The organism is Draconibacterium sediminis (genome assembly GCF_000949475.1).
In the GTDB taxonomy this organism is placed as follows: domain Bacteria; phylum Bacteroidota; class Bacteroidia; order Bacteroidales; family Prolixibacteraceae; genus Draconibacterium; species Draconibacterium sediminis.
Genome location: NZ_JRHC01000001.1, coordinates 865071 through 922741 on the forward strand (window position 1 = coordinate 865071; position 57671 = coordinate 922741).

At 42.3% G+C, this 57671-nt stretch carries 47 protein-coding genes and 1 tRNA gene (2 of these 48 cut by a window edge); 25 read left to right on the forward strand and 23 right to left on the reverse strand.

The window, feature by feature from the left end:
- Positions 1-570, reverse strand: the 5' portion of a protein-coding gene (locus tag LH29_RS03580) for a glycerophosphodiester phosphodiesterase (RefSeq protein ID WP_045026134.1). It extends 207 nt beyond the left edge of the window; only the first 570 of its 777 coding nucleotides appear in the window; the start codon lies at positions 568-570; its stop codon lies beyond the left edge, outside the window.
- Positions 571-776: 206 nt separating this feature from the next.
- Here LH29_RS03580 and LH29_RS03585 point away from each other — a divergent pair, with 206 nt between their 5' ends.
- From LH29_RS03585 to LH29_RS03645, 13 genes are all read left to right on the forward strand, one after another.
- Entirely contained in the window at positions 777-1712 is a 936-nt protein-coding gene (locus LH29_RS03585) for a lysophospholipid acyltransferase family protein (protein WP_045026135.1), read from the forward strand.
- A 9-nt stretch (positions 1713-1721) separates the two neighbouring features.
- Complete coding sequence (locus tag LH29_RS03590; protein ID WP_045026136.1) at positions 1722-2666, forward strand: lysophospholipid acyltransferase family protein; 945 nt, start codon at positions 1722-1724, stop codon at positions 2664-2666.
- Positions 2667-2701: 35 nt separating this feature from the next.
- Positions 2702-3085 carry a hypothetical protein gene (locus LH29_RS03595; RefSeq protein WP_045026137.1) on the forward strand — a complete coding sequence of 128 codons (384 nt, stop codon included), beginning with the start codon at positions 2702-2704 and terminating at the stop codon, positions 3083-3085.
- A 530-nt stretch (positions 3086-3615) separates the two neighbouring features.
- Positions 3616-6144, forward strand: coding sequence for a cellulase N-terminal Ig-like domain-containing protein (locus LH29_RS03600; protein WP_045026138.1), 2529 nt, complete (start codon positions 3616-3618; stop codon positions 6142-6144).
- Between the two features lie 237 nt (positions 6145-6381).
- Positions 6382-7509, forward strand: coding sequence for an alpha-L-fucosidase (locus tag LH29_RS03605; RefSeq protein ID WP_157493552.1), 1128 nt, complete (start codon positions 6382-6384; stop codon positions 7507-7509).
- A gap of 43 nt (positions 7510-7552) precedes the next feature.
- On the forward strand, positions 7553-7876 hold the full coding sequence (locus tag LH29_RS03610; RefSeq protein WP_045026140.1) for a hypothetical protein: 324 nt from the start codon (positions 7553-7555) through the stop codon (positions 7874-7876).
- Between the two features lie 274 nt (positions 7877-8150).
- Positions 8151-8519 (forward strand): response regulator transcription factor, encoded by a 369-nt coding sequence (locus tag LH29_RS03615; RefSeq protein WP_045026141.1) that lies wholly within the window; start codon positions 8151-8153, stop codon positions 8517-8519.
- A gap of 32 nt (positions 8520-8551) precedes the next feature.
- Positions 8552-9997 (forward strand): hypothetical protein, encoded by a 1446-nt coding sequence (locus LH29_RS03620; RefSeq protein WP_157493553.1) that lies wholly within the window; start codon positions 8552-8554, stop codon positions 9995-9997.
- 3 nt (positions 9998-10000) lie between these two features.
- Positions 10001-11425, forward strand: coding sequence for a glycosyltransferase family 2 protein (locus LH29_RS03625; RefSeq protein WP_045026143.1), 1425 nt, complete (start codon positions 10001-10003; stop codon positions 11423-11425).
- A gap of 6 nt (positions 11426-11431) precedes the next feature.
- On the forward strand, positions 11432-12670 hold the full coding sequence (locus LH29_RS03630) for a YaiO family outer membrane beta-barrel protein (protein WP_045026144.1): 1239 nt from the start codon (positions 11432-11434) through the stop codon (positions 12668-12670).
- A gap of 11 nt (positions 12671-12681) precedes the next feature.
- A complete protein-coding gene (locus tag LH29_RS03635; protein WP_052670583.1) occupies positions 12682-14703 on the forward strand; it encodes an LTA synthase family protein in 2022 nt (673 codons plus the stop codon).
- 176 nt (positions 14704-14879) lie between these two features.
- The gene (locus tag LH29_RS03640) at positions 14880-15845 is read left to right on the forward strand and encodes a DUF3887 domain-containing protein (RefSeq protein ID WP_045026145.1); all 966 of its coding nucleotides are present in this window, start codon (positions 14880-14882) and stop codon (positions 15843-15845) included.
- A gap of 223 nt (positions 15846-16068) precedes the next feature.
- Positions 16069-17472 carry a nucleoside hydrolase-like domain-containing protein gene (locus tag LH29_RS03645; RefSeq protein WP_045026146.1) on the forward strand — a complete coding sequence of 468 codons (1404 nt, stop codon included), beginning with the start codon at positions 16069-16071 and terminating at the stop codon, positions 17470-17472.
- Between the two features lie 378 nt (positions 17473-17850).
- Here the strand turns inward: LH29_RS03645 and LH29_RS03650 are convergent, their stop codons facing one another.
- Positions 17851-18564 carry a DUF6261 family protein gene (locus LH29_RS03650; RefSeq protein WP_157493554.1) on the reverse strand — a complete coding sequence of 238 codons (714 nt, stop codon included), beginning with the start codon at positions 18562-18564 and terminating at the stop codon, positions 17851-17853.
- A gap of 565 nt (positions 18565-19129) precedes the next feature.
- On the opposite strand from LH29_RS03650, the gene LH29_RS03660 reads away from it, so the two are divergent.
- Together LH29_RS03660 and LH29_RS03665 are read left to right on the forward strand one after the other, a co-directional pair.
- Positions 19130-19402, forward strand: coding sequence for an ECs_2282 family putative zinc-binding protein (locus LH29_RS03660; RefSeq protein WP_045026149.1), 273 nt, complete (start codon positions 19130-19132; stop codon positions 19400-19402).
- 1 nt (position 19403) lies between these two features.
- Positions 19404-19838 carry a hypothetical protein gene (locus LH29_RS03665; RefSeq protein ID WP_045026150.1) on the forward strand — a complete coding sequence of 145 codons (435 nt, stop codon included), beginning with the start codon at positions 19404-19406 and terminating at the stop codon, positions 19836-19838.
- Positions 19839-20229: 391 nt separating this feature from the next.
- On the opposite strand, the gene LH29_RS03670 is transcribed toward LH29_RS03665, so the two are convergent.
- The 3 genes from LH29_RS03670 to argH form a co-directional block, all read right to left on the reverse strand.
- Positions 20230-21714, reverse strand: coding sequence for a glutamate synthase subunit beta (locus LH29_RS03670; protein ID WP_045026151.1), 1485 nt, complete (start codon positions 21712-21714; stop codon positions 20230-20232).
- A 19-nt stretch (positions 21715-21733) separates the two neighbouring features.
- Positions 21734-26326 carry a glutamate synthase large subunit gene (gene gltB, locus LH29_RS03675; protein ID WP_198152339.1) on the reverse strand — a complete coding sequence of 1531 codons (4593 nt, stop codon included), beginning with the start codon at positions 26324-26326 and terminating at the stop codon, positions 21734-21736.
- A 265-nt stretch (positions 26327-26591) separates the two neighbouring features.
- Positions 26592-27923: an argininosuccinate lyase gene (argH, locus tag LH29_RS03680; RefSeq protein ID WP_045026152.1), complete on the reverse strand. Its 1332-nt coding sequence runs from the start codon at positions 27921-27923 to the stop codon at positions 26592-26594.
- 303 nt (positions 27924-28226) lie between these two features.
- On the opposite strand from argH, the gene LH29_RS03690 reads away from it, so the two are divergent.
- Positions 28227-28883: a hypothetical protein gene (locus LH29_RS03690; protein ID WP_052670584.1), complete on the forward strand. Its 657-nt coding sequence runs from the start codon at positions 28227-28229 to the stop codon at positions 28881-28883.
- A gap of 46 nt (positions 28884-28929) precedes the next feature.
- Here LH29_RS03690 and LH29_RS03695 read toward each other — a convergent pair whose 3' ends face one another.
- The gene (locus LH29_RS03695) at positions 28930-29616 is read right to left on the reverse strand and encodes a hypothetical protein (RefSeq protein ID WP_052670585.1); all 687 of its coding nucleotides are present in this window, start codon (positions 29614-29616) and stop codon (positions 28930-28932) included.
- Between the two features lie 72 nt (positions 29617-29688).
- Here LH29_RS03695 and LH29_RS03700 point away from each other — a divergent pair, with 72 nt between their 5' ends.
- The 5 genes from LH29_RS03700 (at position 29689) to LH29_RS03720 (ending at position 35166) form a co-directional block, all read left to right on the forward strand.
- Entirely contained in the window at positions 29689-31323 is a 1635-nt protein-coding gene (locus LH29_RS03700) for an ArnT family glycosyltransferase (protein WP_045026154.1), read from the forward strand.
- Between the two features lie 566 nt (positions 31324-31889).
- Entirely contained in the window at positions 31890-32555 is a 666-nt protein-coding gene (locus LH29_RS03705; protein ID WP_045026155.1) for a TorF family putative porin, read from the forward strand.
- An 85-nt stretch (positions 32556-32640) separates the two neighbouring features.
- Positions 32641-32997, forward strand: coding sequence for a P-II family nitrogen regulator (locus LH29_RS03710; RefSeq protein ID WP_045026156.1), 357 nt, complete (start codon positions 32641-32643; stop codon positions 32995-32997).
- 24 nt (positions 32998-33021) lie between these two features.
- Positions 33022-34254, forward strand: coding sequence for an ammonium transporter (locus LH29_RS03715; protein ID WP_045026157.1), 1233 nt, complete (start codon positions 33022-33024; stop codon positions 34252-34254).
- Positions 34255-34563: 309 nt separating this feature from the next.
- Entirely contained in the window at positions 34564-35166 is a 603-nt protein-coding gene (locus LH29_RS03720) for a DUF4494 domain-containing protein (protein ID WP_052670586.1), read from the forward strand.
- A gap of 100 nt (positions 35167-35266) precedes the next feature.
- Here LH29_RS03720 and LH29_RS03725 read toward each other — a convergent pair whose 3' ends face one another.
- The 13 genes from LH29_RS03725 to argR form a co-directional block, all read right to left on the reverse strand.
- Complete coding sequence (locus tag LH29_RS03725) at positions 35267-35947, reverse strand: hypothetical protein (protein ID WP_045026158.1); 681 nt, start codon at positions 35945-35947, stop codon at positions 35267-35269.
- 228 nt (positions 35948-36175) lie between these two features.
- The gene (hisIE, locus tag LH29_RS03730; RefSeq protein ID WP_045026159.1) at positions 36176-36793 is read right to left on the reverse strand and encodes a bifunctional phosphoribosyl-AMP cyclohydrolase/phosphoribosyl-ATP diphosphatase HisIE; all 618 of its coding nucleotides are present in this window, start codon (positions 36791-36793) and stop codon (positions 36176-36178) included.
- Between the two features lie 84 nt (positions 36794-36877).
- Positions 36878-37633 (reverse strand): imidazole glycerol phosphate synthase subunit HisF, encoded by a 756-nt coding sequence (hisF, locus tag LH29_RS03735; protein ID WP_045026160.1) that lies wholly within the window; start codon positions 37631-37633, stop codon positions 36878-36880.
- A 31-nt stretch (positions 37634-37664) separates the two neighbouring features.
- A complete protein-coding gene (hisA, locus tag LH29_RS03740) occupies positions 37665-38396 on the reverse strand; it encodes a 1-(5-phosphoribosyl)-5-[(5-phosphoribosylamino)methylideneamino]imidazole-4-carboxamide isomerase (protein ID WP_045026161.1) in 732 nt (243 codons plus the stop codon).
- Between the two features lie 44 nt (positions 38397-38440).
- Positions 38441-39388: an N-acetylornithine carbamoyltransferase gene (locus LH29_RS03745; protein ID WP_045026162.1), complete on the reverse strand. Its 948-nt coding sequence runs from the start codon at positions 39386-39388 to the stop codon at positions 38441-38443.
- Positions 39389-39477: 89 nt separating this feature from the next.
- Complete coding sequence (locus LH29_RS03750; protein ID WP_045026163.1) at positions 39478-40728, reverse strand: glutamate-5-semialdehyde dehydrogenase; 1251 nt, start codon at positions 40726-40728, stop codon at positions 39478-39480.
- A gap of 158 nt (positions 40729-40886) precedes the next feature.
- Complete coding sequence (gene proB / locus LH29_RS03755) at positions 40887-41990, reverse strand: glutamate 5-kinase (protein WP_045026164.1); 1104 nt, start codon at positions 41988-41990, stop codon at positions 40887-40889.
- 5 nt (positions 41991-41995) lie between these two features.
- Complete coding sequence (gene proC, locus LH29_RS03760; RefSeq protein ID WP_045026165.1) at positions 41996-42793, reverse strand: pyrroline-5-carboxylate reductase; 798 nt, start codon at positions 42791-42793, stop codon at positions 41996-41998.
- Positions 42794-42831: 38 nt separating this feature from the next.
- Entirely contained in the window at positions 42832-43968 is a 1137-nt protein-coding gene (locus LH29_RS03765; RefSeq protein ID WP_045028638.1) for an aspartate aminotransferase family protein, read from the reverse strand.
- A 96-nt stretch (positions 43969-44064) separates the two neighbouring features.
- A complete protein-coding gene (argC, locus tag LH29_RS03770; RefSeq protein WP_045026166.1) occupies positions 44065-45033 on the reverse strand; it encodes an N-acetyl-gamma-glutamyl-phosphate reductase in 969 nt (322 codons plus the stop codon).
- A 1-nt stretch (position 45034) separates the two neighbouring features.
- Entirely contained in the window at positions 45035-46228 is a 1194-nt protein-coding gene (gene argG, locus LH29_RS03775; protein WP_045026167.1) for an argininosuccinate synthase, read from the reverse strand.
- 81 nt (positions 46229-46309) lie between these two features.
- Positions 46310-46963, reverse strand: a complete 654-nt coding sequence (locus LH29_RS03780; RefSeq protein ID WP_045026168.1) for a GNAT family N-acetyltransferase — start codon at positions 46961-46963, stop codon at positions 46310-46312.
- Positions 46964-46971: 8 nt separating this feature from the next.
- Positions 46972-47457, reverse strand: a complete 486-nt coding sequence (argR, locus tag LH29_RS03785; RefSeq protein ID WP_045028639.1) for an arginine repressor — start codon at positions 47455-47457, stop codon at positions 46972-46974.
- Positions 47458-47677: 220 nt separating this feature from the next.
- Here argR and carA point away from each other — a divergent pair, with 220 nt between their 5' ends.
- A complete protein-coding gene (carA, locus tag LH29_RS03790) occupies positions 47678-48757 on the forward strand; it encodes a glutamine-hydrolyzing carbamoyl-phosphate synthase small subunit (RefSeq protein WP_045026169.1) in 1080 nt (359 codons plus the stop codon).
- A gap of 27 nt (positions 48758-48784) precedes the next feature.
- Positions 48785-52018 carry a carbamoyl-phosphate synthase (glutamine-hydrolyzing) large subunit gene (gene carB / locus LH29_RS03795; RefSeq protein ID WP_232302815.1) on the forward strand — a complete coding sequence of 1078 codons (3234 nt, stop codon included), beginning with the start codon at positions 48785-48787 and terminating at the stop codon, positions 52016-52018.
- A 141-nt stretch (positions 52019-52159) separates the two neighbouring features.
- Here carB and LH29_RS03800 read toward each other — a convergent pair.
- A tRNA-Gln gene (locus LH29_RS03800) sits at positions 52160-52235 on the reverse strand.
- Between the two features lie 183 nt (positions 52236-52418).
- Between LH29_RS03800 and LH29_RS03805 the strand changes: the two genes are divergently transcribed.
- Positions 52419-55487 carry a glycosyltransferase family 117 protein gene (locus tag LH29_RS03805; RefSeq protein WP_045028644.1) on the forward strand — a complete coding sequence of 1023 codons (3069 nt, stop codon included), beginning with the start codon at positions 52419-52421 and terminating at the stop codon, positions 55485-55487.
- Here the strand turns inward: LH29_RS03805 and LH29_RS03810 are convergent.
- Positions 55484-56020: a hypothetical protein gene (locus LH29_RS03810; RefSeq protein ID WP_045026170.1), complete on the reverse strand. Its 537-nt coding sequence runs from the start codon at positions 56018-56020 to the stop codon at positions 55484-55486. The genes LH29_RS03805 and LH29_RS03810 overlap by 4 nt on opposite strands.
- Before the next feature lie 65 nt (positions 56021-56085).
- Between LH29_RS03810 and LH29_RS03815 the strand changes: the two genes are divergently transcribed.
- Complete coding sequence (locus LH29_RS03815; RefSeq protein ID WP_045026171.1) at positions 56086-56502, forward strand: (deoxy)nucleoside triphosphate pyrophosphohydrolase; 417 nt, start codon at positions 56086-56088, stop codon at positions 56500-56502.
- On the opposite strand, the gene LH29_RS23615 is transcribed toward LH29_RS03815, so the two are convergent.
- Positions 56470-56973, reverse strand: a complete 504-nt coding sequence (locus tag LH29_RS23615) for a hypothetical protein (protein WP_157493556.1) — start codon at positions 56971-56973, stop codon at positions 56470-56472. The two genes, LH29_RS03815 and LH29_RS23615, sit on opposite strands and share 33 nt — an antisense overlap.
- 96 nt (positions 56974-57069) lie before the next feature.
- A protein-coding gene (locus LH29_RS03825) for a D-2-hydroxyacid dehydrogenase (protein ID WP_045026172.1) crosses the window boundary here: on the reverse strand, positions 57070-57671 show its 3' portion. Its footprint extends 349 nt past the window's final position; the window shows 602 of its 951 coding nt (coding positions 350-951); its start codon lies off the right edge, out of view; it ends in the stop codon at positions 57070-57072.

The following is a 57671-nucleotide window of genomic DNA, read 5'->3' on the forward strand; positions in this document are numbered from 1 at the left end:
TTCCATTTTTTTCTTCAGGCCCGGTTTAACAGAACTCAGCCAGTAGCATTTGTTATCGGGAAATTCTTTATGCGCTGCAACAATGGTTTTCCAGCCAAAGCTGATAAAAACAATCTGTTCTTTTTTATCGCTTTTTTCCACAACACGGCTAAGTGCAGGAATAATTTCATCGCCACCGGCTTTTATCTCAACCACCAGTGTTTTTCCATCAGGAACGGTTTCAATTATCTCCGACAGGAAAGGCAACTTCTCCCCTTTAAATTCTTCCCCTTTCCAAACGCCGGCGTCCAAATCGCGCAGCAGGATAGATGGTGTTTTGGCAATGGTAAGATTTGTTTTTCCGTAGCAGGTACGTTTGGTGTCATTGTCGTGAATAACGATTACGCGGTTGTCTTTCGTCAGGTGAATATCCACTTCAACAGCATCGGCTCCAAGTTCCCATGCCAGTTTTGCCGAAGCCACTGTGTTTTCAGGTGCCAGATACGAAGCTCCGCGGTGAGCAATAAATGTATTTTGAGCCATTATAGAAATTCCTGTTAAAAGCAAAATTAGTGTGAGTGTTGTTTTCATCTAATTAAAATTATTTGTTTTCTAAGGAATAAGATGGAACTCGCATTGTTTTAAGCATAATCCTGGAGGAAAAGAACTTACATGCTCGTTTCATATTTCCTGTTTTCATCAACCGAATATAGAGATATTTTTAGCGAATGTAAGCTTAAAAGTGTAGTTTTGAAAAGGCTTTTTAAGCTATTTTAACAGGGCTTGCAGTACACGCAATGAGCAAATCGAAAAAAGAAAATCAAAAATTATCAGGGCTTTTCGGGTATGGCGGGAAATGGGCCGTCGTGGTTATGTTAAAAGTCATTGCCTTGCTTCCCTTTGGCTGTTTGTATTTTCTGTCGGATGTGTTGTACCTGGTAATAAAAGACCTTGTAAAGTACCGCAACGAAGTGATTACAGATAATTTAATACACGCCTTTCCGGAGAAAAGTGCCGGTGAGATTTTACAGCTTCGGAATAAGTTTTACCGCTATTTCTGCGATGTGTCGTTAGAGAGTATTAAACTTTACCGATTGTCGGAAAAGGAACTGAAGAAACGTGTAAAATTCTCAGGTGCCGAGGAACTAAACGATTTAGCTGAAAAACGAAATGGTGCCCTGTTACTGGCATTTCATTACAATAACTGGGAATGGTCGGGGGCTTTGCAGCAAGAATTAAACTGTAAGTTGCTTATGGTGTACAACAAAATGCGCGACAACGAACCAATGGACAACTTTTTGAAGAAAGCGCGCGAACGTTGGGGAGGAGAAGCCGTTCAGATGGGGCGTGCTGCAAAAGTTAGCTTTCGTTATTTTGAGCAGCAACAGCCGGTGTTGGTTGGCCTAATTGCCGACCAGCGTGCACTGGCCAGCTCGCCAATGTGGGCGGTATTTATGAACCGTGAAGCTGCCTTTTTCAGCGGCCCGGTGAAAATTGCGCGAAAAACCAATCAGCCCATATTTTTTCAGCAGGCTAAACGCCTGGGGCGGGGGATGTACGAATACAGTTACTCGTTGCTGGTAGACAAACCTGCACAAACCGATGACCGGGAAATTTTGTTGCGCTACATCGAAAAAATGGAGGAAGTGATAAAATCGAATCCGGAGTATTATCTTTGGAGCCACAAACGATGGAAGCACAAACGCCCGGAGGGCACAGCTTTAATTCAATAGTTTTTTAGTATGGTTGACGAGAGCTTACGCAAAAAAGATAAACGCTATTACGAAGGTTTTTTTAAACGCCTGTTAAACGGTGGTGTAGTGCTGCTGTTAAAATTTATTTCGGTGCTGCCATTTTGGGTCATTTACGGCATTGCCGAATTTTTCTACCTGGTGGTTCGGTATGTTCTCGGCTACCGGAAAAAGGTGATTCTTGATAATCTTCGCCATTCCTTTCCGGAGAAAAGCGAGGAGGAGATTCATAAAATTATGCACCGCTATTACCGTCATTTTTGCGATTTTTCGCTCGAAACAATCAAGCTGCACAGCATGAGCGAAAAGCAGATGGATAAGCGCCTGAAAGTTACAGGTTTGGAAGAGGCACAACAATATGCCCGGGAAGGACGAAGTATTATGCTGCTCGGATTTCATTACAATAACTGGGAGTGGTGCAGCTCTATTCAAACCAAATCGGCGCATAAACTGCTGATGATTGTGAACCCGATTCGGGGAAATATGGCTTTTGAAAAATACATTGAACACTCGCGAAGTAAGTGGGGTGGCGAATCGGTGCCGGTGCACAAATCGGCACGCGCAGCAATCGAGTATGTGCGACGTGGCGAACCGGCCGTGTTGTGGTTGGCGGCCGATCAAACGCCAGCAGCCAATTCACCGTTCTGGACCGTGTTTTTAAACCGCGAAGCACCGTTTTTTACCGGCCCCGAAAAGATTGCCATTAAAACCAATCAGCCCATATTTTTCCTGCATCTGAAAAAGCTAAAGCGCGGCCATTACGAAGCTCATTTTACACAACTTATCAAAGACCCGTCGAAAGTAGAATCGAAAGATATTTTGCTGACCTACATTCGGAAAATGGAGGAAGTGATACGCGAAACACCCGAATATTATTTATGGTCGCACCGCCGGTGGAAACATACACGCCCCGAAGGAATTGAACTTACCGTGTAGCGTTGCGGTATATTTGAAATGAAAAAATCCTGCAAATGAAAGCGATACAATTATTCAGCATTGTTGTTTTTGTTTTTTGCGTGGCCTGTAATTCGGAGGTTAAAAATTACGAACCGGGCATGCAGGATAAGCCGGCCAGTGTTTTGGTTTTCGACAAAACAAAGTGGCAAACCAAAGAGGGGAGGAACTACCCTTTTCGCGATAAAATGGTTAACGATGTGGTTTACAACGACACTATCCGATCGCTTCAGCAATCGCAAATTATTGATTTGTTTGGCGAGCCCGACCGGAGCAACGACAACTACATTTATTATCTGATTAAACAGGAGCGGCTGCTTTTCTGGCCGCTGCACAGCAAATTTATGGTGGTAAAGTTTAAGGACGATTCAACGGTTGATTGGATCAGGATTCATCAGTAGAATCTAAAAAGAATCCAGCGGATTCTCATATTTATAGCAAATTCAAATTCACATGATAGGTACGACTCCGGCCGGAGTCGAATCTTTTTTCATTAGAAACATACTTTAAATATTTGATGCCTCCGGCATAACAAAAGACAACTACCCCTTGTTAAAAACGAGGCTTTTCCAAATGAAAATCCAACCCCGACGGGGTTGTAATTCTACAGGTATATTCTCATTATTATAATCAAACTCCGATGGAGTTTTCTTTCGGCTATTTAAAATCCGGTACGGTAGAGTTTAGTAAAAGAGAGTTGAAGGTTGTTGACGATAACCCGGTACGGGTTAGATACCACAGCTCCCCTTTCTTCGTAACGAGAGGCAGGAGAACCCGGAGAATTATCTAATTTCTTAAATGCCAAATCTAAAATTAAACAGGTGTTTGCTGAATATCAGGTAATATTGAAAATGGAAATTTGGTTTATAGTAGCCAGAGTTCGACTATAAAATAACAAAACATAATAAATCGGTAAAACCAACTTAACTTTATGAAAAAACTTTCATTTTTATCACTCATTTTGCTGCTATTGGCGGCATGTAGTCCTGAACCAAACCAGGATATGGTACTCAACGATCTTGAGTATTTCGAAACACAAGGCGTAAATGTATTGGTGTACAGTAACCTTTTTACCGGAGGCTTTAACGACGAGAAAAACGCCGGTATTGAATTGATCCACCATGGAGTAAGAACCGCACAAGGTGGGGCCGTGCGACTTTCGCATACCCCGGAGCAGTGGGATCTGGTGCCTGAAATACCAACCCGAACAGTTGACAGTGTAAGCAACAGTATTTCGGCAACCTTACGGTACGATGATTACGATTTCGACTCGCGTGTGGTTGTTACAGCTAAGGGCAAAGGTGTTGAGATATCTGTTTTTCTCGACGAACCACTTCCTGAATCTGTAGAAGGGAGCGCCGGGTTTAACCTCGAGTTTTTGCCTTCGCAATACTGGGGCAAAACCTATTTAATGGATGGGCGTATTAACCGCTTTTCGCGCTACGTGGCAAGTAATACCATTACAAGGCCCAACAGCGAAAAACCCAAACAATATAAAGGATATGTAACTTCCGACGACAGGGGAACCGGCAAATTTATCGATCCGCTTCCGCTCGAAACCGGGCGTACAATGCTGCTTGCTCCCGATGAGCCCGAACGTATGGTGAAAATCACTTCTGCTGATGCCGACATTATGCTTTTTGATGGCCGTGTGCTGGCCCAAAACGGCTGGTATGTAGTTCGTAGTTTGCTTCCGGCCGGAAAAACAGGCAAAGTTTTAACCTGGACCGTTGAGCCCAATGCCGTTAAAGGCTGGGTAAGAGAGCCCAATATTGGTTTCTCGCAGGTGGGCTACCTGCCTTCGCAACAAAAGGTTTCGGTTATTGAACTCGACAAAAAAGACGAACCGCTTGCAAAAGCCTCTATTTACAGGGTAGGCGAAGATGGTAATGCCACCGAAGTATTCCGCGGCAATATCGAATCATGGGGCGACTATTATAAATATCACTACGTGAAATTCGATTTTTCTTCTGTTGAAACACCCGGTATTTACTACATTCAGTATGGCGACTTTAAAACCAATAACTTTATTATAGAAGACAACGTTTACGATTGGATTACCGATGCCACCAGCGATGTTTGGATACCAATTCATATGAACCACATGTATGTGAACGAAGCGTACAGGGTTTGGCACGGCGAACCTTTTAAAGAAGGCTACTTGCAGGCTCCGCCAAATACTGATCACTTCGATTTGCATAGCCAGGGGCCAACAACCGATACCAAATACAAAGCGCTGGAAACCATACCGGGATTAAACGTTGGTGGCTTTTTCGATGCCGGTGATTTTGACATAGAAACCGGATCGAACATTTCTGTTGTGCAGAATTTTGTTCAAACCTGGGAATATTTCAAACCCTTGCGCGATCAGACTTTTGTTGACGAGGAGCAGCGCTATGTCGATCTTCATCGTCCGGACGGAACACCTGATATTTTGCAGTATATCGAGCATGGAACAATGAACCTTGTTGCCCAGGCTGAAATTATCGGTCATATGGCACAAACGCTTTCCAACTCTGTTCTCGATAATTATCATCACCTTGGCGATGCCGCTTCAATAACCGACGGCCTTCCGTATAATCCGAATCTGGGGCCGTACGAAGTAGCCCGCGATGGCAAATCAAGCGGTGTAAAAGATGATATGTGGGCGTTCACAAGCCGTAATCCCAGCCTCGATCTCAGGGCAGCTGCTATGTTTGCTGCAACAAGCCGTGCTCTGAAAGGCTATAACGACGATCTTTCGGGAAGGGCGTTGATACAGTCGAAAAGACTACTGAAAGAGTCTACTGAATTACTTGCCAATGTGCCGGAGGACAACCGCAGATGGGGAAGAGGTGCAGACATGGGCACCAATCTGCAACTGTACATTTCAACCGGCGAGCAGCAGTACAGCGATAAGTTTCAGGAATCGCTGTGGCCGTCACTCGACCGGTTCGTAAGTTTCAGCATTTTAACAGCTTTACACGCTATACCGCACATGGACGAAGCGTACAAAGAAAAGCTACGGCCATATGTGGTGAAATACAAAGAATATATCGAAGAACTTGAAAAAGATAATCCGTACGGCGTGCCGATCGGACTTCGGAACTGGGCAGGCAATGGCGGTGTGGTTAACTTTGGAACTACCATTTGTTTTGCCAGCCAGTATTACCCTGATATTATTGATGCAAGCCATGCATTTAAGGCTACAAACTGGTTGTTTGGATGCCATCCGTATCACAATTATTCGTTTGTGGCAGCGGTGGGCGCTGCTCGTCCCAAAGCAGTATTTTATGGTAACAACAGGGCCGATTTCTCGTTTATTCCTGGCAATGTTGCTCCCGGCGTATTGTTCAGGCAACCCGACCACTTTGAGAACTACGACGACTGGCCGTTTTTATGGGGCCAAAACGAAGGTACCATCGGAGGAAATACCAGTTACCTGATTTTTGGATCAGCTTTTAAAAATCTGGTAAAATAATTATAGCAGGTGTCGGTTATTAATCGGCACCTTTTTTTTTGTCTTATTTTCAGGAATTGATCTTTAAAAGCTATTTTTAAACCAAAGAAACCAACTACCTGGAATTACAATGGAAACAAGCTGTTCCAAAAACTGCTCCTCAAAATGTTTTATATTCCTTGTTTGTATTGTCCCGATAATGAGTTTCTTGACAGACTTACGGTGTGGCAAAGTAGATAACATCAAAGACAATCGATAATGGAAAGAAGAAAATTCGTGCAATTAACAGGCTTAGGATTAACGTTTTCAATGGCTCCATCGCTTTTCAATTCATGTAAAATGAATGATGTGCCGGCCTATTTAAAAAACCACTCCGGGTTGTATGCAACAAACCCACTGGAAGCTGCCAGACAGTGGTTTATTGACGCAAAATTTGGTTTATTCTTACATTACGGACTATACAGTCTGCATGGCAGAGGAGAATGGGTGCAGTTCAGAGAAAACATTCATGTAGGTGAATATGAAAAATTGAAAGAAAAATTTACAGCAGAAAAATTTGATGCCGATTTTATTGCCAACCTGGCCGTAGAAGCCGAAATGAAGTATGTGAACATCACCACCCGCCATCATGATAGTTTCTGCCTTTTTAATACAAAAACAACTGACTTCAATAGTGTTCAGTCTGCTGCAAAACGTGATTTGGTTGAAGAACTTGCAGTAGCCTGCGAAAAAAGAGGATTAGGATTGTGTCTGTATTATTCTCACGGAAGAGATTGGCGTCATCCGCATGCTCCAAATAACGACAGGTGGGGTGGTAGTGCACGACCAAAATATGATGAGGAAGAACCTTATTATGCATATGGTGAAAACCACGATCTGAATATGTATATCGACTATATGCACGAGCAACTGACCGAATTGCTTACTCAATACGGCCCCATTGCCAGTATATGGCTCGATGGGTACGGAACTCCCGTAAGCGGACCAATTGAAAAATTCAGAATACCTGAAACGTATGAATTAATCAGGAAACTTCAACCTCAATCGCTGATATCGGCAAAGTGGGGATATACCGGAACCGAAGATTATTATGCACCGGAATATCATTGGCTGGAAAATAATGCGGATAAAACCAGGCAAATGGTACAATCAGGAAAGCCAATTGAAATTTGCACTAATATTGCCGGTTGGGGGTATACAAAAGAAATGGACGGAAAACATCGTGGTGCTGATTCTATCATCGAAAATCTAAAATATGCCGCTAAATTTAATGCAAACTTGCTGTTGAATACCGCCCCGCTACCTGATGGATCGATTGATAAACAAGATATTCACTCGCTTAAACAAACCGGGCAAACAATCCGAAAAGATGGATGGCCCGTTTGAGTATGAACAATAAATGAGATCCAAATCCTAAACGAATACAACAATGAAAAACTGTCCAAATTGCAACGCAGAGATCGAAGATAATTTTGAATTATGCTGGAATTGTAATTATAGCCTAACGGAGCAGAAAATAATCGACATAAAAGATTTAAACGAGAATAAAAAAGAAATTGACTGTTTAAGGTGCCATGTGTTAATGCTATATAGCGGCGAATACAAATTTCATGAGGGGCCTAAAATTGGAGTTTTGGGAAATATATTTGAGGCTTTTGTTAATCGTGAGTCATTTGACTTATATATGTGCCCCAAATGCGGCAAGGTGGAATTCTTCGCTCCCCTACAAAATAGTGAATATAAATTTGAGTAACCACCCTTCGAAATTGCTTGCTCCAAATAGGCAAAATGCTGAAAAATGACCATTTTATAATCAGAAATCGGTAAAAATCTGATTAGGAGTGTAGTATGAATTGAAAAAAAATTATATTTGCTTTTAGGACGCAATACAATATTTTAAAAAAAGTTAAAAAAGAATAGGGCTTTTACACTTGTCTCTGAATTTTTTCAGGATGCTGATAGGTGTTGTAAAAGTCTCTTCAAGTTGCAGTCTGTGTATTTTATTGTTTAACTAAAATCATTGTATTATGAAACGAATTTTAGTAGCAGAAGACAACAGATTAATCCTTGAGACAGTGGCGCATAGTTTATCCAGAGAGGGTTACGAGATTATAAAAGCCGAGGATGGAAAAGACTGCTTAGCAAAGCTCGAAGGTAATGAAGTGGATATGCTGATTACCGATCTGTACATGCCAAATTTAAATGGACTCGAAGTAATTTCGAAATTGCATGAGTTTTACAAAAAGTTAATACCGGTAATGGTGCTTTCGGCGGCAGGAGCTGAAGAAAGTGTGATGAAAGCTTTTGATCTTGGTGCTGATGATTACATGGTAAAACCTTTTAGCCTGATTGAACTAAATATGAGGGTAAAAAGACTATTATCTGTAAGGAAATAGTATATTTAGTTTCAATTAGAAACTTGTAATCAATGCGACATCTCAGCTATGCGGTTAATAAATTGATCGTAATTAGTTTTGTTTTTGTATGTTTCTTCATAGTGCCTCATGCCGTTCAGGCGAAGCACTTATTATTTGTTCAAGTAGGAATTTCAATTCAACAAACCGATACCTTTGAAAATTCTGAGACTGAAAATGACATTATTGCCATTACCCGGGAAGCAACAGAAGAAAATCCTGAATTAAATTCTGAAACTACCTCCCCAACTAAAAAAACAGCTGATCCTTCAAAAAAACATTCGGTAATCAATGTCTTTATTTCTGATGAAAAAATCGGGCTGGTAAAAAATAACCTGAACGAGTACGGCGAAAGACATTTACCACGAAAAATCAGAACGGTTTACCTCGATATAATTGAAAAAGTTTTTGATTATTCCATATTGCTGCTTTTTGCTGCGCTGATTTTATTCTTTATCGCAAACATTGTATTTGTGCTGTTAACTTTAAATTTTACCATCAAAAGAAAAAACCAAAAAGAAAGGTTCGAACGGATTTATGGGAAAATGTACGAAGAGGTGGTTATGGATTACATTTTCGGAAACATTGATTGGGAAAAAGCACGGATTAAACTCAAAAAAATTAAAAACAAAGCCAACCGCAGAATTCTAATCTCGGTTCTTATGAATTTCAAGGCCAACTTTAAGGGCGAGCTCGAAAGTTTTATTCCTGAGATTTATTTGAAATTAAATCTGCAAAAAGATTCGCTTAAACTGGCCAAATCAAGATACAGCCATAAAAAGGTTAAGGGAATAATGGAGCTCACTCACCTTTATCCGCAGGGTGCAAAAGGATTGATTAAAACTCTGATTAACGACCCCAACGATTACGTGCGCACAGAAGCACAAATTGCCTATGTTACCTTAAACGCCGATAGACCGTTTAGTTTTTTCGATAATCTGAAACAACCCTTTGCCAAATGGGCGCAATTGTCGGTGTTTTACCTCATACGCCTAAACCAGATACCGGTGCCTGCTTTTGCCCGCTACCTGTCTTTTAAACATTACAATATCCGGAATTTCAGTTTGAAAATGATTACTTTTTTTCAGCAACTTGAAGATGTTTCGGAAGTGATTAAAATGGTGGAGAGCGACATGGAAGAGACTCGATTTCTGGCCTACAAAGCCATTAACGACCTTCGCTTATACGATAGCCGCGAATTGATAAAAAAGAAATTTGATGGCGAAACAAAACGGAACAAACTCGAAATTCTGAAGGCATTTAAAAATATTGGCGATACCGATGATTTTGCTTTTCTTGAGGAGGTAATGAAAACCGGTTCAACATTGTTAAAGCTTGAGGCATGCCGCTCGGCGTATTACATGGGGCAGGAGAGCAGAGAAAAAATTACTCAGCACACAAAAGAAGAAATACCGGAGCTTGAACTATTATTGGCTCATGTAAAGGATCCGCGGAATTAATTTATGGGAATTGTAAGAACTATAATAGAATCGTTATTTCTGATTTATACCATCGGTATTTTCAGTTTTTATTTTTGGCTTGCCATTGTTTCGGCAAGGGAATTGATACGAAATGTTCGCGAAGCCAAAACCACTAACTTCGATGCGCTTCTGTCTTCTCCTTTTGCTCCGAAAATTTCGCTGTTGGCACCGGCATACAACGAATCGCTTACCATTGTCGACAACATAAAAGCACTGCTTGGGCTGTATTACCAGAATTTCGAGATAATTGTTATTAACGATGGCAGCAAAGACGATTCGCTGGAGAAAACAATTGCCGCGTTTGATCTCGAGAAAGTACCTTTTGCGATTGATTACCAGATTCAGTGCCAGGAGATTCTTGGTGTGTATAAATCGCGGGCAAAGGCCTACTCAAACCTCACCGTGGTTGATAAGCGCAACGGGGGAAAAGCCGATGCGCTAAATGCAGGTATAAACATTGCTAAAGGCGATTATTTTATTTCAATTGATGTGGATTCGATTATCGATCCGCATGCACTGAAAAAGCTGATAAAACCCTTCCTCGAAGCAAGCGATAAAAAGGTAATTGCGGCAGGTGGTGTAATTCAAATTGCCAATTCGTGTGTAATCGAAAACGGGCAGCTGGTGGAAGTAAATGTTCCCGACAAACTTATTCCCCGTTTCCAGGTCATCGAATACAGCCGTTCGTTTCTGATGGGCAGGCTGGCCTGGAGCCGCCTCGATGGTTTATTGCTGATATCGGGGGCACTCGGTCTTTTTGATAAAGAGGTGGTTATAAACTGCGGAGGCTACTACACGAAAACCGTTGGCGAAGATATGGAGTTGGTGGTGCGTATGCGTAAATACATGGCCAACCAGGGGATAAAATACAAGGTAGTTTATATATCCGATCCCTTGTGCTGGACCGAAGCACCTTCAACCCTAAAAGTACTCGGATCACAACGAAACAGGTGGACACGCGGCACCATTGATACCATAATGCTGCACCGCGATATTTTTATGAATCCGAAGTTTGGTTTTATGGGTATGGTTTCGCACCCCTATTGGGTGTTTTTCGAATGGCTGGCCCCTATTGTTGAATTTTTAGGCATATCTTATTTTATTACCATAGCCTTGCTTGGGCTGGCCGATTGGTCGTTTTTTTATGTGATGTTTGGTTTTATATACTTTTTTGCGATTATGATTTCGACCTATGCCATCCTTTTCGACCATCTTTCATACAACCGCTACAAGAAAAAACGAATGATAATAAAGTTGCTGATGACAACCTGGCTCGAGCCGTTTATCTACCATCCTTTAATTGTGTATTGGGGACTCCGGGGGAACTACGATTATTTCATAAAAAAGAAAAAGTCGTGGGGAAAAATGACACGTGCCGGCTTTGACATTTCGAAACAAAAAAAATAAAATACAGTGAGAAAGAATCGTTTGTATTTCCAAATAGTAAGTGTACTTTTTATTCTGCTGGGCACGGGAGCATCGGGTATTCTGCAGGCACAAACCTTTGATGAGGCCCGGAACTTTGCCTTTAACGGAGAACGGGAAAAAGCCCGTAGCGTTTGCCGCCAGATTCTTTCCGAAGGTTTTAATTCGGATGTGGCCTTATTGATGGGACGTACCTATGCCTGGGATGGAATGTACGATTCGGCAAGAGTGGTATTACAGGAGGTTTTAATACAACGCCCCGAAAATATGGAAGCCTACGATGCGCTTTCGGATGTTGAGTTTTGGGCTGATGACAATGCAAAAGCTATTGAATATTGTAACGCAGCCTTAAAGCAGGAGCCTGAGTCGTCGAAGTTTGCATTGAAAAAAGCCCGGATACTATACAGCGATGAGCAATACGAGGAGGCAGTTGAGGTGCTGGAAACCTACCTGCATAAAAACCCGGGAGAACCCGATTTTCTGCTCAAGTTAAAAGAATACCGGCTCGACCTGATGAAAAACAGAATCAGGCTGGTTTACACTTTCGATAACTTTAACAGCGATTTTAACCGCGATCCCTGGCATTTTCTGGCCCTGTCGTACGGGCGAAAAACCAAACTGGGATCTGTTATCGCTCGTTTGAATTACGCCAATCGTTTCGATTCGAACGGGCTGCAGTTTGAAATAGATGCTTACCCGAAAATTGGCGAAAACAATTATGCCTACGTAAATTACGGGTACTCGTCGGATGCGCTTTTCCCGGGAAACCGTTTTGGTTTTGAGTTGTACCACAACTTTCCAAATGCCTGGGAAGGTTCGCTGGGAATGCGCTACCTCGATTTTAGTTCTTCGGGAGTTGACATTTATACCGCTACTCTTGGAAAATATGTGGGGAATTACTGGGTTTCGCTGCGATCGTACGTTACGCCGGATTCCGACGGAACATCGGTTTCCGGGGCTTTATCGGTACGTCGCTATTTCGCCGATTCAGAAAATTATTTGGGACTTAAACTAAGTTATGGTGTTTCGCCCGACGATAACAGGAAACCAATAGATACAGAACAGAACCTGACTTTAAAAACCAGGTCGGTAAGGGCGGAATACAACCGCTTAATTAAAAAATTGTGGATTGTTAGTGTCGGATTTAATATTGGCAGCGAACAACTGGAACCCGGTAATTATTCGGGCTACTATTCGTTCGATATAGGTTTTTCGAGGTTGTTTTAATGAAGAATTAAATGGGGAAAATTACCGATATATTTGGCTTGCTCGTACGCACATTAAGGCGTTTTATCAGCCTGAGTTTTATTCTGGCCGTGATGATTTTACTCGTGCGTTTACATGAGATGGTAATCCTCTCCAATTACCACAATTATCCGCCGGGGAGTTTTAGTACGCTGCTTTTCGGAATAAAATACGACATTATCCTCTACCTTAGGGTTTCAGCCGTACTCATGATTCCTTTTTTACTGTTGGGTTTGTTCAGCCAAAAGGCGGCACGTGTATTTTTTATTTCCGCTTCGGTATTATTGGTGTTGGGCGATATGCTGCTGCTGAAATACTTCTCTGCCGCAGGAGTTCCGCTGGGCGCCGATTTGTTTGCCTATTCCATCGATGAAATCACCCAAACCGTGAAAAGTTCGGGAGAAATAAATGTGTGGCCTTTTATTTTTATGACCCTCTTTTTGGTTTACATGGTGCGGGTTTTTATAAAACATGTTTACTACAAGCTAAAACCGTGGATGCTATTACTTATTTCGGCCGCCATGTTTGCGTCACTGGCTCCGTTTGGTTTTTTAAAACCACAACCTTCTGATTTTGAAAACGAATTTTCGCTTTATGCAGCCACCAACAAACTCAACTTTTTTAGCGAAAGTGTACTAAAACGTTATGTCTTTAACGAGCAGATAGACAAACAATCCTACACTTTTAAAACAAATGTGGCCACTGCTGATGGTTCTTTTACTTACCTTGACGAAGACTACCCTTTCCTCCACCAGGAAACAACACCCGATGTTTTGGGTAAATACTTTGAACCACTGGAAACCAAGCCAAACATCGTTTTTGTAATTGTAGAAAGTCTTGGCCGGGCTTACAGCGGCAAGGACGCCTACCTGGGCAGTTTTACGCCTTTTCTGGATTCGTTGATGGATAGGAGTTTATACTGGGAAAACAGTTTAAGCACTTCGGGCCGAACCTTTGCGGTGCTTCCGTCAACCCTGGCTTCGCTTCCTTTTGGCGACCGTGGTTTTACCGAGCTTGGCGAAGATATGCCCGATCATTTAAGCCTGATGAGTATTTTGAAAACCCAGGCCGGTTATAACAGCTCGTTTACCTACGGTGGTGAAGCGCATTTCGACAACATGGATGTTTTTCTGAAACGGCAGGGGACCGATAAAATTATTGACAATACCGGTTTTGGCACAGGCTATGAAAAAATGCCAGCCTCAGCCAGTGGTTTTTCCTGGGGATTTGGCGACAAAGAGATTTTCAGACGGTATATCGATGAAATTAAAGCCGACACTGCAAGTGCGCGAATGGATGTTATTCTTACGCTGGCCATGCACAGCCCTTTTGAGGTGGAAAACCAGGAATATTACCTATCGAAATTTAACGAACGTTTGGCGGAACTGAAACTTCCCGGAAAAACAGAAGCATTTAACCGCAACTATGAAAAACAGTTTTCAACGGTGCTTTATTTTGATGATGCGCTAAGGTATTTCTTTTACGAATTCAGTAAACTGCCTTCGTTTAATAACACCATTTTTGTAATTACGGGCGACCACCGTATGCCCGAAATTCCCATAAGTACGCAGCTCGACAGGTTTCATGTGCCGTTGGTGATTTATTCGCCCATGCTTAAAAAAGCAGCCAAATTCTCATCTGTTGTTTCGCATTTCGACATTACTCCGTCGTTGCTTGCCCTGCTTGATGCCGATAGTATCATTTCGCGACCCAAGGCAGCAGCCTGGATCGGGCATGGCCTCGATGACGAAGAAGATTTCAGGGTTGCCAATGCCTATCCGCTGATGCGAAACAAAAACGAAATCCTTGATTTTATCGATGGTGAGCGGATGTTGGCCAACAAAGAAATTTACCAGATTTACGAAAACATGGACATTGAAACCGTTAATGAGCCCGATAAGGAGAAAGAACTGGAAGCTGAACTCAATAATTTCCTGTTAAAGAATAATCATGCCTGTAAAAACAACAAGCTTATTCCCGATTCGCTGAAAGTATATACTTACCACGGGCAATAATCAGAACTACTTCGGTAATTGGTTTTTAAAAATCACCTTATAGCCTGATTAAGAAAAGACCCGGACTATAAACGTTATTCGGAGAAGTACAGATGAATTATCAATGTCAAATCCAACTGAACTGGTAGCTTTTAACTTATTAGATCTATATCTTTAGGCAATAAACAAACAAGCGAATGAAATATCTCTGCTTTATATTTTTACTTCTAACGCCCATCGTAAACTTCGGACAGGAAGAGAAGGAGGCTTCGAAAAAGATTTCTAACGAATTCGAGCAACTCTATAACGCTGATAAATACACGGATATATTTGAACGCTTTTCTCCTGAGATGAAAAAAGATTTACCTGTTGAGAAAACGATTGATTTTTTAAAGGGACTAAAAAAGCAGGCCGGAAATATTGAACACCGGGAGTTTATTCGATACGAAAACAAAACTTTTGCTTCGTACAAAACCAGATTTGAACGTGCTCTGTTTTCTTTAAATATTTCGATTGATAAACAGGATAAAATAAACGGTTTACTGGTAAAACCATTTAAAGAAGATAATCTGCCAAAACCCGATAGAAACAAAACAAAACTCGATTTGCCATTTCGTGGTGTATGGACTGTAGTTTGGGGTGGCGACACTGAAGAACTTAACTATCACGTGGAGAATGAAGCCCAGAAAAATGCATTCGATTTTATAATTACCGATAAAGAAGGTAAATCATACAAAACTGATGGAAAAACGAACGAAGATTATTATGCTTTTGGAAAAGAGATAATTGCACCATGTAACGCCGAAGTGGTTCGGGTTATAGATGGTATACCGGATAATACGCCGGGGGAATTCGACCTTTTTTATATCCCGGGAAACACAGTTATTCTTAAAACAGCTGATGATGAATATTTATACTTTGCGCATTTCAAACAAAACTCAATTGTAGTAAAACAAGGACAAAAGATTAATAAAGGCGATGTGCTGGGACTTTGTGGTAATTCGGGCAATTCGTCAGAAGCACATTTGCATTATCATATCCAAAATGTTGAAGATATTAATGAGGCTACAGGTGTAAAATGCTTTTTTGACAGTATTAAAGTGAATGGATTTTTGAAAAACGACTATTCTCCTTTAAAAGGTGAACGGATACAAAACAATTAACTATTGCCGACAGGTTCTGCACATGGCAAGGCGGTGGCCGCCGGTTTGTACCGGCATCATTTCTCCCCTTTTTTCTTTGTCAGTGGCCGGAGAGAAAAACATCATGCAAATCGCAGCAGCAGCAGAATCTGAATTAAAGCCGAAAAAACGATAGCGTTACACGGCAAATGATACGTTTAAACTGAGCTAATTATAAAACGAATCAACACCTAAATTATACGAAATGAAACTAAAAAACATTGCACTTATCGTTTTAAGCTTAATGCTAACACAAGCTTGCGGGATAAAAGAGCCGGATACTAAAAATTTAAAACCACGAATTGTAGTGCTAACCGATATTGCGCCCAATAACATTGAACCTGACGATATGGAGTCGATGATTCGGTTGCTGGTACATGCCGACCAGTTTGAGATTGAAGCACTTATTGCCACAACGGGGTGGAGTAATAATGGAGGGAACGAGCGGATTGATTTAATTCATGATGCGTTAAATGCCTATGAAAAGGATTTGCCAAATTTAAAGAAACGATCTGATCAGGAGATGTTTGCCGCAGATGAATCAACGCAGGAAATTGGCTACTGGCCGTCAGTCGATTATTTGCGCAAGCGAACTGTGATGGGAAGTACAAAAATGGGCATGAAATTTATTGGTGAGGACAACGACTCAGAAGGAAGTAAACGGATAATTGATTTGGCAGATGAAAAGGACGACCGTCCGATATGGCTTACCGTTTGGGGCGGTGGAAATACATTTGCTCAGGCTGTTTGGCGCATACAACAGGAGCGGACCCCCGAAGAACTCAAAGCCTTTTTGCATAAATTTCGTATTTATACGATTACTGATCAGGACAGGCCATGGTCAAGTGGAGATACCATCAGTTATGATATTAGTTCTCATCAGTGGATGCGGAAATTTGAAAAAGATCTGCTGTTTTTTTGGGATGAATGTGCATGGAAACATCAAAACGGTACGGGCGTTAATAACTGGAATGAATACGCACGTCATATCCAAAATCATGGTAATCTTGGCGCTTTATATCCAAAATATAAATGGGGAGTTGAAGGAGATACTCCGGCCTTTATGCATGTTATGCCCAACGGCTTGTCAAACCCGGATGTCCCAGTGCAGGTGAGCTGGAGTGGTTATTTTGAATTTGGCCTGGGGCGCGATAGCCTCACAAATGCTTATACAAATTATACCGGCGAACCCTATAATATCAGCACAAAATACTTTGCCTATTTCTACCCGGCAATATTTAACAATTTTGCCGCCCGTATGGATTGGGCCAAAGAAGGAAAGGGAAACCGCAATCCGGTTGTAATTGTTAACGGCCATAAAGGCATTAAACCAATTGAGAAAGTTTGCAAAGCAGGGGAAGAATTACAGCTTAGCGCATCAAAATCATTCGATCCCGATGGCGATCGGTTACATTTTAAATGGTGGGTAATACCCGAAGCCGGGGATTATTCGGGAGAGATAAAAATATCAATTGGTGAATCAAATACTGCCACGATTCAAATACCGTCTGATGCCGCAGGAAAAGAATTTCATGTAATCTGTGAGGTGAGTGATGATGGCGTTCCCAACTTAACCAGCTACCAAAGGATAATTGTAAACGCAGAATAATAGTGTGCAAGAAAAAAGGAGAACCGGGGCAGGAGAACAAAACAAGCATGATTCCCGGGTTTCACCCGGGGGGGAGTCACATTTTATCCCTTCGGGATAGTGAGCTGAATAACAAAGTTAAGACGAGTTTATTGACCTGCAATGTTGCAATTACAAGTTTTTATGACGCTGGAAGCGTCGAATGTAATTAACCCGGTGTGTAACGCCGGGATGAAATGACCAAAGGGAAATCGTCCGGCGAAAAAAGCAGATCGAAGCCAGATGGTTCACCCGGACGAAACTCAAAGGGCAATAACATAAAAAGATAGGGACTTTCAGAAAAAAAGGGATGCGCACAAAGCAACATCCCCTTTTAACGTGTTAAACAAAATTTATCAATTAATCCACAGGTTCTTGTTTCTTTCGGCGTTTTTTCACCACTTCGTTGTTTTCGGCAATAATAGTGGCAATGGTGCGCGCAAAGGCGCCATAGGTTTCCACGTCAACTACCTCCATGGCGCGCAGGTACACCACTATTTTCTCGTTAATAAGCGCCACAAGCTCCGGTTTTTGTTTGGTGGCACTGGCCTGGGTGCTTTCCTCTGCCTTCTCCTGTTCGTAGGTAATACGGGCAGCCTCGAATGCCTGCTGTGCCGCCTGCAGCGCTGTTATTACATCGGCGCAACCCGGAAGTATTGCAATGGCATCCTTAATTTTTTGCACAGAAAGATCGTTAAGTAGCGAGGAAATAAGTGACGACTCAGTGGCATAGCTCTCGCCGGTAATACTAACACCGTATTTTGCAAATACCTTATCTACAGTTTCGGCAGCTTGCCGAATAGCTGCATCGGGGTGATGTAAGAAACCCATAACTACATAGTACAATGCACGGATTTGTGTGTCGCGGGCTTCGTCTTTTTCTTCCAGATCGCTTTCGGCCTTACCACGGTTTATGGCAGCGGTAAGGGCTGCCGACAGGCTTTCTAACCCGGTGAACATGGCACTAAGGTGCTGATCGGTATTAAGCGATGTGGTTTGGTAAGCGCCAAGCATGCGCATACTTACGGCGTCAACTTCAGTGACACGACTGGTAGACATAAGATTGTCAATCATAATTTTAAATTTTAGTTTGTAATTGGTTAACCTTTGCATTTTTACAGGGTAGAAAAAGTGCTGTGGTTGTTATTGTTAAGTAATTTACAACAACATACTGAAATACAGCAACTATTTTTATATGTTTTAGAAGATATTAAGCTGTTGAGCAAATGGCATAACGACATTCTCCCGCCTATGGGCCAGGCAGCGAATGGGAAGCCGACATTGCTCCACCTGAGCGTTGGGGAGCGAATGGGAAGTTGACATTGCTCCAACTTTGCACCGGGAAACAAATGTCGGGTTGACATTGCCTCAGTTTTGCGTAGGGCAAGGAATGGCATGATGACATTCATCGAACACAATTTTTTCAATGTCATAAAAATTATGCTTAGCTTTAATGCACTAAAGATTCTAAATGCCCGATACATTGAAAAAATCTCTTGCAAATACAAAACGAAAATATAGTCTGATATTTACAGACAATGCATGTATTATCAGTGTGTTGTGGCGATGCGCGCTAATAAGAGATATGTTGCATTGCAACATACACATACGTTACCAACAAGGCTAAAAAACAAAAACCATGGACGAAAAACACATTGCTGATTTAGAAATTCGTTGTATTACATGTGGTGATACAAAATTTGAATTTAAAGAAGATTATTCCTGGATAAAATGTGCTAGATGCGGTAGAGAATATCCAGGAGGCAAAGACGAGCTGCTTGAATTAAATCAAGAAAACATTGATAATGCAATTGATGAGAATAAGGAAGATATATTAAAAGCAGCTCAAAAAGATTTAAAGGATATGCTTAAAAAATCGTTTAAAGGAAATGACTTTTTAAAATTTAAATAAAATGGAAATAGCTGGACTAATCATTTCGTTAGCTGCATTAAGTCTTGCAATCTTTACATATTTTAAGCATGACTTGAAAATAAAAAAGCAGGACTCTTTGCTGAAAACTTATCAAATTGAGAAAATAAATCAGGAAAAAGAACAAGAAAAAAAAGCAATTATTGAAGCTAATGTAATTAAATACAACAAAGGAAAAAGAATAATTAAAATTTATAATAAGGGAAAATCGACTGCTAAAAATGTCAAAGTGCATATACCTGATGACGATGGATATGAGATAATGACTAATCCAAGCCCGATTGATATTAAATCTTTAAACAGCGTTGAAATTGTTCTACTTACTTTCAATAGCAGTCCTGACAAAGTGAAAATTGATTTTGAATGGGATGATGAGTTCATGAAATTAAATACGGATTCTCAGACAATTCAAATTTGAAATATAAAGCCCAGTTGGTAACAAAGTACATATTGCAGGGCGGGGTTTGGTGGTACGCCAACTGCGGATTCTCGTTTCGCAGTTCCGTGTCCTTCGGACAGGAACGCTCTCCGAAATCCGCCCCGACAACATGTACCAACCGTTAACAAAAAAAAGGGCTACCCTCCCGGGAAGCCCATATTCTAAATTAAAATTTTGCAAGAAAAAAGGAGAACCGGCGTTTCACATTCTGGTCAAGGGAAAGTGATTTAGTTTCGGATAATAAATTTCCTCCTCCGGCCGGATCTCCTGAAAAAACTGCACTATAAAATAGCATAGCCCACTACAGCATATGCTAACTTTCAAATTTTAGGCGAGCGAATTTAATCGCTCTTGTCACAGAACAATTGCCTTATGGCAAAACAGTGTCGCCCATTAAGTAGGTGTCTACCTCGCGGGCTGCGGCGCGACCTTCGTTAATGGCCCAAACCACCAACGATTGTCCGCGGCGCGAATCACCGGCAGCAAAAACCTTTTTAATGCTGGTTTTAAACTGTCCGTATTCGGCTTTGTAATTCGAACGTGCATCACGTTCCATATCCATTTCCTCAGCAATTTTATCTTCAGGTCCCAAAAATCCCATCGCCAACAACACTAAGTCTGCTTTAATGTATCTTTCGGTACCAGGAACCGCTTGTGGCATTCTTCCGCCATTGTCGGTTTTTATCCACTCAACCTGAACGGTGTGCAAAGCTTTTACTTTACCGTTTTCACCTTCAATTTTGGTGGTCATTATCGAGTATTTCCGTGGATCTTTTCCTTTTGCCAAAATAGCTTCGTGCTGGCCGTAATCGGTTTTTTCGTTACCCGGCCATTCCGGCCACGGGTTACCTTCTGTATTGCGTTCTTTTGGTGGCTGAGGCATAATCTCCAACTGAGTTATACTTTTACAACCATGACGCAGCGATGTAGCTACACAGTCGGTACCGGTATCGCCACCACCAATTACAATTACGTTTTTATCTTTTGCCGAGATGTAATTTCCATCTTCCAGTTTACTGTCGAGCAAACTTTTTGTGTTGGCTTTCAGAAACTCCATAGCGAAATGTACACCCTCCAACTCGCGGCCTTCAACATTCAGGTCGCGAGGTTTTGTGGCTCCGGTAGTTAAAACAACCGCGTCAAAATCGTCGAGCAACTTTTTGCTGCGAATGTCTTTTCCAACCTCGGTATTGGTTTTGAAAATAATACCTTCTGCTTCCAATATATCAACACGGCGTTGTACTACTTCTTTATCCAGTTTCATGTTCGGAATACCGTACATCAGCAAACCGCCGATACGATCGTCGCGCTCGAAAACAGTAACGGTATGACCTGCTTTGTTCAGCTGAGCTGCACACGCCAGTCCGGCAGGACCAGATCCAACAACGGCAACTGTTTTTCCGGTGCGCGATTCCGGTGGTTCAGGAACTACCCACCCTTGCTCGAAACCATTGTCGATAATGGTTCGTTCGTTGTCGTGGATGGTAACAGCCGGTTCGTTAATTCCCAACACACAACCTGCTTCGCAAGGTGCAGGGCAAACTCTTCCTGTAAATTCAGGAAAGTTATTGGTGTGGTGAAGTCGTTCCAGTGCATCTTTCCAGCGACCTTTGTAAATCAGGTCGTTCCACTCCGGAATCAGGTTATAAACCGGACATCCCGAAGCTCCGTTGTGCAATAATGCTCCACGGTGGCAGAATGGAACACCGCAGTCCATGCAGCGTGCACCCTGTGTTTCACACGTTTCTTTATCGCGTAATATATATACCTCGTTCCAATCTTTAAGGCGTTCCTCAATTTTTCGTGTTGGATTGGAAACTCTTTTATATTCTAAAAATCCTGTTGGCTTTCCCATGTCTTAGCGTCTATAAAAATTACAAATTGGCCAGATGCATATCAAATGCTGCATCAATTACATCCGACTCTTTTTCGTATTTACCCGTTTTACGGGCCTCTTCAATGTAGGTCAGCATTCGTTTGTAGTCGGTAGGAATTACTTTTACAAACTTGCCTATTGTCTCCTCCCAGTCAGATAGAACATATTCTGCAACAGTCGATTCTGTTTTATCCATATGCTTCTGAATCATTGCTTTCAGTTCTTCCTGTTCAGCTTTATCCGTAACTCTTTCCAGTTGAATCATTCCCTTGTTGCAAAGACCTGGGAATGTTCCGTCGATATCGAGCACATAAGCAACTCCACCCGACATACCGGCACCAAAGTTTCGTCCTGTTTTTCCAAGAATAACAGCTTTTCCTCCTGTCATGTATTCGCAGCCGTGGTCGCCAATACCTTCAACAACAACTTGTGCTCCCGAGTTACGAACGCAGAAACGTTCGCCTGCAATACCGCGGATATAAGCCTCGCCGCCAGTTGCTCCGTAGAAACAAACGTTACCTACAATAATGTTTTGTTCCGGAATGAACTGTACATTTTTAGCAGGGTAGATGGCTAAATGACCACCGGATAATCCTTTTCCGAAGTAGTCGTTCGCATCTCCCTCAACTTCCAGTTCAATACCTTTGCAAACAAATGCACCGAACGATTGTCCTGCAGAACCTATCATTTTGAAATGAATAGTTCCGTCGGGTAATCCTTCTCCTTTATGTACTTTGGTTACTTCGTGTGACAGAACAGTACCAACACTTCGGTTGATATTTTTTATCTCGAATTCTGCGGCTACTTTTTCACCGTCTTTTATTGCTTTTTGTGCGGCTTCAACCAATTTCCAGTCAAGGATCTCTTCCAACTGGTGATCTTGTTTTTTGCTGCAGTATAGACCTTCTTCCGCACCCATTTCTTCTTTATACAGAATCGGGCTCAGGTCAAGACCTTTGTATTTCCAGTGATCAATGTCGTCTTTGAATTTCAGGCACTGCGACTGACCCACCATTTCATTAATAGTGCGGAAGCCCAGCTCTGCCATAATCTCACGAAGACCTTCAACAAGGAATTCGAAGTAGTTTACAACGTGATCAGGATTACCTTTAAATTTACCACGCAATCTTTCGTTTTGTGTTGCTACACCTACCGGACAAGTATTGCTGTGGCATTTACGCATCATGATACATCCTTCAACAACCAGCGCCATGGTGGCAACTCCCCACTCTTCAGCACCAAGCAGTGTTGCGATAGCAAGGTCGCGCGATGTTTTCATCTGGCCATCAGACTGCACCACAATACGGTTACGCAAGCGGTTGCGAACCAGCGTTTGGTGTGTTTCCGACAAACCAAGCTCCCAAGGCAGTCCGGCATGTTTAATCGAACTAACCGGCGATGCTCCTGTTCCTCCGTCGTATCCTGAAATCAGTACGGCATCGGCTTTTGCTTTACAAACACCGGCGGCAACAGTTCCAACACCTGTTTCAGAAACCAGTTTCACGTTGATACGTGCATCGCGGTTACTGTTTTTCAGGTCGAAGATCAACTGTGCCAAATCCTCAATCGAGTAAATATCGTGGTGCGGTGGAGGAGAAATCAATCCTACACCAGGAGTTGAGTTACGTGTACGTCCGATCCAGCCATTTACTTTATGACCCGGAAGGTGACCACCTTCACCCGGTTTTGCTCCCTGCGCCATTTTAATCTGAAGCTCTTTCGCCATGCTCAGGTAGTAGCTGTTAACACCGAAACGTCCTGATGCGATCTGCTTGGTAGCCGAACACATGTCGTCGCCATTTGGCAATTTGGTGTAACGAACCGGGTCTTCACCCCCTTCTCCCGAGTTTGATTTTGAACCAATTCGGTTCATGGCAATGGCCAGTGTAGTGTGTGCTTCCCACGAGATAGAACCAAACGACATTGCTCCCGTAGCAAAACGGGTAAGAATGCTTTCTGCCGGTTCAACTTCGTCGAGCGGAATCGATTGGCGGTCAGAGGTAAAGTCCATCAATCCACGTAAAGTGAATGCGGCTTTTGCCTGATCGTCAACTACACTACAGTATTTTTTGTATTTCTCGTAATCGTTCTTTCTTGTTGCTTCCTGAATCAGTTGAATCGCTTCAGGACTCAGCAAGTGGCGCTCGCCATCTTTACGCCAGTGGTATTCGCCACCCGGCTCCAGAACTTTCGCTCCGCCCTGGCGGGTTGGGAATCCCTGACGATGACGCATCATTGCTTCTTTGGCAATGTCGTCAAGACTTAAACCTTCAACACGACTAACGGTTCCGGTAAAGTACTTGTCAATTACTTCCTGCTTGATTCCGACAGCTTCAAAAATCTGTGCTCCCTGGTACGATGCCAATGTTGAAATACCCATTTTCGAGAATACTTTCAACAGTCCGCCGCCAATAGCTTTAACGTAGTTTTGTATTGCTTGATCTTTGGTAATGTCTCCCAATGCTCCTTCATCAACCAGATTCTTAATGGTATCGATGGCCATATATGGATTTACCGCAGAAACACCGTAGCCCAACAAAGTGGCAAAATGGTGTACTTCGCGCACATCTCCGGCTTCCATAATAATGTCGGCTTTTCCACGCTTTCCAACACGGATAAGGTGGTGGTGAACAGCCGAAGCTGCCAGTAAGGAAGGAATCGGCGCATGGTCGGTGCTTACCGCAAAGTCGGAAAGCAAAATGATTGAGTAAGCTTCATCAATCGCGTCTTCAACATACTGACACAAACGTTCCAGTTTCTTTTCCAGTGTTCCTTCTTTTCCATCGGCGTGGAAAACAATACTGATCTTTTTCGTTTGGAAATGCGTGTGATCCACGTAGGCCAGTTTAATCAACTGCTCGTTGGTTAAAACAGGCTGGTGAACCGCAATTCTGCGGCAATGTTCAGGCGACTCTGTCAGAATATTTTTGAAACCTCCCAAATAGGTTCTCAAATCCATTACAATACGCTCCCTGATCGGGTCGATTGGCGGATTGGTAACCTGTGCGAATAATTGTTTAAAGTAGTGCGACAAATGCACCGGACGATCAGAAAGAACAGCCAGCGGGTTGTCGGCTCCCATCGAGCCAAGTGCTTCGCCACCATTCATCGCCATTGGTTTCAGTATCACTTCAATATCTTCGTGAGTGAAACCAAAAGCTTTTTGTCGTTTAAATACAGTTTTCTTATCCGGCTCCTTTAATTCCAGGTCAGGAATAAAAGGAAGTTCGTCCAGGTAAGTCATATTTTCTTTTACCCAATCGCCATACGGTTGGCTTGAGCAAATTTCAGCTTTAACTTCTTCGTCAGAAATAATGCGTCCTTGTTCCAAATCGGCAACAAACATTTTTCCGGGTTGCAAACGACCTCTGATTTTTACCTGATCGTGTGGAACATCAATTGCACCGGTTTCTGACGACATTATTAATGTATCATCTTCGGTAAGGCAATAACGTGATGGACGCAATCCGTTACGGTCGAGTGTTGCTCCAACCAGTACACCATCAGTAAAACATACCGACGCCGGACCGTCCCATGGTTCCATCATTGCAGAATAGAATTCGTAGAACTCTTTCTTTTTCGGATCCATATCCGGATTATTTTGCCATGCTTCAGGGATAAGCATCATCAGTACGTGTGGTAACGATCGTCCGCTTAACACAAGCATCTCAATAGCCATATCGAGGTTGGCACTATCCGAGTCGCGGATGTCGCAAATCGGGAAGATCATTTCCAACTCTTCCTTCGTAAATGCCGAGCACTCCAGAAGCACTTCGCGGGCGCGCATCCAGTTAATGTTACCCTTGTTGGTGTTGATTTCGCCGTTGTGCGCAATATATCGGAAAGGCTGCGACAGTTTCCACGAAGGGAAAGTGTTGGTTGAAAAACGTGAGTGTACCAATGATATGGCACTCACTGCCAACGGATTGGTAAGGTCTTTGAAATATAACGAAACCTGCTCGGTTGTTAACTGACCTTTATAAATAATGGTTTTATATGAACACGAAATGATATTCATTCCGTTGTATCCAATTCCGGTAACGGACTCGCGAACCAGTTTTTCAGTATATTTTCTGAAAACAAAAAGTTTGCGGTCGAACTCCTCTACCGACATGCCATCGGGTTTACCGATGAACAATTGCTGTACATATGGTTCTGATGCCAAAGAATCGCGCCCCAGGTCAGAATTGTCAACCGGAACTTTGCGATAACCCAAATAGGGTAGTCCAAACTTCTTTAAATTTCGTCCGATAATATCTTTACACTCTGAACGTTTTCGGTCCTCCTTTGGGAAGAAAATCATGGCCACGCCATATTCGCCAAACTGAGGTAATTTAATGTCCTGTTTCGGACACTCTTCCATAAAAAGTTCGTGTGGAATTTGTAGTAATATCCCTGCACCGTCACCGCTTTTAATATCAAACCCGGTACCCCCGCGATGTTCCATACGAGCAAGCATCGACAAAGCATCAGAAATCACACTGTGTTTCTTTCTGCCCTTTAGGTTTGCTACAAACCCGATACCACAACTCCCATGCTCAAATTCAGGGCGGTACAATCCCTTTGCTACAGGTTCTTTTGTCTGCATCATTTTTTCCTTTCTCTTTAAAATTCGCACTAGCGCAGCAATTGGCGCTGTCAATACCAAATTACTGCAAAACTGTAAGTGAAAATCCCGTTTTTACTTACGAAGTGAAATCAAAAATAATCAAAGAGGTGTGTATTCGCAATCTTAGCAGGTGTAAATTGTGTTTAATAACATACAATTAACCTTGAGAAAAATCATAAAAAACGTAATCCTTTATCCGAATTTTATATGATTCTGACATTTGTTAGGTTTCAAATAGTCTGAAATCTTATTGAAGCAGGTTCTTTTTTGCTTCTTCTATTTTGTTAAATAGAAATTTTTTAATGATTTCCTCTTTCTTATTTGAAATACTATCCAAACATAAATTTCCGATGCTCCCTTCGTGGCTATGGTCTACGCATTTTTCGGGCGTAAAGTTTCCCTCTTCAATTTGAGCGCCAACTTGTTTGTAGGCTTCGCGGAATGGAATTCCCTGCAAAACAAGTTTGTTAACTTCCTCAACACTAAAAAGGTAATCGTATTTGCTGTCGTTAAGAATTTCGGTGTTTACCGACATTTTATCGATGGCCAGACTAACAATATTAAGGCAGTCGTTCATTTCTTTAAACGACGGAAGAAAAACTTCTTTTACCATTTGCAAATCGCGGAAATAGCCGCTTGGCAGGTTGTTAATGATTAAGCTGATTTGTGCCGGAACACCTTGCAATTTGTTGCAGCGGGCACGGGTAAGCTCAAAAACATCGGGATTTTTTTTGTGGGGCATAATGCTCGAACCTGTAGTAAACTCGGTGGGCAAACTTACAAAATTGAAATTCTGGCTCATAAACAAACAAACATCGTAAGCCAGTTTTGATAATGTTCCGGCAATGTTTGCTAAGGCAAACGAAACGATTTTTTCAACTTTTCCGCGACCCATTTGCGCATAAACCACGTTGTAGTTCATGTTGTTAAAACCAAGCAAGTCGGTCGTCATTTGGCGGTTAAGCGGAAACGATGAACCATAACCGGCTGCCGAACCCAATGGGTTTTGGTTGGTAATATTAAAGGCCGACAAAAGTAACTCCAAATCATCGGATAAACTTTCGGCATAGGCGCTAAACCACAGTCCAAAAGACGAAGGCATAGCCACCTGCAAGTGGGTGTAGCCCGGCAATAAGATGTCTTTTGTTTCTTCGGCACGTTTTAGCAGAATATCGATAAGGCCCGAAGTTGTTTCGGCAATTTCTTTAATGGCATCGCGGGTAAACAGTTTCAGGTCGAGTAAAACCTGGTCGTTACGCGAACGTCCGCTGTGTATTTTTTTGCCAAGGTCGCCCAGTTTTTCGGTAAGCATAAATTCAACCTGAGAGTGTACATCCTCAACACCTTCTTCAATCGTGAATTCTCCTTTTTCGGCAATTGCATAAAGATTTTTCAGCTCGGACAGAAGTGTCGGAAGCTCATCCTTTTCAATAAGCCCAACCGACTCGAGCATGGTTACATGCGCCATCGAGCCCAAAATATCGTGCGTGGCCAAAAACAAATCCAGTTCACGATCTTTACCAACAGTAAATTCTTCAATTGCTTTGTTAACAGGTGTACCTTTATCCCAGAGTTTCATATTAAAATAGTTGGAAGACGGAAGGCAGAAGACGGAAGATGAGAACCTGAATGCAGCCCTGTCGCTTCAATTAATATTAATAACTGCAAAGATAAAATTTCAAATGAAAGCTTCTTTCAATTTGCCGGAACTAAAACCTATTAATAACATGCAAAACCGAGATGCCGAAACAGCGATGGGAAATTGGCATCAGATAAGCTGATTTGAAAGAGATTTTTTTGGCTTAATATTATTAGATTTGCACTTCGTTATAGGTATCCCTGATGACGCGGTTATTGGGGTGTAGCCGGAAAAATTTAAACAATGAAGAAAGTATTATCGATTATATCTTACCTGATTATTGCTGTGGCTTTATACTCGGCTGCAAGTTTTTATTTTAATTACGATTTTTGCCACACTATGGTAGCCGAAGACGGCCCGCTTGAAAATCTTACCGCTCTGGGTTTGCTGCTGATATCGGTATTGTTTGCTATTCGTCTGTTCAGGCAGTATAAAGACAGAAACAAACTTTGGGTGGCTTTAAGCCTGATAATTATTATCGGTGCATTTTTCGGTTTTGGTGAAGAAATATCATGGGGGCAAAGGATATTCGCTGTTGAAACCAAAGGTTTTTTTGCTCAGCATAATTTTCAGGGAGAAACCAACCTGCACAATTTGGAGATAGGAGGCGTAAACCTGAATAAATTGATTTTCTCGACGGGGCTGGTAGTGGTTTTCGGAACTTATTTTGTTTTAACACTTCTACTGTATAATAAGTGGCCCTTTTTCACACGTACTATCGATCTGTGGGGTATTCCTGTTCCTAAAATCAAATACTCATTACTGATACTGGTGTGTACGGGAATAGTTTTACTCATTCCGGAAAGACGAATATGGGAGCTGTGGGAAGCAATTTTTGTTGCTGTTTTACTGTTGGTATTTCTCGATCCTTACAACCAGAAAGAGGAGCTTCTTGCCTAAAAAAATAATTTTCTCAGAACATTAAAGTCCTCCTATATTGCAGGCATTAGCTTGTTAAACTAACATCCTTAATTTTTTTTGCCGGATTAATCAGAATTAAAAAGAGGATTCCGGTTAAGGCAAGTTCGTGTAGTTCGCTTTCTTTAACCAGGTTTATGGCCAGTGGAATAAAGGTATTTACGGCCAATAGAACTATAATGTGATGCAGGCGGGGAATCGGAACGCCATAATCAATTACCAGTTTGCGAATAGCCTTAACTTTCCAGGTAAGTAATGGCAGTATAATAAAGTAACTGATTAACGCCACAAACATCAGCTTCGAAAAAATGAGGATGTTTAAATCTACTCCACCAATTTCAAGGTTATGCAGGTTGGTTTCGCCCTGGTAGTTGTTTTGCATAAAATATTCGCCGGATTCAATTGAAAATATACGCTGGCCCCATGATATTTCTTCTCCAAGTCCAAAAATAAAAACGATTGATGCAAGCGCGTTGAAGAATATTTTTTTCCGGTTTTTCTCTTTTCCGGCTTTAACTGCCCTGGTAGCAAAAAGTATAGCTCCCAATAGCAGAAACAATGCTGTAAGGTATTCTACCCAGCCATCTTCGCGAATAACTTTATCAAAAGCTTCCTGTCCGAAATTGCTCTGGCTTTTTCCGTAAGCCACAAAACCAATAATAACGGAATAAACTATAATGTCGAGAATTGTAATCCACGAAATATTTTTCTTCATTTGTATTCAAATTAAAAATGTGGGCGTAAAATTAGTATTTTTTGTTTGTGCGCTTGCCATAATTCGTCACTAATGAATAATCGACATATATACTTTCTGGTCCTGATTACCCTTCTATTAATTATAATACCAGCCTTGCCGGTTTTTTTGGTTGGAAACGCTGCAAAATATGCAGAGGTGGGTCGCGAAATGCTGATGAATAACGACTGGATTAACCTTACTATTGGCGGCGATGCTTACGATCAGAAACCTCCTATGTTGTTTTGGATTGCGGCGGTTACTTTTAAGTTGTTTGGTTTGTCGATCCCGGCCTTCAAATTGGCCGTTTTATTGTTTTCGGTCATCGGAATTTATTCGACATACCGGCTGGGAAAACTGCATTACGGAAAAGAAACCGGTATGCTGGCAGCCTTTTTTTGGATATCGTCTTTGGGATTTCAGCATTTTAACAACGATATACATACCGATACCTTGTTGGCCAACTTTGTGGTATTCTCGGTATGGCAGTTCTCGGTGTATTTAAAAAACCATAAATGGCACAATTTTTTGCTTGGTGCAGTTGGTGTTGGTTTGTCGATGCTGGCAAAAGGGCCGGTGGGAGTAGTAATTCCTGCAGCAGCAATTGGCGGAACAATGTTAGTGCATAAGCAATGGAAAGAAATATTTAACTACCGTTGGCTGATTGCCCTGGTAGTGGTGGGAATTATGATTTTGCCTGCCATGGTAGGATTACTAAACCAGTTTGGGCTCGAGGGAATCAAATTCTATTTCTGGACCAATAACGTAGGGCGTGTTACCGGTTCGTATAGGGGAAGCGGTGCCGATTATTCGTTTTACCTGCATACATCCTTATATGTATTGTTGCCCTGGACTATATTTATGGTTTATGGTTTTTTTAAAGAAGTGAAAAGCCTGAACAGAATATGGAAAAATAAAACCGAAGATTTTGAGGTAGTAAACATTTTTGCGGTTGTGGTTTACCTGGGAATACTGTCGGTAGCCAAACAGCAAAATCCACACTATATGCTTTCGGCACTTCCTTTTATGTATATAATTACCGCCAAATGGACCGTGCGCTTATTTTCTTCCGAAGAAAGAGCGAAAACCCGTAACATAATTGCAACAATAAATAAAGGAATAGCAGTTGTTGGGCCGCTAATATTATTAGTGCTGCCCATTGTGGTGTTCCCTGAAAAACGTTTCTGGTTTTGGGGTGTATACGGATTGCTTTATGCCGGAATAGTGATAGTGTTTGTAAAAAAGAATAATTTGCAGAGGCAGATTGTGATGCTGACTTTCACCATTGCAGTAATGCTGTTTACCGTTAATGTAAACATGCTGCCAAATATGCTGAAGTTTCATACTTCGATTGAAGCTGCCGAAATTTTTAATGAAAAAGCACCTGAAGGCTCAACACTGAGCATGTATACCGAGAAGGCCAGGCTTTGGAATTTGTTTCTGTATTCAAAATCTCCGGGAAAATATCTTGTTGAGAAAGAAGATCTGGAAGCATTTCTTCCGAATGCGGGGGCGTGGATATTTACTTCGGAAGCCGGGTATAATGATATGCTTGAAATGGGATTGAATATGAATGTGGTTCAGAAATTTACGGAGCACAAACCTCTAACCGGTCAGTCGGCACGATTTTTAAATCCCAAAACCAGGGCGAGCAGATTTAATACCATGTATCTTCTTGAGTTAAGATAAGTAAATCACAAAAAAAATATTTCTTTCCCCCCCTGTACCGATTGTTATACTTTTCGATCAGTATTAATTCTTTTGCACAATTCATAAAATTTAGACAGGAAACCAATTCATCATTAATAAATGATTTTCTGTTGCTGTTTTATGTCTCTCTTATTAATATATGATGAGCTGTCACACTTCATTGTGGTGATAGTCTGCATCTTTCGTTTGGGCAGTATCCTTTGTCCTTTAATTAATTCTTGTTGTTCGGCTAATAAAAGCATGTAATAATTTGTGCTTTTTGAACTAATTGTGGCTGTTTGGTGTAAAAACGGCAATAAAAAGCATGGAAGTATGTCAAAAAGGTACAATATTGTGTCAAATATTAATAATTTGTTAAGCGAATTAACATGTGGGGTAAAAATGGGGTTGTGAATGAAAAAAAGTGCATTTATTTGAATCAGGAATTAAAAACAGAGGGTGTTGAGGAGAAAAAGAGGTTAGAAAAGAAAAACACCCCCTGTTAAAACAGGGCAGACGAGATTTAAAATTAAAAAATAGCAGTTTAACTTTTAAAATTTACGATTATGAAAAAGACACTACTGATTACAGTAAGTATGTTATTACTTTTAGTTGTATCAACAACGAATGTTAAAGCTCAGGAATGGAGTACGGGTTTAGACATTTACAGTAGTTATTTATGGCGTGGTGCCAAGTTTGGAACAGGGGCAGCTTTTCAGCCCGGAGTTGAGTTTAGTGCAGGAGGTTTTGCCATTGGTGCATGGGGATCTTACAGTACTGGTTCAGAGGAAGCAGCTGAGGCCGACCTTTACATGGGTTATGGTTTCGATTTAGGCGAAAATGCTTCGTTAAGCTTTACCTTGACCGACTACTACTTCCCGGGATCAGACTGGACCGAAGGAGAATCGCACTACTTCGAACCTATGGTTAGTTTGGGTGTTGGTGCTTTTACTTTCACTGCAGCTTACATGGAAGGACTTGGAGATGATGAGATCAACACCACAAGCGACTTGTATCTTGAAGCAGCAGTTTCTGCAGGTCCGGTAGACATTACTCTTGGTGGTGGCGATGGCCAGTACACTGACAATGGCGATTTCAACATCTGTAACATCATGGTTGGAACTTCAAAAGAAGTACAGATTACCGAAAGCTTTACTCTGCCGGTTTCAGGAGCAGTTATGCTGAACCCATCAACGGGAGGATTCCACATTGCAGTTGGTATTTCACTGTAACAGAGAAGATATTTTGATATGAAACGAGTCCGTATAACTCGGACTCGTTACATCTTATACTAAAAAACAAATAACATTAAATAAGATGAAAAAGATTGAAGCAGTAATACGCAAATCAAAATTTGAAGAGGTAAAAGACGCCCTGTATGAAGCAGGTATTGAGTTCTTCTCTTTCTGGGATGTGAGAGGAGTTGGCCAGGCTCGCGAAGGTCGTGCTTACCGCGGTGTTGTATACGACACCAGTACAATCGAAAGAATAAAATTGTCCATTATCGTTCGCGATAAGAATATTGATAAAACGGTTCAGGCCATTTTAGGCTCAGCAAGAACAGGAGAGATCGGTGACGGTAAAGTGTTCGTTGTGCCTATTGAAGAGTCATACCGAATCAGAACCGGAGAACACGGTGATGAATCACTTTTTATTAAAGGAAAAGAAGAGTAGTAACTGAAAAAAGATTAGATTATCATGGAAGAAACTTTGCAAGGCCTACAAATAGGTATAGATAATATGTGGTTATTGGTTGCTGCATTTCTGGTAATGTTCATGCAGCCTGGATTTGCCCTGGTTGAGGCAGGTTTTACACGATCGAAGAACACGGCGAATATTTTAATGAAAAACCTGATGGACTTTTCTATCGGCTCAATACTTTATTGGGTTATTGGTTTTACCATTATGTATGGAGACTCAATAGGTGGATTTATTGGAATGCCAGATCTTTTCTTTATGAGCGACGGTTTTGGCGATAATTATTCTGATTATGCCGACTTGTTTTTCCAAACTGTATTTGCTGCAACTGCTGCAACTATTGTTTCGGGAGCAATGGCTGAAAGAACAGAATTTAAAGCCTACTTGATTTTTAGTATTGTAATTACCGTAATTATTTACCCAATTTCAGGTCACTGGACATGGGGTGGTGGTTGGTTAAGCCAACTTGGATTCCACGATTTCGCCGGTTCATCTATTGTACACTCTGTTGGTGCATGGGTTGGTTTAGCTGGTGCGTCTATTATTGGACCTCGTTTAGGAAAATATGGAAAAGACGGAGAGGCGAAAGCAATTCCGGGACACAACCTGGCAATGGGAGCATTGGGTGTATTCATCCTATGGTTCGGATGGTTCGGATTTAACCCCGGATCTCAGTTAGCCGCTGCCGGTACAGATAACGCTGTTGCAATTGGTCATATCGCGGTTACCACTAACCTGGCTGCTGCAGCCGGTGCTGTTACTGCAATGATGGTTGCATGGTTCCGTTACAAACGCCCATCACTTTCAATTTCGTTGAACGGTGCATTGGCCGGTTTGGTTGCCATTACTGCTGGTTGTGATGCTGTTAATCCTATGGGAGCATTATTCATCGGTATAATTGCAGGTTTCATTCTGCCATTTGCTGTTGAGTTCTTCGATAAAATATTAAAAGTAGACGACCCTGTTGGTGCGATATCTGTTCACGGAGTGAGCGGTGCATTTGGTACACTGGCTGTAGGTTTGTTCTCAACCTCTGAAGGTTTATTCTACGGCGGTGGTGCAAAATTACTGGGTATTCAGGCTATTGGAGTGTTAGCATTCTTTGCCTGGGCATTCGGTTTAGGTTTGGTATTATTCTTCATCCTGAAGAAAGCAAATATACTGCGCGTTTCTAAGCGCATTGAAGAAGAGGGCCTCGATGTTTACGAACATGGTGAGAGTGCCTATAACTAAAATCTTCTTCAGCTTTTAAGTCTGTAGCTGTCTGTTTGTGGCCCCGTCGTTGGGCGGGGCCATTTTTCTTTTCAACTACACTACTTAAAAATGAAAAATTAGAACTAAAGATATTTTAACTGCATATAATACATTTCGTTTTACGTTAAATTAAGGTCAAGGGTAGTTATTAGTTAGTTTAGTTAGATTAAAAGAATCGGAGACCGACTGCAAATTGTAGTCGGTTTTTTGTTGATAAAAATGCAGGCTTTTAAGCGAAAGTATTTGAGGCTTATGTATTTTTGTCACTTCTTAAAAAATGTAGAAATTATGATGCAGACTTGGTTCGAGAGTAAAGTAAAATATATGAAAGTTTCCGAGAGCGGAAGCGAATCGATGGTAACAGAAAACTTTTTGTTGGATGCCGTATCGTACACCGATGCCGAAACGCGGATTATTCGCCAGATGCAACAAATGGTTAGAGGCGGAGAGTTTCAGATTGTTGACATTAAAAAATCGCGGATTGCCGAAGTTTTTCCATACGAAAACGGCGAGTGGTGGTTTAAAGCAGCCATTAATCTGGTTACAATTGACGAGGAAGCAGGTAAGGAGAAAAAAATAAAAACAAATTACCTGATTATGGCCGACGACATTAAAGAAGCACTTAACCGGTTGGACGAAAGTCTGGAGTACCTGGTTATTCCTTTTGTTGTTACTTCGTTGGCGGTTAGTCCGATTGTAGATGTATTTCCTTACAATCCTGAGGAAGCACAAATCCCTGATGGTTTTGTGCCGGTAGCAGAAGCTGCGGAGAAAAAGAATCCGATATTTACCGATGGAGTAAATCCGTTCATCGAAGAAGAGGAGGAAGAGGTTTCGGCTGAAGAGGAGACCGAGGCTCCGGAAGAAACCGAAGATTCGAACGACGAATAAACGGAAGAATAGTATAAAAAAATTGCAGTCCGCCTGTAAAAAATGTGCAGGCAGACTGCATTTTGAATTAATTATTAAGTAGTTGACGAAAAAAAAGTCGTTATAAGTTCACCATTACTTTGTAGTAATTGAATTTGCAACGCATTTTCGGATCGAACTGGTAATAGGCAATTGCAATCCGGCAAATGTCTTGTATTGTTTCGTAAATCTGGGCAACTTCTTTTTTGCCGTAATTATCCAATTCGGTATCTCCTTCCAAAGCAATAAAAAAGTCTTCGAATTGACTGATACGATTCGCACAAACAAGGATCTTATCGAACAAGGTGTCAGGAGTTCCTTTTTCGCTGATTTTTTGCCTTACGTTTTCGTTTAAATTGGCGGCAAATGTTTTCAGGAATTTAAACAGGCTGATGTGGTCGCCGTTTTTGGCATCGCTAAAATAATCGGTGTAGCCGGTGGTTTTGAAAAATTCTTTCAGAAAGGCTTTGTCTTTTTTAAAGTCGACTTTTACGGATGCCCGCAGAACTTTTAGGTGCTGAAGGCCTTCAACCATAATCTCGTGCCATTCGCGATAACGTTCATCTTCCAAAACATCCAGATTTTCAGCGTAGTGTTTGTCGATGGTGTCATCAATCCACACCATTAACGATGTTGCGAATTCCGGATCCCATTCCTTTCGCAAAATCGACAACTCGTAGATGTTTTCTTTAAAGGTTTTTGCAATCTGTTGACAAGCTAAAATTGTGGCGGTACTGGTAGGACAAATGGTTATTGTTTCCATACAAGCGGTATTTTGTAGTTAGAAGATATAACAAAGCTACGGAGTACCGCCGAAATATGCCTAATTGTAAAGTGGTAATATACAATGTTTTATAACTATGTTATGGAACTATGTTTCATAACTGTGTTCTACAATATGTTTATTGGTCTCCGAAAAGGCAGTCTTTTCTGAACCAGGTGAGGGAGTAGACGAAATTCTTAAGATTTTAAGTCGCTGAAAGACAGTTGCTTATTTGTGTCTTTTTTTGAGCTCACGAACCACATCTTCAATACGGTAACCTTTATGCGTAAGCAACACAACTAAGTGATAAAGCAAATCGCCGGCTTCGTACATAAAGTTCTCATCATCGTTTGCCATGGCTCCAATAATAGTTTCAACAGCTTCTTCGCCAACTTTTTGCGTAATTTTTCGTGTTCCTCTTTGGAATAACGAAGTGGTGTACGAACCTTCCGGCATTTCAGCTTTGCGTTTGTCGATAAAATCCTGCAGGTAGCTAAGGAATTGAATATCATTGCCTGCGTTTGATTCTTCAAAACAAGTATCATCGCCTTTGTGACAAACCGGTCCAACAGGATTTGCTTTTATAAGCAGTGTGTCGTTGTCGCAATCAATGGCAATCGAAACAACATCCAGAAAATTTCCCGATTCCTCGCCTTTGGTCCACAGGCGGTTTTTGGTGCGGCTAAAAAACGTTACTTTACCAATCTCCTGAGTTTTGGCAAGCGCATCTTCGTTCATAAAACCAAGCATCAGAACATTTTGCGTTTCTGCATCCTGAATGATCGCCGGAATTAGCCCGTCCATTTTATTGAAATCGATTGTTGATATATCTGTTAGCTGTCTCATAATCTTTTGTCAGAAGTCCGAAGCCGGAAGCCCGGAGCAATTTTTAATTCAGTAATTGTGTTGCGAAGTTACTATTTTGATCGGCTATCGAACTACAATGCCTTTTTCTTTTAAGTATTTCTTAAGAACCGGAATTGGAATTTCGTTGTAATGAAATATACTGGCTGCCAGTCCGGCGTCGGCTTTGCCTTTTGTAAAAACATCAACAAAATGCTCCTCGGCACCTGCCCCGCCCGAAGCAATGATCGGAATCTTCAGCATATCGGCCATTTTCGAAAGCTCTTTATTGGCGAATCCATTTTTTGTTCCGTCGTGGTTCATCGAAGTAAAAAGTATCTCTCCGGCACCACGGTCTTCGGCTTCTTTTGCCCACGAAAAAAGTTCTTTGTCGGTCGGAATTCGGCCACCGTTTACGGTAACTGTCCAATGCTCGTTTTCATCGCCGCGTGCATCGATAGCTACAACAACAAACTGGCTTCCAAAATTCAGCGCCAGGTCATCGATCAGTTTTGGATTACGAACCGCCGATGAGTTAATCGAGATTTTATCGGCACCTGCAGCCAAAAGTTTTTCAGCATCGCTCAATTCGCTGATACCGCCACCAACCGTAAACGGAATGTTGATATGCGCTGCAATACGTTTTACCAGTTCTACAAAAGTTTTGCGCCCTTCGTGTGTAGCTGTGATATCGAGGAAACAAAGTTCGTCGGCACCTTCGGCTGCATATTTTGCACCCAGTTCCACAGGGTCGCCAACTTCTTTAATATCTACAAAGTTGATTCCTTTAACGGTTTGCCCGTTGCGGATATCGAGGCATGGTATTATTCGTTTTGCAAGCATTTTTATTCGTTCCGAGTTAAAAGATCAAATACTATGAAATGAACTTCTCAATTTCTTTCAAAGTTATGCGATTTTCATAAATGGCTTTTCCGGTAATTACACCCGGAACGCCCATTTCATCTAATTTTAATATGTCGTCCATGGTGGCAATTCCGCCACTGGCAATAATTTCCACTTCGGGAAGCGTTTTCATAATGTCGGCGTACAATTCAAAAGAAGGGCCGCTTAACATTCCATCGCGGCTAATATCCGTTGAAATTACTTTGCTGATTCCCTGTCTGTGAAATTCCGATATAAAATCGATAACCGCTAATTCAGTGGTTTCCATCCAGCCGCTTACCGCAATGTTGCCGTCTTTTGCATCGGCACCCAAAATGATCTTTTCGCTACCGAATTTCTCCAGCCAGCTCAGAAAAGTATCTTTCTCTTTTACTGCGATACTTCCGCCGGTAACCATTGCTGCGCCTGAATTAAAGGCTATTTCCAAATCTTCATCCGATTTCAGTCCGCCGCCAAAGTCGATCACCAGGTTGGTCTTGCCGGCTATGGTTTCCAGTACCTTGTAGTTTACAATGTGCTTGGCTTTTGCCCCGTCCAAATCAACGAGGTGCAAACGTTTGATTCCTGCATCTTCAAACATTTTGGCGACCTCCAGCGGGTTCTCATTGTAAACCGTTTTCTGGTTGTAATCGCCCTGAGAAAGTCGCACACATTTGGCGTCAATCAGGTCGATGGCAGGAATTATTTCTATTTTTTTGGTCATGTTTTTAAATTCTCTCAATCCACAAGGCCGCAAAGGTAGCAGAATTAAGCATTTTCAAGAATCATTTTCAATACTGCCTGTGCAGTAATTTCGCGGTTGTAGGCTTGTTCAACTACAATTGAATTCGGGCTGTCGATAACGCCATCGCTTACTACCATGTTACGGCGTACTGGAAGACAGTGCATAAATTTGGCATCGTTTGTTAAAGCCATTTTTGCTTCATCAACCGTCCAGCTCATATCTTTCGATAGAATCTGGCCATAATCGGTGTACGATGCCCAGTTTTTTGCATAAATAAAATCAGCACCTTCAAAAGCTTTTTTCTGATCGTACTCAACTTGTACATCGCCCATAAATTCAGGTGCCAGTTCATATCCTTTCGGGTGTGTAACCACCAGTTCGTAATCGGTTTCGCGCATCCACTCCACAAACGAGTTTGGCACGGCCTGGGGTAGAGCACGTGGGTGAGGTGCCCATGTAAGAACTACTTTGGGTTTTTCAACTTTTTTATGTTCTTCGATGGTAACCAGGTCGGCAAAACTTTGCAGCGGGTGGCGGGTGGCGGCTTCCATGCTTACCACCGGAACGCCTGCATATTGAACAAACTGGCTTAGTATTTTTTCAGCGTAGTCGTCTTCTCGATTTTCGAATTTCGCAAAAGCACGCACTCCAATTACATCGCAATATTTTCCAATAACCGGGATGGCTTCGCGCAGGTGTTCGGCATTTTTACCGTCCATAACTACGCCCATTTCCGATTCCAGTTGCCAGCTGTCTTCGTTTACGTTCATCACCATGGTGTTCATGCCCATATTCTGAGCAGCTTTTTGGGTGCTGAGACGCGTACGCAAACTTGAGTTGAAAAATACCAAAACCATAGTTTTGTTTTTTCCCAGGTGCTGAAATCCAAATTTGCTATTTTTTACTTCGAATGCGGTTGCCAGCGCTTTTTCAATGCTGGGAATATCTTTTACTGATGTAAATTTTTTCATGTTTTAAAGTTTGAAAATGGAAGCACGAAGACCGAAGTTTCAGCTTCCATAGTTTATATTTTTGCCTTTTTACTTTTGCCTTTTACCTTTTACCTTGGACGAACTTGTCCGTTTCCTTCAATAATCCATTTATAGCTGGTCAATTCTTCCAGAGCCATCGGCCCGCGGGCGTGTAATTTTTGTGTGCTGATGCCAATTTCAGCTCCCAGTCCGAATTGTGCTCCGTCGGTAAAAGCAGTAGAGGCGTTGGAATAAACGGATGATGCATCTACCATTTTTCGGAATTTCTCAATTCGCTCCGGGTTTTCAGTAATGATAGCCTCACTGTGTTTTGAAGTATATTTATTAATATGTTCCAATGCTTCATCAAAAGAACCCACTGTTTTTACCGACATTTTCATCGATAAGAATTCTGTTCCGAATGATTCTTCAGTTGCCTCAAACAAAAGCTCTGCCGGATAAACCGATTCTATTTGTTTGTATGCTTTTTCGTCGGCATAAATTACCACCTGTTCTTCCGAAAGTTTTTTGGCAAAATCGTTCAGCTCATTCAATCGGTTTTCGTGAATTACCAAACAATCCAGCGCATTACAAACTGAGCAACGGCGGGTTTTGGCGTTGAAAATAATCTCGCGGCCTTTTTCTGCGTCGCCAAATTCATCGAAATAAGTATGGCATATTCCGGCACCGGTTTCAATTACCGGAATGGTAGCATTTTCGCGAACAAAATTTATCAATCCCTGGCTTCCGCGTGGAATGATCAAATCGATATATCCGCGAGCCCGCAACATTTCGTTGGTTTCTTCGCGCCCGGCAGGAAGGAGTGTTACTGTATTTTCGTCGAAACCGAATTTCTTAAGCACATCGCGTATGATAGAAACAATGGCCTGATTAGAGTAAATGGCATCGCTGCCACCTTTTAAAACACAGGCGTTTCCAGACTTTAGACACAAGGCAAAAACATCGAAAGTAACATTCGGGCGGGCTTCATAAATTATCCCAATTACACCAAACGGCACCGTAACTTTTTTGATTTTCAGGCCATTTTCGCGAACCGTTTCCTTTAAGGTTTTTCCTACCGGACTTTCAAGGCGGGCAACGTTTTCCATGTCGGAAGCAATGCCTTCAATTCGTTCTTCTGATAATTTAAGCCGGTCGAATTTCGGATCTTCAGGATCCATACGATCCAGATCTTTTTGGTTCTCGGTAAGAATAAATTCCGACTTTGCCCTCGCTTCGTTTGCCAGCTCCAGCAGCAGCTGTCTAACCTGGTCGTCGTACACCAGGTTTAATTTGCGCGATGCTTCTAACGTTTTTTTTAGCTGTTGTTCTATCTTCATAGTCAATGGTCTTTCAACGAAAAACCCTCTCCCGGGGGAGGGAGAGGGAGCTCAGAATATGTTCAAATTAAGGCATCAAAAAAAAGGGAGTAAGGGTAGTTTGTCGTGGTAGACAAACTTCGTTAAAGGTTACTCTGAGCTATTTTTATATTTCTATATTAATGTTTTGTTGTTTTATATTCTAAATACAAATAATCGTAATGTACTACCGGTTTTTGCTTGTCGGATTGTTTCTCCTTCTCAATTTTTTCCGAGCCGTACGAGGCTTTTCCCATGCCGACAAACTCGCCGTTTATGCCTGTTATTTTTATTAAATCTCCTTTTTTGAATTCGCTTTCAATTTTTTCAATTCCCACCGGAAGCAAGCTTACGGCCTTATCTGAAAGCAGTGCTTTTCTTGCTCCTTCGTTAATTTGTACCTCTCCTTTTGCAAAACCATCAGAATAGCCGATCCATTTTTTTACTCCGCTTGATGGTTTCTGGTTAGGTACGAAAAAAGTGTGCTTTAGGTTTTTCGATTTGTCGAGCAGATCGATAAGAATATTGGTGCGGGTTCCGTTGGCAACATGAACCCCGATTCCATCGCCGGCCACTTTTTTGGCAATTCGAAATTTGGTAAGCATTCCGCCGCGGCCAAATTCTGATCGTTCAGGCGAAATTGCATCCTGCGGTCCTTTGTCATTTACCTGAATACGCTCGATCAGTTCGGCTCCCTCGCTATCGGGATGAGCGGTGTAAACACCATCGATATTGCTGAGGATGACCAGTGCTTCGGAATCTACCATCGATGCAATCAACCCCGACAGTTCGTCGTTATCGGTAAACATCAGCTCGGTTACCGAGATGGTATCATTTTCGTTTACAATCGGTATCACTTTGTTTTCAAGCAAGGTAGTGATACAGTTTTTCATGTTCAGGTAATGTCGGCGGCTCGAGAAATTTTCCTTGGTGGTAAGCACCTGGGCGCAGGTGAGACCTTCTTCGTGGAAAAAGTCAGAATAACGCGATATTAATTTTACTTGACCCAGTGCAGCCCATAACTGTCGTTGCGATACGGCGTCCGACTTTTTTGTTTCTTTCATAACCGCGCGGCCTGCAGCAACTGCCCCCGATGATACCAAAACCACCTCAACGCCATTTTTTTGCAGATGAGCAATTTGATCAACCAGGTGAGCAATGCGCGCCACGTTGAGCGTTCCGTCGGATTTGGCCAGAACATTACTACCTACTTTTACTGTTATTTTCTTGTAGCGGGTCTGCACAGTTTTTAGTTGTCTTTTATTTTTTTGTACGAGGCCAGAACTCCTTGAATAAGTGACGAGCTAAAGCCTTTATGTTCCATTTCGTTCAATCCGGTAATGGTAACGCCCATTGGGGTGGTTACTTTATCGATCTCTCTTTCGGGGTGATGTCCCGACTGTAGCAGCAATTCGGTCGCACCTTTTACTGTTTGTGCGGTGATTAGCTGTGCCATTTCGGCGCTAAACCCAATCTCGATGCCACCTTGCATAGCCGCACGAATATAACGCAACGCATAAGCAATACCACACGACGAAAGTACAGTTGCAGCTGCCATTAATTCTTCAGGAATCTCAATTGTTTTTCCCAACTTATCAAACAACTCAACCACATACTCGCGGTAAGGTTCGGTGTTGCCGTTTGCCGAAATACAGGTTAACGATTCCTGCAAAGCAATTGCGGTGTTTGGCATTACCCGGAAAATAGGAATGTCGTTTCCGGCCATTTCTCCCAAGTCATCAATGCCAACTCCGGCAACAATGGAAATGAAAATTTTCTCCGGCGACAAAATGGGTTTCAGGCTGTTAATTACTCCCTCAATATGATAGGGTTTTACGGCTACAATAATCACATCAGCATCTTTTGCTGCATCGATATTGTTTTCGTAAGCACTAATTCCCAGGTCGCTCATGTTTTTGAGCGTAGCTTCTTTTCTGTCGGAAACCGAGATATTGCTTGCTTCAACTGAGCCCGATTTTAAAAGACCAAGTGCAATGGCACCTCCCATGTTTCCTACCCCGATTATTGCTATTTTTTTATTTTCCATTTTGTCGAATTTAGAAAATGTCGTATTCAAATCATTTTTTATTCAGCGAACGAACCAAGTACTTCTGCAAACGCAGCTAAAAAGGTGTCGGCTTGTTCGGTTGTAAGGCTGAGCGGTGGTAACAGCCTGATAATATTTTGCCCTGATACGCCGGTGAAAATACCGTAATCGAAAAGCAATTTTTTGCGAATTTCGGCAATTGGTTGCTTAAATTCCAAACCGATCATCAATCCTTCTCCTCTGATCTCAAACGCAGCATCAATTGCCGCCAATTTATCCATCAGGTAATTTCCAACTTTTTCGGCATTCTCAACCAGGTTTTCGTCTTTCATTACGTCGAGAACTGCAATGGCAGCAGCACAAGCCAGGTGATTGCCGCCAAATGTGGTTCCGAGCATGCCAAACCACGGCTCAATTTCCGGCTGAATGAGTACACCGCCAATCGGAAACCCGTTACCCATTCCTTTGGCCATGGTAACAATGTCGGGTTTTATTTCGGTATGCTGGTAGGCGAAGAATTTTCCGCTTCGTCCGTAACCCGACTGAATTTCATCCAGAATTAGAACGGCCACATATTTTTCGGTCAGTTGTTTTAGTTTGGTCAGGAATTCGGTATCGGGAACGTAAATCCCTCCAATTCCCTGAATTCCTTCAACAATGACCGCAGCCACATCGCCTTTTTTCAATGCTTCTTCCGTTGCGTCAATGTCGTTGAAGGGCAGGATTAGTGCATTGTCTGTTTCGTTAACAGGAGCAATTATTTTCGGATTATCGGTAATGGCTACCGCAGCCGAAGTACGCCCGTGGAAACCTTTTTTATAAGAGATAATTTTCTTTTTACCGGTTATAAAAGAGGCGAGTTTCAGTGCATTCTCATTGGCCTCGGCACCCGAGTTACAAAGAAACAACTGGTAATCTTCGCAACCCGATTGTTTGCCTAATTTTTCTGCCAGTTCCTTTTGCAAAGGATTCTGAACCGAGTTGGAATAAAATCCAATCTGTTGAAGCTGCGTGCTTATCTTTTCAACATAAGTCGGGTGGCTGTGCCCGATTGAAATTACCGCATGACCGCCGTAAAGATCGAGGTACTTCTTCCCGTTCTCATCCCAAACATAACAGCCTTCTGCCTTAACAGGAGTGATGTCGAAAAGTGGATATACGTTAAATAGTTCCATTCGTTTGTGATTGGAACGCTGATGACGCTGATTTAGTTGATGTGCACTGATCTTTTCAGTGAGAATCTGCAAAATCTGTGTTATCTGCGTTCAGTTTTAAAATGCTACCGGTTTTAAGTTGAGTCCGGTTTTCTCATCCAGGCCAAACATCAGGTTCATATTCTGAACTGCCTGTCCGGATGCGCCTTTTATTAAATTGTCGGTTAAACTGATTATAACCAGTTTGTTTCCGTGTTTTTCCAAATAAATTACGCCTTTGTTGGTGTTCACCACCTGTTTTACTCCCGGGTTTTTGTCGGTTACAAAAACGAACGGATGATCGGCGTAGTAATCTTTATATATTTCGTTGCCTTCTTCAAGCGAACCGTCAAATTTTGTATAACAGGCAACAAAAATACCGCGTGTGTGGTTTCCGCGAATCGGTACAAAGTTGAAATCCTTTTCAAAATCGGGTTGCAATTGTTTCAGGCTCTGAATGATCTCGCCTTCGTGCTGGTGCTCGAAAATTTTGTATGCTGAAACATTACTGCTACGCCAGCTGAAATGCGACGTTGCCGTTGGTTTTTGACCCGCACCGGTTGATCCGGTAATGGCCTGGACATGGATTTCATCCTGCAACAAATTATTAGCAGCAAGTGGCAACAGTGCCAGTTGAATGCCTGTGGCAAAACATCCCGGATTCGCAATCCGTTCTGATGATTCAATTTCTTCGCGGTTTAGTTCAGGTAAACCGTAAACAAAGTCATTGCCTTCTCTTTTTAGTCTGAAGTCGTGGCTTAAGTCGATAATTTTCAAATATTGAGGGAAAGTATTTTTCTCCACAAATTCGATCGACTTGCCATGCCCCATACAAAGGAAAATAACATCCACTTCGTCAAAAGGCATCTGGTCGGTGAATTTGATATCGGTTTCGCCCAGCAAATCAATGTGTACATCCGAAATCAGGTTGCCCGCATTACTGGTGCTTTGCACAAAACCAATTTCTGCTTGCGGATGATTTAATAAGATTCTCAACAGCTCTCCGGCAGTATATCCGGCTCCTCCTATAATTCCAACTTTAATCATCCTATAAATTTCCGTTTACTTTATTGTAGATTTTTAGTGAGTTCGCTAAGATTTTGGTAAATCCTTTTACATCGTCAGCAGTCCAGGCTTCAACAGTTTCGCCGTATTGGCCAAATCCTGAATTCATTAAATCGTGCTCCGATTCAATACCAACCAGCTCGAAGTTGTAAGGTCTCAGTTTTACGATCACTTTTCCGGTTACATTTTCCTGAGTTGATTCAAGGAAATCTTCGATGTTACGCATCACCGGCTCCTGGTACATGGCTTCGTGCAGGAACATGCCGTACCAGTTGCCCAACTGCTCTTTCCAGTACGATTGCCATTTTGTAAGTGTATGTTTTTCCAACAGGTGGTGTGCTTTAATGGTAATTAGCGGAGCAGCAGCCTCAAAACCAACGCGGCCTTTAATACCAATAATGGTGTCGCCAACGTGTGTGTCGCGGCCAATGGCATATTTCGATGCTACATCTTCCAATGCGCGAATCACATCGGGACCGTTTTCGTAAAATTCACCGTCGAGCGAAACCAGTTCGCCTTTTTCAAAACCCAATTCAATGGTTTTGGGCTCGGTAGCTTCCAATTGACTTGGGTAAGCTTCTTCAGGAAGATTTTTGTCAGTGGTCAATGTCTCTTTTCCGCCAACGCTGGTTCCCCAAAGTCCCTGATTAATGGAATATTCCATTTTGGTGAAATCGGCTTCAAAACCGTATTTTTTCAGGTAATCAATTTCGTACTGGCGGGTAAGCAACATATCGCGGGTTGGCGTAATGATTTCAATCTCGGGAGCCAAAACCTGGAAAGTCAGGTCGAAACGAATCTGATCGTTTCCGGCACCGGTACTACCATGAGCGATGTACTGTGCACCAATTTCTTTGGCATACTCGATAATGGCGATGGCCTGAAATGCTCTTTCTGAACTTACCGAAATAGGGTAGGTGTTATTACGCAGTACATTGCCAAAAACCATGTAGCGAATACATTTTTCGTAATACTCGTTAGTTACGTCGAGCGTAATGTGCTCAACTGCGCCCAGCGCCAGCGCACGTTCTTCAATGGCTTTTAACTCCTCATCGGAGAATCCGCCTGTGTTGGCAATTGCTGTATAAACATCATAACCTTTTTCTTCCTTCAGGTATTTTACACAAAACGATGTGTCTAAACCTCCACTAAATGCCAGTACCAATTTTTTACTCATGTCTAAATATCTTTAAAAGAGTGACGGCGTTTGTTATTCAACTTAAGTCTGTAGCTGTCTGTCGAATAGCGAGCCGCCACTCTACTTATTTTTATCTGTTATTTTCTTTTTTGCAACGCCTACAAATCGTTTTGGCAGAAGATCGAGCAGGCTGCGTTTCTTAATTCCGTTTCCGTTGGCGTATGTTGGTTTTTCCCATGCCGGATCGTAAAGCATTCCTGTACACAGACATTTTGTTCGCCCGGTACGCTCTAAGATATCGTGGTTAACACATCCCTGGCAACCTTTCCAAAACTGGTCGTCTAAGGTTAACTCCGAAAATGTTACCGGACGGTAGCCCAGTTCGTGGTTAATTTTCATTACCGCCAAACCGGTAGTTAAACCAAATATTTTTGAATTCGGATATTTCTTACGCGAAAGCTCGAAAGCCTTTTTCTTAATCGCTTTTGCAAGCCCTATTCCACGGTATTCTTCACCAACAATTAAACCCGAATTGGCCACAAAACCTTTTTCCTGCCAGGTTTCTATGTAGCAAAAACCGGCAAAGGTGTCTCCTTCAAGGGCAATAATTGCTTTCCCTTCCTTCATCTTCGAAGACAGGTACTCAAATGTACGACGCGCAATACCGGTGCCCCGTTGTTTCGATGCACTGTCGATAGCGTCGTTTATGTCGTCGATGAATTTCAAGTGATTTTCGTCGGCAATTAAAACTTTAATATTTTCTAAACTCTTCATCCTTCGATCTACAATTTGTCGTTAAGCTTTGGCAGAATTTTAATTAATGCCTCAGTCAAATCATTTTTCGATATTCCTTCCCTTTGTATTATTAATATAGTATCGTCTCCGGCAACGGTTCCTAAAATTTCCCACGGACTAGCTGAATCAATTACGGCTGCAATGCTGTTGGCGTATCCGGGTAAGGTACGTATAACAGCCAGGTTTCCCGAAAACTGTATGTCCTTAAATCCGTCGGCCAGGTAATTTATACGGTTAACATGTTCTGAATTTTGACGTTCAGATTGTCCGTTTTCAGGAATCGTATAAAGGTATCCTTTAACCGGATGTGGCACTTTTGCTACCTGCAGCACTTTTAAATCGCGCGATAAGGTAGCTTGTGTCAGTTCGAACCCGCGGCGTTTTAACTCAACCAATAATTCGTCCTGGCTGTGTACACTGCCTCTCTGGATTATTTTTCGGATTTCTCGTTGTCGTTGTACTTTATTCTTCATTGAATAAATATTCATTTGTAATGCAAAAATATACATTTTCATAAAAGAACAGGTAAGAATTTCAGAATATTTTCTATTTTTGCATCGGAAAATGATTTTAATATCATGTTCTTAACATTATGGCTGAGAAAGTGTATTTGAAAATAAGTATAAAGAATAACTGAAATGCGTTTGAACTATTTTAGGGCAAGCGCATTTTTTTTAATTATTAAATCGGAATATGTACAAAGTAAAACAGGCAAAATTAACGCTTGAAGACGGGACGGTTTTTATGGGAAAATCCTTCGGAAGCGAAAAGTCGGTGGCCGGAGAGGTCGTTTTTTATACAGCAATGACGGGGTATCCGGAGAGTTTGACTGATCCATCTTACACCGGGCAAATACTGGTGTCGACTTACCCAATGATTGGGAATTATGGCGTTCCTTTTAACAGAAAAGAGAACGGAATACACAAATATTACGAATCGCACAAATTGCACATTTCCGGTCTGATAATCTCTGATTACTCGTTTGAGTTTAGTCACTGGAATGCTGAGAAAAGTTTGAGTGATTGGTTAAAAGAATACGAAGTACCGGGTTTATTCGACATCGACACGAGAGCCTTAACGAAAATTTTACGTGAGAAAGGATCGATGCTTGGAAAGATCGAATTCGGTGATGAAATTGACTTTTACGATCCGAATAAAGAAAACCTGGTAGCTGTTGCCAGTTGCAAAGAACGTGAGGTATACGGAGACGGAGAGCACAAAGTGGTATTAATTGATTGCGGTGTGAAAAACAACATTATCCGTTGTTTGCTTAATCGCGGAGCTACGGTAATTCGTGTGCCATGGGATTATGATTTTACCAATGAAGAATTCGACGGATTGTTTATCTCGAACGGCCCGGGCGACCCGGCAAATTGTGATGTAACTGTTGACTACATTAAAAATGTAATTGAGGCAGAGAAACCAATTATGGGAATTTGTTTGGGTAACCAATTGCTGGCACGTGCCGCCGGCGCCGAGACCTATAAATTGAAATTCGGGCACCGCAGCCACAACCAACCGGTGTTGTTGGAAGGAACAAACAAATGTTACATCACTTCGCAAAACCATGGTTTTGCGGTAGCAACCGAAACGTTGCCAAACGACTGGGAGCCATTATTTACTAACGTGAACGATGAAACCAACGAAGGAATCAGGCACAAAACAAAGCCTTTCTTCTCAACACAGTTTCACCCGGAAGCGTCGAGCGGGCCTGTTGATACCGAGTTTTTATTCGACGAGTTCATTAAAAATATCGTAGAGTCGAAGAAATAATCTTTCAATGTAATTTCAAAAATTATCATGATAGAAACACATATTAAAAAAGCAATTGTTCTTGGTTCGGGAGCACTAAAAATTGGAGAGGCCGGTGAGTTCGATTATTCCGGTTCGCAGGCGCTAAAAGCGTTGAAAGAAGAAGGTGTTGAAACGGTTCTTATCAATCCGAATATTGCAACCATTCAAACATCTGAAGACATTGCAGACAAAATCTACTTTTTGCCTGTTACGCCTCATTTTGTTGAAGAGGTAATTAAAAAAGAAAAACCACAGGGAATACTTCTGGCATTCGGAGGTCAAACTGCGCTGAACTGCGGGGTTGCACTTTACGAATCGGGAGTACTCGAAAAATACAATGTTGAGGTAGTTGGTACGCCGGTTCAGTCGATTATTGATACCGAAGACCGCGATATTTTTGCCAATATGCTGGCCGAAATTGGTGTAAAAACACCAAAAAGTATCGCCGCTGCAAATATGGCCGAAGCAAAAGCTGCTGCTAAAGAGGTTGGCTTCCCAATTATCATCCGCGCGGCATATACGCTCGGAGGTTTAGGGTCCGGTTTCTGCGAAAACGAAGAGGAACTGGAAAAACTGGCAGGAAGCGCATTTGCTTACTCGCCGCAAATCCTGGTTGAAGAATCAATTAAAGGATGGAAAGAAGTAGAGTACGAGGTAGTTCGCGATAAATACGACAACTGTATTACGGTTTGTAACATGGAGAACTTCGATCCGCTTGGAATTCACACTGGCGAGAGTATCGTTGTAGCTCCATCGCAAACAATGTCGAACTCAGAATATCACAAACTGCGCGAAATATCAATTAAGATTATTCGTCGTGTTGGAGTAATCGGAGAATGTAACGTTCAGTTCGCGCTCGATCCTTACTCAGAAGATTATCGTGTGATTGAGGTGAATGCCCGTCTGTCACGTTCGTCGGCACTGGCATCGAAAGCTACCGGTTATCCGCTGGCATTTGTTGCTGCAAAATTAGGTTTGGGTTACGGTTTGCACCAACTTAAAAACTCGGTTACCAAAGTAACTACTGCATGTTTCGAGCCTGCGCTCGACTACTGTGTAGTAAAGATTCCTCGCTGGGATTTGAGCAAATTCGTAGGTGTTTCGAAAAATATCGGAAGCTCGATGAAATCGGTTGGCGAGATTATGGCCATCGGTCGAACTTTTGAAGAAGCCATTCAGAAAGGTATTCGAATGGTTGGTTTGGGAATGCACGGTTTTGTGGGCAACAGAGAGGAGATTACCATTGAGGGAATCGAGGAGGAGTTGACAAATCCTACCGACCGCCGAATATTTGCCATTGCGGAGGCGTTCAACAAAGGTTATTCAATCGATCAGATTCACGAGAAAACAAAAATCGATCGCTGGTTCCTGCAGAAGTTGAATAATATTTACAAAATAAAACTGGAGCTGAAGAAGTTTAACGAGTTGGAGAAATTGCCAATTCCACTGTTAAAAGCATCAAAACAAGCCGGTTATTCCGATTTTCAGATCGCACGTTTGGTAATGAGGAGCAAGAATGCAAACATCAATGAAGATCTTCTGAAAGTAAGGGCTTTCCGTAAAGCTAACGGAATTGTGCCGGTAGTTAAACAAATTGATACACTTGCAGGTGAGTATCCTGCTCAAACCAACTACCTGTACCTGACGCATAATGGCACGGAGAACGACGTTACTTACTTAGGCGATCATAAATCGGTGATGGTACTTGGATCAGGTGCTTACCGTATCGGAAGTTCGGTAGAATTCGACTGGTGTAGTGTAAATACCATCAATACGATTAAAAAAGAGGGATATCGTTCAGTAATGATCAACTACAACCCGGAGACGGTGAGTACGGATTACGATACCTGCGACAGACTTTATTTTGATGAGCTGACTTTTGAGCGTGTAATGGATGTGTACGACCTGGAGAATCCGCACGGAGTTGTGGTTTCAATGGGAGGACAAATTCCGAATAACCTGGCAATGAAACTTGACAGCCAAAATGTCCCGATCCTTGGTACATCGGCCAAAAAGATCGACAATGCCGAGGACCGTGAGAAATTCTCATCACTGCTTGATGAGCTGGGTGTTGATCAGCCACGCTGGGCACGCCTGTCAACCATCGAAGAAATTCACAAGTTTGTGGATGAGGTGGGTTATCCGGTGTTGATTCGTCCATCATACGTACTTTCGGGTGCAGCCATGAATGTGGTTTCTAACCCCGATCAGCTGGAGCATTTCCTTGAAATGGCGGCCAATGTATCGAAAGAACATCCGGTGGTTGTTACCGAGTTTATCGAGCAGGCCAAAGAAATTGAAATTGACGCAGTTGCCAATAAAGGCGAGATGGTTGCTTATGCCATTTCGGAGCACGTGGAGTTTGCCGGAGTTCACTCGGGCGATGCTACCATCGTTTTCCCGCCGCAAAAACTATATGTTGAGACCATCCGCAGGGTGAAGAAAATCGCTCGTCAGATTGCAAAGGGGCTGGAAATTACCGGACCTTTCAATATGCAGTTCCTGGCAAAAGATAACGACATAAAAGTTATTGAGTGTAACCTGCGTGCATCGCGAAGCTTCCCGTTTGTTTCAAAGGTGATGAAATTGAACCTGATTGAAATTGCCACGAAAGTAATGTTGGGAATCGATGTGCCGAAACCGGATAAATCGTTGTTCGAGCTGGATTATGTGGGGGTTAAAGCTCCGCAGTTCTCGTTTGCACGATTACTGAAAGCCGACCCTGTTTTAGGTGTAGATATGTCGTCGACCGGAGAGGTTGGATGTATCGGCGATACCTATTACGAGGCGATTCTGAAAGCGATGTTGTCGGTAGGATACAACTTTCCGAAAAAGAACATCTTGATTTCATCAGGACCATCACGAGGCAAAGTGGAGTTGCTGAACAGCACCAGAATGCTGGTTGAAAAAGGCTACAATATTTTCGCCACTGAAGGAACGCACAAGTTCTTCCGCGATAATGGTATTGAGAATACGCTGGTGCACTGGCCCGACGAAGAAGATCAGTCACCAAATACCATTGAAATGATCAAGAATAAAAAGATCGACCTGGTGGTTAATATCCCGAAAAACCATACCAACCGCGAGTTGAAAAATGGTTATACGATTCGCCGTAGTGCCATCGATTATAACATCCCGCTTATTACCAATGCCCGTGTTGCAAGTGCATTCCTTTACGGAATTTGCAAATACAGCCTCGAGGACATTAAAGTGGTAAGCTGGGACGAATACAAAGAGTAGAAGCTTTATTTCAATATTAGAGAAGCTCCGGCCATTGGTCGGAGCTTTTTTGTTTTAATAAGTGGCCCATTAATTTGACGGGCTTATTTTGTATGATTTTTTACCCATAAAAAAAGCCCGCAGTAAAACTGCAGGCTTTGGTGGTTGACCCGCCAGGGCTCGAACCTGGACTCTTCTGAACCAAAATCAGACGTGTTGCCAATTACACCACGGGTCAGTCCTTATTGCGTCTTTTCGTTAAAGACGGTGCAAAAGTATAAAAAAATTTTATTCTGCAATATCTGGGCAAAAAAAAATTCCCTCTTTCGAAAAAAAGGTGAAATTCTTTTTGATAATTATGTTCTAAGCATTCTTGTATAAAAGCTTATATTTGCCTTTGTTCAAAAATAAAATGCAGATCATGCAACACACAAAATTAATCAATAACATTCTTGGTTGGCTTGTTTTTACTGTCGCTTGTATAACCTATTTTGCTACTATTGAACCCACGGTTAGCTGGTGGGATTGCGGAGAGTTTATAACAAGTGCATTTAAACTGGAGGTTGGTCACCCACCGGGTGCGCCTACCTTTATGATTTTGGGACGGATATTTACACTGTTTGCTCCCGATGTTACCAAAGCCGCAGTTATGGTTAATTCCTTATCGGCTATTGCAAGTGCCGCAACCATCATGTTTTTGTACTGGACGATTGTACATCTTGCCAAAAAACTTTTTCCCGGGGATGAACTAAGCACTGGCGAACAGATTGCCGTGTGGGGTAGTGGTTTGGTTGGAGCGCTGGCTTTTACTTTTACCGATTCGTTTTGGTTTTCGGCAGTAGAAGGAGAGGTTTACGCACTTTCATCGCTGTTTACGGCCATGGTATTTTGGGCCATTTTGAAATGGGAAAATGTGGCGCACGAAAAATACGCGAACCGTTGGTTGGTGCTAATTGCGTATTTAATGGGCTTGTCAATTGGTGTTCACTTGTTGAACCTGCTGGCTATTCCAGCTATCGGAATGGTTTATTATTTCAAAAAATACGAATTCTCGTGGAAAGGTGTGTTTTATGCGCTGGCAACCTCGATGGGTATTTTGCTGGGTATTCAGTATGGAATTATTCCGGGAGTACCGCACGTTGCTTTTATCTTCGACCGCATTTTTGTGAATGCATTCGGATTGCCGTTTAACTCCGGAATATTATTTATGGGTGCCCTGGTGGTAGCCGGTTCCGTGTGGGGCATCAATTACACCCGAAAAAGAAATAAGGTAGTGCTGAATACCGCACTTACAATGTTTATTGTAATTCTGATCGGCTATTCGTCGTTTGCACTCATCGTTATTCGAGCGTCGGCTAATCCGCCAATGAATCAGAGTAGCCCCGATAATGCTTTTGCTTTGGTTCGTTACCTGAACCGCGAACAGTATGGCGACCGGCCGCTGGCAAAAGGACCATATTATAATGCCCCGCGAATTGCATCAAAAGCTCCAAAAGAACAATACAACAAGGTAGACGGGAAATACAAAATTACCGGAACAATGCCGGGTGGTTCAGTGTACGAGCCAAAAATGGAAACCATTTTCCCGCGAATGTACAGCGATAAAGCAAACCACATTCAGGCTTATAAAGATTGGGGAAAAGTAAAAGGAACTCCGGTACGGGTACGCGACCGAGGCGAAGTAAAAACCTTGCAAAAACCAACTTTTGGCGAGAACCTGCGCTTCTTTTTTAGTTACCAGGTTGGACATATGTACATGCGTTATTTTATGTGGAATTTTGTTGGGCGGCAAAACGATGTACAAGGTCACGGAGGTTTCGATAATGGGAACTGGGTAAGCGGAATCTCGTTTATTGATGAGCCAAAAACCGGGCCGCGCGATAATATGCCCGAATGGATGAAAAACGATCCGAGCAGAAACGTATATTACTTTTTGCCGCTGTTGCTGGGGCTTCTGGGTTTGTTCTTTCAATATAACCAGGGTAAAAAGGGCAAAGAAACATTTGCAGTAACCATGCTGCTGTTTATCCTTACCGGTCTTGCCATTGTGGTTTACCTCAACCAGTATCCGTACCAACCACGCGAGCGCGATTATGCTTACGCCGGCTCGTTTTATGCCTTTGCCATCTGGATTGGCCTGGGAGTGCTGGCCATTTATTCCGGTTTAAAGAAAGTGCTGAAAGGAGCGCCCGGAGCAGTGCTGGCAACTGTAATTTCAATGGTGGCCGTGCCGGGAGTGCTTGCATCGCAAAACTGGGATGATCACGACCGGTCAGGAAAATACATGACACGTGATTACGCGATCAATTACCTGGAGTCGTGTGCGCCAAATGCAATCCTGTTTACTTATGGCGATAACGATACTTTCCCGCTGTGGTATGTGCAGGAAGTGGAGGGCGTACGCCGGGATATAAAAATCATAAATATCAGTTACCTTGGAATGGACTGGTACATCAATCAGCAGCAGTTTAAAACATACGATGCCGATCCGGTACCATTTACTTTCACCAAAGATAAATACTACATGGGCCGTATGGATGCGGTGCTCTTCCAGGACCGGATAAAAGGATCGGTGGAGCTGAGCGAAGCCATGGAGTTTTTAGGTAGCGACGATGTGCGCACAAAAGTAAAAGTTACCAGTGGTGATATGATGGATTACCTGCCGTCGCGCGATTTTCATATTACGGTTGATAAGCAAAAAGTTCTGGATTCGGGAACGGTAAAACAGAAAGATGCAGATCTTATTGCCGACAGAGTGAGCTTTAAGATCTCAGATAATTTGATCTCGAAAAGTGAAATGGCGGTACTGAATATGATTGCTGCCAACAACTGGGAACGCCCTATATATATCGATCACAGTTTGGTGTTTACCGGAAATATTCACTTCCTTGACTGGTTGCAGTTTGAAGGATTGGCTTACCGGTTTGTGCCGATACGAACACCAAAACAAGGCGTAACTGCCGGACGAATCGACCCCGATATTCTTTATGATAATGTGATGAATAAATTTGTTTGGGGAAATGTAAACGACCCGGATATTCATATGGACGAGTATAACCGCAAGCAGATAAACATTATGCAGGCACAATATATGTTTACGCGTTTGTCGCAAGCTTTACTGGCCCAGGGAGAAAAGGAAAAAGCCATTGAGGTGGCCGATAAAATGTTTGAGCTTTTCCCGAACGAGAAAATTCCGCTCGATTACAGTTCGTTCCAAATGGCAGCACAGTATTACGGTGCCGGGGCCACAGAAAAAGGAAATGAAAAAGTGCGTATTATGGCGGATAACTGTTTTGCTTTGCTTGATTATTATGCTTCGTTGCCCGACAATTTTGCGGCAGCAGTACAAAGCGAACAAAATCGCCAGATCTCACATTTACAAAACATGATAATTCTTACGCGAAACTACAAACAAGAGGAATTGAATACTGAACTGGATGCCAAATTGCAGGAATTGATTGTAAAGTTTCAGAATAAAGCCGGTTCTTAATCGCTGTTTTGTTGAATTTGCCGGAATAATTTAGTGGCCAGTTTTTTACCCCGCGACCGGATGCCGGCTGTTGGATGGAATTCCATCTCCTGCTCGATTAACTGCAGAACCTCCGGTTTCAGGTCGGGTTCCAGTTCTGATATGTTGTACAGAATTTGCATGGCATGCACGCGCACTGCCACGGCCTCGTTACCCGAGGTGAATGTTTCAATGCAGTAATCAAACAGAAAACCACTATGCTCTTCAGGTATAGCATTCATGCTGATAAGCTTTAACCAGTGACGGCGTTTGCTGGCATTCTTCTCTGTTTTTAATTGTCCGATCAGCGCCGGGAGATAAGGCTGCAACAATTCCGGTTTTTCGTCATGAATTTTATCGACAAGGTAAGCAGCACGCCAGCTTTTTTGCCGCGTATCGTTTAGGGCGAGCTGTACGAGGGTATTAAACTGCCGCGTATCGTTTAGCATTGCTGCTGCAATAATTTCAATATTCTCCCATGCATCGAGGTGTTCGAAAAGTTCTTGTTCTGTCATCGGTGGTTGATTTTCAAGTGCGCAGAAAAGATAGAAAATATTCTTCAAGTTTCTATTTTTACCGAATGATTCAAGTTACCTGCGCCATAATAATCCATCAGGGGAAAATCCTTGTTGCTCAAAACAATGAAAGTTCCGATCATCCTTTTCAGTGGGAATTTCCAGGTGGAAAAGTAAAATCCGACGAAACTGAAAAAGAGTGTATCGTTCGCGAAATAAAGGAAGAATTAAATCTGACAGTGGAAGTTCAGGGAGCACTAACTCCGGTTGAACACGATTATCAGATTAAAGCCATCCGTTTGATTCCCTTTGTTTGTTCGTTGGTTTCGGGTAAAATAAAGTTGAACGATCATAACGCTGTAAAATGGGTGACTGTTGGTGAGTTGGATGAGCTTGACTTAGCAGAAGCCGATAAGATGCTAATCCAAACGACCGAAAACCGCGATTGTTTAAAGAAATACGCCCGGGAAAAGATGCACTAATCCTGACAAAACGCCTGCCCAACCTATTATTGATAAAATCATGTACAAAACAGTATGCCTTCGTTGCGCATAATATTTATTGGCCAGAAATGCGCCAATGGGGATGGTTAAAATAATCGGTGTAGCAATTATCACTCCCCAAAATCCGTAGTTCGATTTCATACGGGTAATAAAACGGTTTCGTCGGGTAAATATTCGTTTGGGCTTTTTCTTCATTCTGTTGATGCACCAGTTACGGTAGCGTCCGCGCATTGAATTCGGAATAGCTTTACACAAACACGGCCACAAAATCAATAGCCCGCGGTTTAAGGGTTTGCTGATGTAGTAAAAAAACAGAAAACCGCCTATTCCCCCGGTAAGCACAGCCAGCAGCGCGTACTTGTAATCGAGTCCGATAATCATGGCATAAGGAAGAGTAACAATATACTTCACCGATGCCAGCAATACGATATGTAGTATTTTAAGCAACACAATTACCCTTTTCGTGTGCTGATAGAACGCACGAGGGATGGAAAAGGTTGCGTGCCCCGGACGGGCTTTATATATTCTTAACGATTATTAAACATCTCAGCCAACCACATTGATCGGTTGCCCGTCAATAAATGCCTTTAGATTGTCAACTGCAATCTGCATTAACCGTTGGCGGGCTTCGAGCGTTGCCCATGCAATGTGTGGCGTTATAAAGCAGTTCTTGGCTTTCGGCAGCGGATTTTCGGGTTGGGCCGGCTCAACCGACAATACATCGAGGCTGGCACCGGCAATCTTGTCATTGTTTAGCGCATCAGCCAGATCCTGTTCATTTATCAGTGGTCCGCGGCCGGTGTTTATCAGAAAAGCCGTTGGTTTCATTTTGGCAATGCTTGTTTTATTTATGAATCCCTGGTTTTCGCTGGTAAGCGGGCAGTTAATGCTAATAAAATCGCTGCTCTCCAGTAAAGTATCAAGATCTACCTGATGCGCATCCAGATCGGTAGTTTTTTTGCTGCGGTTGTTAAAAATTACCTTCATTCCAAAAGCCAGTGCTATGCGGGCGACGGCTTGTCCAATCTGCCCAAAACCAATAATACCCAGTGTTTTCCCGGCCAGCTCGCTTTGCGGCGACAGCCAATAGGCAAAGTCCTTACTAGAGGCCCATTCGCCATTGTTTACCGATTTGGCGTGCAGGGCCA

Coding starts and splice junctions, on each gene's coding strand:
- gltB (WP_198152339.1), bottom strand. CDS start 26,326: ATGATGCAGACAAAAGAACCTGTAGCAAAGGGATTGTACCGCCCTGAA.
- LH29_RS03600 (WP_045026138.1), top strand. CDS start 3,616: ATGAAAAAACTTTCATTTTTATCACTCATTTTGCTGCTATTGGCGGCA.
- LH29_RS03650 (WP_157493554.1), bottom strand. CDS start 18,564: ATGATTGACAATCTTATGTCTACCAGTCGTGTCACTGAAGTTGACGCC.
- carB (WP_232302815.1), top strand. CDS start 48,785: ATGATAGAAACACATATTAAAAAAGCAATTGTTCTTGGTTCGGGAGCA.
- LH29_RS03705 (WP_045026155.1), top strand. CDS start 31,890: ATGAAAAAGACACTACTGATTACAGTAAGTATGTTATTACTTTTAGTT.
- LH29_RS03805 (WP_045028644.1), top strand. CDS start 52,419: ATGCAACACACAAAATTAATCAATAACATTCTTGGTTGGCTTGTTTTT.
- proC (WP_045026165.1), bottom strand. CDS start 42,793: ATGGAAAATAAAAAAATAGCAATAATCGGGGTAGGAAACATGGGAGGT.
- hisF (WP_045026160.1), bottom strand. CDS start 37,633: ATGCTTGCAAAACGAATAATACCATGCCTCGATATCCGCAACGGGCAA.
- LH29_RS03750 (WP_045026163.1), bottom strand. CDS start 40,728: ATGAAGATAGAACAACAGCTAAAAAAAACGTTAGAAGCATCGCGCAAA.
- LH29_RS03660 (WP_045026149.1), top strand. CDS start 19,130: ATGGACGAAAAACACATTGCTGATTTAGAAATTCGTTGTATTACATGT.
- LH29_RS03615 (WP_045026141.1), top strand. CDS start 8,151: ATGAAACGAATTTTAGTAGCAGAAGACAACAGATTAATCCTTGAGACA.
- argH (WP_045026152.1), bottom strand. CDS start 27,923: ATGAAACTCTGGGATAAAGGTACACCTGTTAACAAAGCAATTGAAGAA.
- LH29_RS03695 (WP_052670585.1), bottom strand. CDS start 29,616: ATGAAGAAAAATATTTCGTGGATTACAATTCTCGACATTATAGTTTAT.
- LH29_RS03585 (WP_045026135.1), top strand. CDS start 777: ATGAGCAAATCGAAAAAAGAAAATCAAAAATTATCAGGGCTTTTCGGG.
- carA (WP_045026169.1), top strand. CDS start 47,678: ATGTACAAAGTAAAACAGGCAAAATTAACGCTTGAAGACGGGACGGTT.
- argR (WP_045028639.1), bottom strand. CDS start 47,457: ATGAAGAATAAAGTACAACGACAACGAGAAATCCGAAAAATAATCCAG.
- LH29_RS03605 (WP_157493552.1), top strand. CDS start 6,382: ATGGAAAGAAGAAAATTCGTGCAATTAACAGGCTTAGGATTAACGTTT.
- argC (WP_045026166.1), bottom strand. CDS start 45,033: ATGATTAAAGTTGGAATTATAGGAGGAGCCGGATATACTGCCGGAGAG.
- LH29_RS03610 (WP_045026140.1), top strand. CDS start 7,553: ATGAAAAACTGTCCAAATTGCAACGCAGAGATCGAAGATAATTTTGAA.
- LH29_RS03715 (WP_045026157.1), top strand. CDS start 33,022: ATGGAAGAAACTTTGCAAGGCCTACAAATAGGTATAGATAATATGTGG.
- hisIE (WP_045026159.1), bottom strand. CDS start 36,793: ATGAGACAGCTAACAGATATATCAACAATCGATTTCAATAAAATGGAC.
- LH29_RS03645 (WP_045026146.1), top strand. CDS start 16,069: ATGAAACTAAAAAACATTGCACTTATCGTTTTAAGCTTAATGCTAACA.
- LH29_RS03710 (WP_045026156.1), top strand. CDS start 32,641: ATGAAAAAGATTGAAGCAGTAATACGCAAATCAAAATTTGAAGAGGTA.
- hisA (WP_045026161.1), bottom strand. CDS start 38,396: ATGACCAAAAAAATAGAAATAATTCCTGCCATCGACCTGATTGACGCC.
- LH29_RS03720 (WP_052670586.1), top strand. CDS start 34,564: ATGATGCAGACTTGGTTCGAGAGTAAAGTAAAATATATGAAAGTTTCC.
- LH29_RS03700 (WP_045026154.1), top strand. CDS start 29,689: ATGAATAATCGACATATATACTTTCTGGTCCTGATTACCCTTCTATTA.
- LH29_RS03815 (WP_045026171.1), top strand. CDS start 56,086: ATGATTCAAGTTACCTGCGCCATAATAATCCATCAGGGGAAAATCCTT.
- LH29_RS03625 (WP_045026143.1), top strand. CDS start 10,001: ATGGGAATTGTAAGAACTATAATAGAATCGTTATTTCTGATTTATACC.
- LH29_RS03590 (WP_045026136.1), top strand. CDS start 1,722: ATGGTTGACGAGAGCTTACGCAAAAAAGATAAACGCTATTACGAAGGT.
- LH29_RS03745 (WP_045026162.1), bottom strand. CDS start 39,388: ATGAAAAAATTTACATCAGTAAAAGATATTCCCAGCATTGAAAAAGCG.
- LH29_RS03665 (WP_045026150.1), top strand. CDS start 19,404: ATGGAAATAGCTGGACTAATCATTTCGTTAGCTGCATTAAGTCTTGCA.
- LH29_RS03725 (WP_045026158.1), bottom strand. CDS start 35,947: ATGGAAACAATAACCATTTGTCCTACCAGTACCGCCACAATTTTAGCT.
- argG (WP_045026167.1), bottom strand. CDS start 46,228: ATGAGTAAAAAATTGGTACTGGCATTTAGTGGAGGTTTAGACACATCG.
- LH29_RS03690 (WP_052670584.1), top strand. CDS start 28,227: ATGAAGAAAGTATTATCGATTATATCTTACCTGATTATTGCTGTGGCT.
- LH29_RS03670 (WP_045026151.1), bottom strand. CDS start 21,714: ATGGGAAAGCCAACAGGATTTTTAGAATATAAAAGAGTTTCCAATCCA.
- LH29_RS03810 (WP_045026170.1), bottom strand. CDS start 56,020: ATGACAGAACAAGAACTTTTCGAACACCTCGATGCATGGGAGAATATT.
- LH29_RS03595 (WP_045026137.1), top strand. CDS start 2,702: ATGAAAGCGATACAATTATTCAGCATTGTTGTTTTTGTTTTTTGCGTG.
- LH29_RS03765 (WP_045028638.1), bottom strand. CDS start 43,968: ATGGAACTATTTAACGTATATCCACTTTTCGACATCACTCCTGTTAAG.
- LH29_RS03640 (WP_045026145.1), top strand. CDS start 14,880: ATGAAATATCTCTGCTTTATATTTTTACTTCTAACGCCCATCGTAAAC.
- LH29_RS03620 (WP_157493553.1), top strand. CDS start 8,552: ATGCGACATCTCAGCTATGCGGTTAATAAATTGATCGTAATTAGTTTT.
- LH29_RS03780 (WP_045026168.1), bottom strand. CDS start 46,963: ATGAAGAGTTTAGAAAATATTAAAGTTTTAATTGCCGACGAAAATCAC.
- LH29_RS03635 (WP_052670583.1), top strand. CDS start 12,682: ATGGGGAAAATTACCGATATATTTGGCTTGCTCGTACGCACATTAAGG.